The sequence below is a fragment of the Streptomyces chumphonensis genome (genome assembly GCF_014779715.1).
GTDB lineage: Bacteria > Actinomycetota > Actinomycetes > Streptomycetales > Streptomycetaceae > Streptomyces > Streptomyces chumphonensis.
In genome coordinates, this window is sequence record NZ_JACXYU010000007.1 from 1 (window position 1) to 57,671 (window position 57,671).

Genomic DNA, 57,671 nt, shown 5'->3' on the forward strand with positions numbered 1-57,671 from the left:
GAGACGGTCGAGGGCCGGGCGGCCACCGTCGGCTCCCTGCGGCGGGACGACGGCGGGCTGCGGCGCTTCGTCACCTCCCTGTCCGAGGCCCACACGGCCGGGGTGGCCGTCGACTGGGCGGCCTACTACGCCGACACCGGCGCCCAGCGCGTCCCCCTTCCCACCTACGCCTTCCAGCGTCAACGGTTCTGGCAGGGCTCGGCGACGGGTTCCGGTGACGCGTCGGCCGCCGGGCAGCGCCGGGTGGAGCACCCGGTGCTGGCCGCCGCCGTGCCGGTCGGCGACCGCGACGAGTGGGTCTACACCGGGCGCATCTCCCAGGAGACGCAGCCCTGGACCCGCGACCACGAGGTCCTCGGCAGCGTCGTCGTGCCGGGCGTGGCCCTGGCCGAGATGGTCGTGACCGCCGGACGCCACCTCGACTGCGCCGTCCTCGACGAGCTGGTGCTCGCGGCACCGCTGCTGCTGGACGAGGACGCGACGGTGCGGGTGCAGGTGACCGTGGGGGCGGCCGGGGAGGACGGCCGCCGCGAGGTCGCCGTCTTCTCCGCTGCGGAGACGGCCGAGGAGGACGGGCCGGCCGAGCCCACGTGCCACGGGCGCGGCTGGCTGGCGCCGGAGTCCGAGCCCGCCTCCGTGCGGCGCGCCGCGTGGCAGGAGGTGTGGCCGCCCCAGGACGCGGAGCAGACCTCGGTGGACACGCTGTACGAGGGCATGGCCGATCTCGGCTACGACTACGGCCCGCTGTTCCAGTGCGTGCGGTCGGTGTGGCGTGCGCGCAACGAGGTGTACGCGGAGATCGCGCTCCCGGACGGTGCGGACGGCGGGGGCTTCCCCGTCCATCCCGGGCTCCTCGACGCCGCCATGCACGGCGGGCTGCTGGAGAAGGAGTCGGGGGACTCGGTCGTCCTGCCGTTCTCCTGGTCCGGAGTCCGCATCGGTTCGACTCCGGCCACCACGGCCCGGGTGCGGGTGGCCGGCACCGGGAAGTCCACCCTGCGCGTCGACGTCGTCGACGAACAGGGCGAGCCGGTCATGAGCATGGACCAGCTGGTGTTCCGGGCCGTGGACCCCGGGCAGCTCGACGGGACCCGGGGCGCCCACGCGAACGCGCTGTTCCAGCTCGCCTGGACCCCCGTCGAGACGACGCCGCGTCCGGCCGCCGTCGTCGTGCTCGGAACGGACCACCCGGACCTCGACGCCCTGGAACAGGCCCTCGCGGCCGGAGAGGCCGCCCCCGAGGCGGTCGTCGCCACCTTCGACAGCGACAGCGACAGCGATGGTGGAACCGGCGTGCGCGCGGTGGCGGCCGAGGCGCTGGCGCTCGTCCAACGGTGGCTGGCCGGCGAGCACTTCGCCGGTTCCCGGCTCGTCGTGGTCACCCGTGGCGGTGTCGCGGCCGGGGGCGCGGCCGAGTCGGCCGACCCGGCCCAGGCGGCGGTGTGCGGGCTGGTGCGCAGCGCGCAGTCCGAGCACCCGGGCCGCTTCGTCCTCGTGGACGTGGGCGGTGTGGCCGCCGGGGGCGGCGAGGCGCCCGACTGGGGCGCGCTGCTCGACCTGGACGAGTCCGAACTCGCCGTCCGGGAGGGCCGGGTGCTGGCCCCGCGCCTGGCCCGGCTGCCGGCCGTGCCGTCCGACGACGCGTGGCGGCTGTCGACCCGGCGGAAGGGCTCGCTGGAGGACATGGCCGTCGTGCCGTCCGACGGCGCCCGGCCGCTCGAAGCGGGGGAGGTGCGGATCGCGGTCCGTGCCGCGGGCCTGAACTTCCGGGACGTGCTGATCGCGCTCGGGATGTACCCGGGCGACGTGCCGCTGGGCAGCGAGGCGGCGGGCGTCGTCGTCGAGGTCGGCTCCGACGTGACGGACCTGGCGCCGGGTGAGCACGTGTTCGGCTGCGTGCTGGAGTCCTTCGGGCCCCTCGCGGTCGCGGATCGGCGGCTGATCACCACGATCCCGGCGGGCTGGACGTTCGCCCAGGCCGCCGCCGTGCCCGTCGCCCACCTCACGGCGTACTGCGCCCTCGTGGACCTCGCCGTGGTGCGTCCGGGCGAGAAGGTCCTCGTGCACGCCGCCGCCGGGGGTGTGGGGACGGCCGCCGTGCAACTGGCGCGGCATCTCGGGGCCGAGGTGTTCGCGACGGCGAGCCCGGCCAAGTGGGACGCCGTGCGCGCGCTGGGCGTGCCCGCCGACCGGATCGCCTCCTCGCGCGATCTCGGCTTCCGGCAGGCTTTCCTGGCGGCCACCGACGGCTCCGGGGTGGACGTCGTGGTGAACGCGCTCGCGGGCGAGTTCGTCGACGCGGGGCTGGATCTGCTGCCCCGTGGCGGTCGGTTCGTCGAGATGGGCAAGGCCGACCTCCGGGACGCGGGGACCGTGGCCCGGGAGCACGACGGCGTGCGGTACACGTCGTTCGACACCTTCGAGGCGGCCGGGATCGACCGCCTCCGGGAGATGCTGGCCGAGATCGTCGCGCTGTTCGAGCGCGGTGTGCTCACCCACGCGCCGGTGCGGACCTGGGACGTGCGCCGGGGCGAGGAGGCTTTCCGGTTCCTGCGCGAGGGCCACAACGTCGGCAAGGTGGTGCTCACCGTCCCGGCGCCGCTGGACCCGCACGGCACCGTGCTGATCACCGGTGGTACGAGTGGCCTGGGCGCCCTGTTCGCCCGGCACGCGGTGACCCGGCACGGTGCCCGCCACCTGCTGCTGGTCAGCCGCCGTGGGGCCGACGCCCCCGGGGTCGGCGCGCTCGTCGCCGAGCTGGAGGCGGAGGGCGCGAGCGTCCGGGCGGCGGCGTGCGACGTCGCGGACCGGGAGCAACTGGGCGCGCTGCTGGCCTCGGTGGACCGGCCGCTCACGGCGGTGATCCACAGTGCGGGCGTGCTCGACGACGGTGTGGTCGAGCAGCTGACCCCGGAGCAGGTGGACCGCGTCCTGCGGCCGAAGGTGGACGCCGCCCTGCATCTGCACGAACTGACCGCCGATGCCGATCTGTCGGCCTTCGTGCTGTTCTCGTCGGTCGCCGCCCTGATCGGCAGCCCCGGCCAGGCGAACTACGCGGCGGCCAACGCCGCCCTGGACGCCCTCGCCTCGGCCCGCCGTGCGGAGGGCCTGCCCGCCACCGCGCTCGCCTGGGGGCTGTGGGGTGACGCCACCGGCATGACCGGGGAGCTGGATCAGGCCGAACTCGCCCGGCTGGAGCGGATGGGCGTCACCGCGCTCACCGCCGAACGGGGACGGGAGCTGTTCGACCTGTCCCTCCGGGTGGACGCCGCGCTGCTGGCGCCCGTCACCCTGGACCCGTCCGTGCTGCGGGCCCAGGCGAGGGCGGGCACGCTGCCGCCGCTGCTGCGCGGCCTGGTACGGGCTCCGGCGCGGGCCGCCGACGGGGGCGGCTCGTGGAGCCGGCGGCTCGCGGGCGTTCCGGAGGCCGACCGCGAGCAGGTCGTGCTGGAGCTGGTGCTCGCACAGATCGCCTCCGTCCTCGGACACGCCTCCCCTGCGGCGATCGACGCCGAACGGGCCTTCCGTGAGCTGGGGTTCGACTCGCTCAGCGCGGTCGAGCTGCGCAACCGCCTCTCCCGGCTCACCGGACTGAAGCTGCCCGCCACGCTCGTGTTCGACCACCCGAACCCGGTGGCCGTCGCCCGGCTGCTGCTGGCCGAGATCGGCGGGAGCGTCGAGGAGACGCGCCCGGCGCGGCGGAGCCGTCCCACCCGGACGGACGCCGACGAGCCGCTGGCCGTCGTCGGCATGAGCTGCCGGTACCCCGGCGGCGTGACCTCGCCGGACGAGCTGTGGGAGCTGGTGGCCTCGGGCCGCGACGCGATGAGCCCGCTGCCCACCGATCGCGGCTGGGACCTGGAGCGGCTCTACGACCCGGACCCGGACCGGCCGGGCACCCTGTACACCCGCGCCGGAGGTTTCGTCGACGGGGTCGGTGCGTTCGACGCGGACTTCTTCGGGATCAGCCCGCGTGAGGCGCTCGCCATGGACCCGCAGCAGCGCCTGCTGCTGGAGGCGTCCTGGGAGGCGTTCGAGAACGCGGGGATCGACCCGACGACGCTGCGCGGCACCGACACGGGTGTGTTCTGCGGTGCGGTGAACTCCGGTTACGGGGCCTCCGTCCGCCCGGAGACCGACGGGTACCACCTGACGGGCACGACGACCAGCGTGGCCTCGGGCCGCGTCGCCTACAGCCTGGGCCTGGAGGGGCCGGCGGTGTCGGTGGACACGGCGTGCTCCTCTTCCCTGGTCGCGCTGCATCTGGCGGCGCAGGCGCTGCGGTCGGGCGAGTGCTCGATGGCGCTCGTCGGCGGGGTGTCCGTCATGGCGGCGCCGAACCTCCTGATCGACTTCAGCCGGCAGCGCGGTCTCGCCCCCGACGGTCGGTGCAAGGCCTACGGGGCCTCCGCCGACGGGACGGGCTTCTCGGACGGGCTGGGCCTGCTCGTCGTGGAGCGGCTCTCCGAGGCGCGGCGCCGGGGCCACCGGGTGCTGGCCGTGATCCGGGGCAGTGCCATCAACCAGGACGGTGCGAGCAACGGCCTGACGGCGCCGAACGGCCCCGCGCAGGAGCGCGTCATCCGCGCGGCACTGGCCAACGCCGACCTGCGGCCGGACGAGGTGGACACGGTCGAGGGGCACGGCACGGGCACCACGCTGGGCGACCCGATCGAGGCCCAGGCGCTGCTGGCCACCTACGGCCGGGAACGGGGGGACGCGCCGCTGTACCTGGGCTCGATCAAGTCGAACATCGGCCACAGCTCGGCCGCCGCCGGTGTCGCCGGGGTGATCAAGATGGTGCAGGCCATGCGGCACGGGACGCTCCCCGCGACGCTGCACGCGGACGAGCCCTCCCCGCACATCGACTGGCGGCCCGGCGCCGTCGAACTGCTGACCCAGGCGCGGGAGTGGAGTGCCACCGGCCGTCCGCGCCGTGCCGCCGTGTCGAGCTTCGGGGTCAGCGGCACCAACGCGCACGTGATCCTGGAGGAGGCGCCCGCCGAGGAGCCGGTCTCCGTCGAGGACGGGCGGGACGTGACGGGCGCGCCCAGCGGTGCGCTGCCGGTGGTCCTCTCCGCCCGCAACGACGAGGCCCTGTCCGCCCAGGCGGAGCGGCTGCGGGCGCATCTCCTCGCGCGGCCGGAACTGTCCGTCCCGGATGTGGCGTTCACGGCGGTGACGACGCGGGCCCTGCTGGAGCGCCGGGCCGTGGTGGTGGCCCGGGAGCGGGAGGAACTGCTGGCCGCCCTGGCGGGGGTGAGCTCCGGCGTCTCCCCGGTCGGTGGCCGGACGGCCTTCCTGTTCACCGGGCAGGGGTCGCAGCGGCCGGGCATGGGGCTGGAGTTGGCGGCCGTCTTCCCGGCGTTCGACCGGGCGCTGGACGCCGTGTGCGCCGAGCTGGACCCGCTGGTCGGCCGGTCGGTGCGGGAACTGCTGGCCGAGAGCGACGGGGCGCTGGACGCCACGGAGTTCACGCAGGTGGCGCTGTTCGCCGTCGAGGTCGCGATGTTCCGGCTGCTGGAGTCGCTCGGGGTGCGTCCGGACTACCTGATCGGCCACTCGGTCGGTGAGCTGGCCGCCGCCCACGCGGCGGGCGTGCTGTCGCTGCCCGACGCGTGCGCCCTGGTCGTCGCCCGGGGCCGGCTGATGGGCGCCCTGCCCACCGGCGGGGCGATGGTCGCGGTGGAGGCCACGGAGGCGGAGGTCGCGGAATCGCTGGCCGGGTTCGAGGGCCGCCTGGAGATCGCGGCCGTCAACGGGCCGCGCGCCGTGGTCGTCTCGGGGGACGAGGACGCCGCGCAGGAGTGGCTCCCGGCCTGGCGGGACCGCAGGACCTCGCGGCTGCGGGTGTCGCACGCCTTCCACTCCCCGCACATGGAGCCGATGCTCGCGGAGTTCCGCGCGGTGGCCGAGGGGCTGCGATACGCGGAGCCCAAGATTCCGGTCGTCTCCAACGTGACCGGTGAGCCGGTGTCCGCCGTCGACGCCGACTACTGGGTGCGGCACGTGCGGCAGGCCGTGCGGTTCCACGACGGTGTGCGGACGCTGCACGGGCTGGGCGTCCGCAGGTTCCTGGAGCTGGGGCCGGACGCGGTGCTCACCGCGATGGCCCGCCAGTGCCTGGACGCCGAGAGCACCGAGCACACCGAGGGGGCCGAACACACCGGGCACACCCGGAACACCGAGGAAGCCGAGGAAGCCGAGACGGTCCTCCTCCCCGCCCTGCGGGCCAAGCACTCCGAGGCGGAGACGTTCGCCGGCTTCCTGGGCCGCGCGCACGCCGCCGGGGTGCCGGTGGACTGGCACGCCTGCCTCCCGGGCGCCCGGCGCGTCGAGCTGCCGACCTACGCCTTCCAGCGCCGCCCCTACTGGCTCGCCCCCTCCGGCGGCCCCGGGGCCGGGGACGCGACCGCGTCCGGGCTCGGGACCGTCGACCACCCGATGCTCGTCGGCGCGGTGCGGGTCGGCGACCGGGACGAGTGGATGTTCACCGGCCGCCTCTCCACCGACACCCAGCCCTGGACGCGGGACCACGTCGTCCTCGGCGCCACGATCGTCCCCGGTACGGCCCTGGTCGAACTGGCCCTGGCCGCCGGGCGGCACGTGGAGACGCCGGTGCTGGACGAACTGGTGCTGGAGGCGCCGCTGCTGCTCGACCCGTCGGTGTCCCGGCAGCTCCAGGTCACCGTCGGTCCCGCCGGGGAGGACGGCCGCCGTGAGGTGGCGCTGTACTCCCGCCCGGAGCGCGGCTCGGACGACGAGCGGCCCGAGACGGTCTGCCACGGACGCGGACGGCTGGCGCCGGACGTCGGGCCCGCCCCGCAGTCGCAGCCGCAGTGGCAGACGGTGTGGCCGCCGCAGGACGCGCGCCCCGCCTCGGTGGAGGACCTGTACGACGGGATGGCCGATCTCGGCTACGCCTACGGCCCGATGTTCCACGGCGTGCGCGCGGTGTGGCGGGCCGGGGACCCGGCCGACGGCACCGTCTACGCCGAGGTGGCGCTGCCGGAGGACACCGGCGGCGAGGGGTGGGGCGTCCATCCCGCCCTGTTCGACGCCGCGATGCACGGCTCGCTGCTGGAGCAGGGAGCGGACGTCGCGGCCGTACTGCCGTTCTCCTGGACCGGGGTGCGCGTGGGCGAGACCGGACGCTCCCGGGTGCGGGCCCGCATCACCCCGGCCGGTGAGTCGGCGTTCCGCGTCGACATCACCGGGGAGCGGGGCGAGCCGGTGCTGACCATGGAGCGGCTGGTCATGCGCCCGGTCGAGGCCGGCCAGTTGGCGAACGCCCAGCGGGACGCGGCCCAGTCGCTCTTCGGCGTCGAGTGGACGCCGGTCTCCCCGGCGGCCTCGGCGGCGTCGCGGGACGTGCGGATCGCCGTCCTCGGGGAGCTGACGGCGCCCGGCGAGCGGTTCGCCGACCTCGCCGCCCTGGAGCGGGCGCTCGTCGACGGAGCCGCGGCCCCGGACCTCGTGCTCGCCACGGTCGACGGCGCCGCCCCGGGTGACGCGACCGCCGACGCGGCGCGCGCGAGCGCGGTCGCCGCGCTGGAGCTGGTGCGGCGGTGGCTCGCGAGCGAGCCGCTGCGCGCGGCGCGCCTCGTCGTGGCCACCCGCAACGCGGCGGCCGTGGACGGTGAGCCGGCCGAGGTCGCCCAGGGCGCGGTCTGGGGCCTGGTGCACAGCGCGCAGGCCGAGTACCCGGGCCGGTTGACGCTCGTGGACGTCGACGCGGCGGAGCCGGTGGCCGAGCCGGTGTGGACGTCGCTGGCCGGACTGGACGAGCCCCGTCTCGCAGTGCGCGGCGGCCGGGTGCTCGCGCCCCGGCTGGTGCGCGCGGCGGACCGGGGCACCGAGCCGTCCTTCGACCCCGACGGCACGGTGCTGATCACCGGTGGCACCGGTGGCCTCGGCGCGTTGGCCGCCCGGCACCTGGCGACGGCGCACGGGGCCCGGCGGCTGCTCCTGGTGAGCCGCCGCGGTCCGGCGGCCGAGGGCGCCGCCGACCTCGTCGCCGAGCTGGGCGCGGCGGGCTGCGACGCCCGGGTGCTCGCCTGCGACGTGTCGGACCGGGACGAGGTCGCCAAGCTGCTGGCCTCGCTGGACCGGCCGCTGACGATGGTCGTCCACACGGCCGGCGTGCTCGACGACGCGGTGGTCGACCAGCTCACCCCCGAGCAGGTCGAGCGCGTGATGCGGCCGAAGGTGGACGCCGCCCTCCACCTGCACGAACTGACGGCCGGGACGAACCTGTCGGCGTTCGTGCTGTTCTCCTCGGCGGCGGCGCTGATCGGCAGTCCGGGCCAGGCGAACTACGCGGCGGCCAACGCCGCACTCGACGCGCTCGCCGCCGCCCGGCGGGCCCGGGGCCTGCCCGCGACCTCGCTCGCCTGGGGTCTGTGGGCCGACTCCACCGGCATGACCGGGGACATGGACGAGGCCGCGCTGGCCCGGCTGGCCCGCATGGGCGTCGGCGCGATCTCCACGGAGCTCGGCCTCGCCCTGTTCGACCGGGCCCTGACGTCCGGGGCCGCGCTCCTCGCCCCGGTGCGGTTGGACCTGCCCACGCTGCGGGCCCAGGCGCGCGGCGGCATGCTGCCCGCGCTGATGCGCGGCCTCGTGCCGGTCAGCCGGCCCGGCGGCGGCTCGCTGGCGCAGCGGCTCGCCGGGGTTCCCGAGGCGAACCGGGCGCGCGTGGTGCTCGACGTCGTGCGGGCCCAGGTCGCCGCCGTCCTCGGCCACGCGTCGGCGGACGCCGTCGAACCCGGCCGGGCGTTCAAGGAGCTCGGGTTCGACTCGCTCAGCGCGGTCGAGCTGCGCAACGGGCTGGCCCAGGCCACCGGCGTCCGTCTGCCCGCCACCCTGGTGTTCGACCACCCGACCCCGGCCGCGATCGCCGACCATCTCGTCTCGGTCGTGGCGCCGGAGGCGGGGGCGGGGGCCTCCCCCTCGGAGGACGACGCCGTCCGCGCCCTGCTGGCCTCGATCCCCGTCGCCCGGCTGCGTCAGGCCGGACTGCTCGACACCCTGCGCTCCCTGGCCGACGACGCTCCCGACGCCGGTGCTCCGGCCGACGGAGCCGCCACCGTGTCGATCGACGACATGGACGCGGCGGACCTCGTCCGCATGGCCCGGGGCGACACCGCATGACCTCCTCCGACCGGAAGCACGCACCCGTGCGCAACGAGCCCGAACGTCCCGACCCGAAGGTGACGCCCCGGAGGCGTCCCGACACGAAGGTGAACGACTCATGACCATCGGACAGAACGAGCTCGTCGAGGCACTCCGGGACTCGCTCAAGGAAACCGAGCGCCTGCGGCAGGAGAACCAGCGCATCCGCGCCCAGGCCGCCGAGCCGCTGGCCATCGTCGGGATGAGCTGCCGCTATCCCGGCGGGGTGAGCTCCCCCGAGGACCTGTGGGAGCTGGTGGCCTCGGGCCGTGACGCCGTCTCGGACATGCCCGGCGACCGCGGCTGGGACGCCGAGCGGCTCTACGACCCGGACCCGGAGCAGCCCGGCAAGGTGACCACCCGGGGCGGCGGCTTCGTCGACGACGCGGCCGGGTTCGACGCCGAGTTCTTCGGCGTGAGCCCCCGCGAGGCCCTGGCGATGGACCCGCAGCAGCGGCTCATGCTCACGGCGGCCTGGGAGGGCCTGGAGAGCGCCGGCATCGACCCGACGTCCCTGCGCGGCAGCGACACCGGCGTCTTCTGCGGTGTGATCACCTCGGACTACGGTGACGCGTCGCCGGAGCTGGAGGGCTACCGGCTCACCGGCAAGTCGACGAGCGTGGTCTCCGGCCGCATCTCCTACAGCCTGGGCCTGGAGGGGCCGGCGGTGTCGGTGGACACGGCGTGCTCCTCGTCCCTGGTCGCGCTGCACCTGGCGGCGCAGGCGCTGCGTTCGGGCGAGTGCTCGATGGCTCTCGTCGGCGGGGTCACGGTCCTCGCGGGCCCGTTCCTGTTCCAGGAGTTCAGCCGGCAGCGGGGCCTGGCCCCGGACGGGCGCTGCAAGTCCTACGCGGCGACGGCCGACGGGACCGGGTTCTCCGACGGCGCCGGGCTGCTCGTGGTGGAGCGGCTCTCCGAGGCCCGCCGCAAGGGCCACCGCGTGCTGGCGGTGATCCGCGGCAGTGCGGTCAACCAGGACGGTGCGAGCAATGGCCTGACCGCGCCGAACGGCCCCGCGCAGGAGCGGGTCATCCGTGCGGCGCTGGCCAACGCGGGTCTCGCCCCCGCCGAGGTGGACACGGTCGAGGGGCACGGTACGGGCACGACGCTGGGCGACCCGATCGAGGCGCGGGCGCTGCTGGCCACCTACGGCCGCGAGCGGGAGGACGCGCCGCTGTACCTGGGCTCGATCAAGTCGAACATCGGCCACAGCTCCGCCGCCGCCGGTGTCGCCGGGGTGATCAAGATGGTGCAGGCCATGCGGCACGAGACGCTGCCGCGCACCCTGCACGTGGACGAGCCCTCCCCGCACATCGACTGGGAGTCCGGCGCCGTCGAGCTGCTGACCCAGGCGCGGGAGTGGCCCGCAGCGCAGCGTCCGCGCCGCGCGGGCGTGTCGTCGTTCGGGGTCAGCGGCACCAACGCGCACGTGATCCTGGAGGAGGCCCCCGCCGAGGACCGGGCCGAGACCGGGACGGGCCGACCGGCCGGTCCGGTGCCGGTGCTGGTGTCCGGCCGGGGCGAGGCCGGGCTGCGCGCCCAGGCGGAGCGGCTGCGCGCCCACCTCGCCGAGCGGCCCGAGACGAGCCCGGCCGACGTGGGCCTCACCACCGCCACCGCGCGGGCGCACCTGGAGAACCGCGCGGCCGTGGTGGCGTCCACCCGCGAGGAGCTGCTGACGGGCCTGGCCTCCCTGGCGGCGGGCGAGCCCGTCACCGCGGGGGCCGAGGGCCGCCCGGTCGGCGACACCACGGCCGTGCTCTTCACCGGCCAGGGCTCCCAGCGGGCCCGGATGGGCGCCGAACTCGCCGAGCGGCACCCCCGGTTCGCCGAGGCGCTGGACGAGGTCTGCGCCGAGCTGGACCCGCTGCTCGGCCGGTCGGTGCGGGAGCTGCTGGCCGCCGAGGAGGGCTCGGACGAGGCGGCGCTGCTGGACTCGACCGCGTTCACCCAGGTGTGCCTGTTCGCCGTCGAGGTCGCGCTGTACCGGCTGGCGGAGTCGTCCGGCATCCGCCCGGACTACCTCATCGGCCACTCGGTGGGCGAGATCGTCGCCGCCCATGTCGCGGACGTGCTGTCGCTGAAGGACGCCTGCGCCCTGGTGGTCGCGCGCGGCCGGCTGATGGGCGCGCTGCCCGCCGGTGGGGCGATGGTGGCCGTCCAGGCCGAGGAGGCCGAGGTCGCCGAGTCCCTGGCCGGCTTCGAGGGCCGGCTCGACCTGGCGGCCGTGAACGGCCCCCGGGCCGTCGTGGTCTCCGGCGACGCGGACGCCGTCGAGGAGTGGCTGCCGCGCTGGGACGGGCGCCGGACGACGCGGCTGCGGGTGTCGCACGCGTTCCACTCGCCGCGCATGGAGCCCATGCTCGCGGAGTTCCGCGCGGTCGCCGAGGGGCTGCGGTTCGCCGAGCCGCGCATCCCGATCGTCTCCAACGTGTCCGGGAAGCCGGTGTCCTCGGAGATGTCCGACGCCGACTACTGGGTGACGCACGTGCGGCAGGCCGTCCGGTTCGCCGACGGCGTGCGGACCCTGCACGACCTGGGCGTCCGCCGCTTCCTGGAGCTCGGCCCCGACGCCGTCCTGACGGCGATGGCGCGGCTGTGCGTCGGCGGCGACTCCGACGCCGTGTTCGCCTCCGCGCTGCGGGCCGAGCACTCCGAGGCGCAGACCTTCGCCGGGTTCCTGGGCGCGGCCCACGTCGCCGGGGTGCCCGTCGACTGGTCCGCCTTCTACGCGGGGACCGACGCCCGGCGCGTCGACCTGCCGACCTACGCCTTCCGGGCCGAGCGGTACTGGCAGTCCGGCGGTGGCTCCGGTGACGCGGCGGCGGCCGGCCTGGGCGCGGTCGAGCACGCGATCCTGGCCGGCGGGGCGCAGGTGGGTGACCGGGACGAGTGGCTGTTCACCGGCCGCGTCGGAACCGACACCCACCCCTGGACGCGCGACCACGTCGTGCTCGGCACGACGATCATCCCCGGCACGGGCCTCGTCGAGCTGGCCATGGCCGCCGGCCGCGAGGTCGACTGCCCGGTCCTGGCCGACCTCGTCCTGGAGGCCCCGATGGCCTTCGCGGAGGGCGTGCCGCGGCTGGTGCGGGTCGCCGTCGGCCCGGCCGGTGCGGAGGGACGCCGTGAGGTCGCCGTGTACTCGCGGCCCGAGTTCGGCAGCGACGACGAGGCACCGGAGGTGACCTGTCACGCCCGTGGACACCTCGCCCCCGACGGGCCCGACGCGCCCGCCGCGCCGGGTCAGTGGCCCCCGGCCGCCGAGGCCGTGTCCGCCGACGCGCTGTACGCGCTGCTCACCGACATCGGCTTCGACTACGGGCCCACCTTCCGGAACGTCCGCGCGGTGTGGCGTGCGGGCGAGGAGTTCTACGCCGAGGTGGCGCTCGCCGACGACGCGTCGGGCACCGGCTTCGGCATCCACCCCGCACTGTTCGACGCCACCCTGCACGGCGGCATGCTGGACGTGCGCCCCGGCGACCCGGTGGGCCTGCCCTTCTCCTGGTCGGGCGTCCGGCTCGGGCGGAGCGGCGCGACGCGCGGCCGGGTGCGGATCGCCCCGGCCGGTGAGTCGGCGGTGAGCGTCACCGTCACCTCCGAGACCGGCGAGCCCGTGGTGAGCGTGGCCAAGCTGGCCGTCCGCCCCGTGGATCCGGCGCAGCTCGGCGGCGGGCGCGGCGGTGCCCAGCGCTCGCTGTACCAGGTGGAGTGGGCCACCGTCCCGGCCACCGAGCAGCGGGAGGTCCGGCTCGCTGTCCTCGGCGACCTGCCGATGTCGGGCGAGCGGTTCGCGAACGTCTACGCGCTCGAGGACGAGATCGCCATGAGCGCCAAGGCGCCCGACCTCGCGCTCGCCTCGGTCGCGACGCCGGTCGGCGACGTGGACGCGGCGGCGCGCGGCGCCGCGGCGGCGGCGCTGGAGCTGGTGCAGCAGTGGCTGGTCAGCGAATGGCTCGTGGACGCCCGCCTGGTCGTCGTGACGCGCGGCGCGGTCGCCGTCGGCGACGAGACGCCGGACGTCGCGCAGGCGGCGGTCTGGGGTCTGGTGCACAGCGCCCAGTCCGAGCACCCCGGGCGCTTCCTGCTCGTGGACCTGGACGGCGACGAGGAGCCGGACTGGGGCGCGCTGAGCGCCCTCGACGAGCCGCAGGTCGTCGTGCGCGACGGGCGGTTCCTGGCCCCGCGCCTCGGCCGGGCCGGCGCGCTCCCCGAGGGCCCGTGGAAGCTGTCGGTCGGACGCAAGGGCTCGCTGGACGACCTCGCGATCCTGCCGTCGGACGCCGGCCGCCCGCTCGCCCCGGGCGAGGTGCGGATCGCGGTCCGCGCGGCGGGGCTGAACTTCCGCGACGTGCTGATCGCGCTCGGCATGTACCCCGGTGAGGCGGAGATGGGCACCGAGGCCGCCGGCATCGTCCTGGAGACGGGCGCCGAGGTCACCGACCTGGCGCCGGGGGACCGCGTGTTCGGCCTGGTCGGCGACTCGTTCGGCCCCTTCGCGGTGGTGGACCGCCGGATGGTGGCCCCGATGCCCGAGGAGTGGTCGTTCACCGAGGCGGCCTCCGTGCCGGTGGTGTACCTGACCGCCTACTACGGGCTCGTCCACCTCGCCGGGCTGAAGGCGGGCGAGCGGGTGCTCGTCCACGCCGCCGCCGGCGGCGTCGGCATGGCGGCCGTGCAGATCGCCCGCCACCTGGGGGCGGAGGTCTTCGCGACCGCGAGCCGGCCGAAGTGGCACGCGGTGCAGGGCCTGGGCGTCCCGGAGGAGCGGATCTCCTCCTCGCGCGACCTCGGCTACCGGGAGGCGTTCCTGGAGGCCACCGACGGCGCCGGCATGGACGTCGTCCTCAACTCGCTCGCCGGTGAGTTCGTCGACGCCTCCCTGGACCTGCTGCCGCGCGGCGGCCGGTTCGTCGAGATGGGCAAGGCCGACATCCGCGACCCGGAGACCGTGGCGGGCGACCACCCGGACGTGCGCTACCGGTCCTTCGACCTGATGGAGTCGGGCCCGGACCGGCTCCAGGAGATGCTGCGCGAACTGGTCGGCCTGTTCGACCACGGGGTGCTGAAGCTCTCGCCGGTCCGCGCGTGGGACGTGCGGCAGAGCCAGGACGCGTTCCGCTTCCTGCGCGAGGGCCGCAACATCGGCAAGGTGGTGCTGACGGTTCCGGCGGCGCCGGACCTGAAGGGGCACGTCCTCGTCACCGGCGGTACCGGCGGTCTGGGCGCCGAGGTGGCCCGGCACCTGGCCGGGCGGCACGGCGTCGAGAAGCTGCTGCTGGTCAGCCGCCGCGGCCCGGCGGCCGACGGCGCGCCGGAGCTGACCGCCGAACTGGAGGCGCTCGGCGCCTCGGTGCGGATCGCGGCCTGTGACGTCTCCGACCGGGACCGGCTGGCGGACCTCCTCGGATCGCTGGAGGAGCCGCTCGACGCCGTCGTCCACGCGGCCGGCCTGCTCGACGACGGCGTGGTCGAGTCGATGACGCCGGACCAGGTGAACCGGGTGATGGCGCCCAAGGCGGACGCGGCGTGGCACCTGCACGAGCTGACCTCCGCCATGGACCTGTCGGCGTTCGTGCTGTTCTCCTCCGTGGCCTCCCTCATCGGCAGCCCCGGACAGGCCAACTACGCCGCCGCCAACGCCTCCCTCGACGCCCTCGCCGCACTGCGGCACGCGCAGGGCCTCCCGGCCGTCTCGCTGGCCTGGGGCCTGTGGGCGAGCGAGGCCGGGATGGCCGGGCAGCTCGACGAGACCGACCTCGCGCGGCTCCAGCGGATGGGCGTCCGTCCGCTCTCCGCCGAACTCGGACTGGACCTCTTCGACCAGGCGCTCGCCCTGGACCTGCCGCTGCTCGCGCCGGTGAAGCTGGACCCGCCCGCGCTGCGCGGTCAGGCGGCGGCCGGGATGCTGCCGCCGCTGCTGCGCGGTCTCGTGCGGGCCCCCGCGCAGGGGCCGGAGGCCGGGGAGTCCCTGGCCGTTCGGCTCGCGGGCGTGGCCGAGGCCGACCGGGAGACGCTGGTCCTCGACCTGGTGCGGACGCAGGTCGCCGCCGTCCTCGGGCACGACGCGGCAGAGGCCGTCGAGCCGGAGCGCCCGTTGCAGGAGTACGGCTTCGACTCCCTGAGCGCCGTCGAGCTGAGCAACCGGCTCAGCCGGGTCACCGGCATGCCGATGGAACCCACCCTCGTGTTCGACCACCCGTCGGCCCTGGCCATCACCGGGCAGCTGCTGTCGCTCGCCGGGGCGGAGGAGGTCGCGCAGGCGCCGGAAGCGGCACCGCAGGCGCCGCACACGCCGCAGACGCCTGCCGAGACGCCGGAGGACGCCGAGATCCGCGCGCTGCTGACGGCCATCCCGATCGACGAGCTGCGCGAGGCGGGTCTGCTCGACAGGCTCCGCGACCTGGCAGCCGCCCACACCCAGCGGTAGTCCGAGCCACGAAAGGGATGAGAGAAGCCATGAGCACTGTCAACACACCCGCGCGGGAGGCCGTCCCCGCCACCTCCCTGCCGGGGCCGCGTTCCCCGATGCTCTACCAGGGGCTGAAGCTCTTCCGCGACCCCGCGTCGTTCATGCGCACGTGCCGCGAGCGGTACGGCAAGCGCTTCGAGCTGAAGATCATGCCCAAGGGCAGCACGATCTACGTGATCTCCGACCCGGACGAGGTGAAGGCGATGTTCCTCGCCCCGCGCACCGTCCTGCACACCGGGAACGGCAGCGCGGCGCTGGAGAAGTTCATCGGGCAGACGGGACTGGCCTGGCTGGACGAGGAGGAGCACAAGGCGCGGCGCAAGCAGATCCTGCCCAGCATCAAGGGCGACGCGCACAAGCGCATCGAGGCGTCGGTCGGCGAGATGGCCGAGCGCATCGTGGCCACCTGGCCGCGCGGCGAGGTCGTCGCGCTGTACCCGTACATCCACCGGTTCACCATCCAGGTGATCCGCGAGGTCGTCTTCGGCAAGGCCGTGCCGTCCTGCTGGGACGAGCTGTTCGAGGTGGTCTGGGACATGCTGAGTCTCAACCGCCGCATCTCGTCCATGATCGAGACGCACACGATGTCGCCGTTCGCGGTGAAGGTGCTGCGGGCCGTCCGGCCCCTGGGGCTCGACCGCTTCTTCAAGAACCGGGCCCGCGCGGACGCGCTGATCGCCCAGGCCGTGCGCGAGCGCATGGACTCCGGCGAGTTCGGTGACGACATGCTCTCCGTGATGCTCGGGATCACCCGTGAGGACGGCTCCCCGCTCAGCGCGGTCGAGCTGCGCGACGAGATCATGACCATGTTCCTCGCCGGCACCGAGACCACCTCGGCCGCGATCTGCTGGGCCCTGGAGTGCCTGAGCCGGGAACCGGCCGCGCTGGAGAAGCTGGTGGCGGAGATCGACGCGGGTCAGAGCGACACCTATCTGACCGGGACGGTCCACGAGGTGCTGCGCATGTACCCGCCGACCCCGCAGATCATCCCCCGCGAGGTGATGAAGCCCATCGAGATCGGCGGCGTGCGCTACGAGCCGGGCGCCCACCTGTGGGCGAGCGGCTACCTGGTCCACCACGACCCGGAGATCTACCCGGAGCCCGACCGGTTCCGGCCCGAGCGCTGGGAGGGCGTCAAGCCCAGCGCGCACACCTGGATCCCGTTCGGCGGCGGCCACACCCGGTGCCTGGGCGACCGGATCGCGATCCTGGAGATGAAGGCCGTCCTGCGCGAGGTGCTGTCCACCTGCGCACTGCACCGCGAGGACATGAAGCCGGAGGGGCCGCGCAGCCGCACCGTCACCATGACGACGCGCCAGGGCACCCGGCTGGCGCTGCGGCCCCGCGCGGACCGCGCCGACCGTGCCGACCTGGCCGGGCACCCGGCCGGCTGATCCGGCGACAGACGAGGAGAAAGGCCCCCACATGCGGCTCCCCAGCAGCGCCCACACCGAACAGCCCTGGCGCATCCACGAGTTCACCGGCGACTTCGAGCTGGAGGACGTGTGGGCGCTGCCCACCCCGGGCGGCCCGGACGACCTCGACCGGCTGGTGCGGCAGTTCACGTCGGACGATGACGACGAGATCTCCGACGTCGCCGTGCGCACCCTCTTCGCGATCCGCTGGCGGCTCGGGAAGCTGTTCGGCTGGGACCGGCGGGAGACGGGCGTGGGCAGCCGGGTGGGCTCGCTGCGGGACCGGTTGCCGGAGGACCTCCGCGCCGGCCCGCGCGGCCCCGACCTGAAGGTCGTCCCCTTCTCCTCGGTCTACCAGACCGACCGGGAGTGGACCGCCGAGCTCGCCAACCGCACGGTGCACGCGCTCCTGCACATCGGGTGGGTCCAGGACGGGGACGGCGGTTACCACGGCCAGATGGCGGCCCTCGTCAAGCCCAACGGCGCCTTCGGAAAGGTCTACATGACCGGCATCAAGCCCATCCGTCGGACCGTGGTCTACCCGCAGCTCATCCGCTCGATCGGGCGCAACTGGCCCAAGTACCGCTGAGCACCGCCCGCCCCACCCACCAGCACGACGAACCAGCAACGAGAATGCACGAGGTTTACCAACGATGACTTCCCTGGCCGGCTGGAACTTCACCAAGTTCGCCGAAGGCATCCGGGCGCTCGGTATCAGCGGCCCGCCGGTGTCCGGCATCCTTCCGGGCGCGCAGCACGGCACCGACGAGCTGATGACGAACTTCGCCTCGGTCAACTTCCTCGACCTCCAGCGCCGCGAGGACGTCATGGACGTCCTCGTCGACGCCACCCGGCAGTACGGCCTGGGCAGCGGCGGCTCGCGCATCGTGCAGGGCGTCACGCCGCCGCACCTCGACATGGAGGAGACGGTCGCCGCCTACCTGGGCAAGGAGGCCGCCATCAGCTTCGCGACGGGCACCGTCGCGAACATCGGCTTCATCAACGCCCTGGCCAACACCCAGTCGTTCATGCCGGGCCTGGCGATGGTCAACCGGGACACCGTCTTCGTCTACGACCGGGACGCGCACTGGTCCCTGTGGAAGGCGGCCGAGGGCCTCAAGTTCGGCGAACGCCTCTTCTCCTTCCGCCACAACGACGTGGAGAGCCTGGAGGAGGTCCTCAAGGAGCAGCAGGGCAAGCGCGTCGTCGTGGTCCTGGAGTCCGTGTTCTCCATCGACGGCACCGTCGCCCCGCTCCACGAGATGGTCGAGGTGTGCCGGCGGTACGGCGCCCTGTCGTTCGTCGACGACGCCAACGGCTTCCTCGTCTACGGCCCGGAGCACCGCAAGTTCGCCCGGGAGTACGAGGGCCTGCGGCAGGCCGACTTCGTCATGGTCTCGATGAAGAAGGCCGTCGGACTCGAAGGCGGTCTGGTCGCCGGGCCCCGTGACGCCATCCAGGCGTTCGAACTCCTCTCCGGCACCGGCTCCTTCACCGCCGGCATGTCCGCCCCGGCGGCGGCCGGCACCGCCTACATCACCCGGCTGCTCTCCGAGAAGGAGCCGCAGATCGTCGACGACTACCTGGAGAAGGTGGCGAACTTCCGGATGAAGCTGCTCGACGCCGAGCTGCCGATCACCGAGACCGAGACCTGCTTCAGCTCCGTCATCATCGGCGACGAGCGCAAGTGCGTCGAGGTCTACGGGGCCTTCCTGGAGCACGGCATCCGGGTCCCGCCCTACCTGTACCCCGCCGCGCGGCGCGGCCAGGCGGTGCTGCGCATCATCGTCAACGCGGCGCACACCGAGGAGCAGATGGACCACCTGGTCGAGGTGGCCACGAAGCTGCGGGCGCAGGGCCTCTTCTGACCGTCGTCCGCCGACCGTCCCCCGCGCCCCGTCCCCGGGCGCGCCCCGCCGGGCACCGCGCCCGGCTCCGTGACAACCCTTGAGCTTCCTTGGCTGGGAGAGGTCTGAACTGATGCACGTGAACCAGGTCGAACGGCGAACCGGCGACTTTGTCGGGCAGGCCGTCGCCGTCGTCGGCATGTCGTGCCGGGTTCCGGGGGCGGACCACCTCCGGGCCTACTGGAAGCTGCTGCACGACGGTGTGGACGCCATCACCGAGGCGCCCGCCGACCGGTGGTACGACGTCGACGACCTCGCGCCGTACCGCCGGGGAGGCTTCGTCGAACGGGTGGCCGACTTCGACGCCGCCTTCTTCGGCATATCCCCGCGCGAGGCCGCCGCCATGGACCCGCGCCAGCGCATGGCACTGGAGCTGAGCTGGGAGGCCCTGGAGGACGCCCGCACGGCACCGGACTCCCTGCGGGGCACCTCCACCGCGATCTACCTCGGCGCCACCGGGGACGACTACGCCTCCCTCGTCCCCCGGCACGGACTGGACGCGCTCTCCCACCACTCCCTCGCGGGGCTGAGCCGGGGCCTGATCGCCAACCGGATCTCCCACCAGCTCGGCTTCCACGGGCCGAGCCTGACGGTGGACACCGCGCAGTCCTCCTCCCTCGTCGCCGTCCACCTCGCCTGCCAGAGCCTCCTTTCCGGTGCCTCCGAGCTGGCGCTGGCCGGGGGCGTCCACCTGAACCTGGTGCCGGACAGCACCCTCGCCCTGGCCCGGGCCGGCGCCCTGTCCCCGGACGGGCGCAGCTACACCTTCGACGCACGGGCCAACGGCTTCGTGCGCGGCGAGGGTGCGGGCGTCGTCGTCCTCAAGCGCCTGGAGGACGCCGTCGCCGACGGAGACCCCGTCTACTGCGTGGTGCTGGGCGGCGCGGTCAACCACGACGGCGACGGCGAGGCCCTGACCGTCCCCGACGGCCGCGCCCAGCAGGCCCTGCTGCGCGCGGCGCACACCCGGGCGGGGGTGGCGCCGGAGCGGGTCGGATACGTCGAGCTGCACGGCACCGGCACCCGCGCCGGCGACCCGGTGGAGGCCGGGGCCCTCGGTGCCGTCCTCGGCGCCTCCCGCCGGCCCGAGGACGCCCTGCTGGTCGGCTCGGTGAAGACGAACATCGGCCACCTCGACGGCGCCTCCGGCGTGGTGGGGCTGATCAAGGTCGGGCTGTCGATGAAGCACGGCCTGCTCCCGGCCACCCTCAACCACCGGGAGCCGCACCCCGACATCCCCATGGACACCTGGAACCTGCGCGTCAACACCGCCACCCGGGCGTGGACGGGCGAGGACCGGGTGGCCGGGGTCAGTTCGTTCGGCGTCGGCGGCACCAACTGCCACCTCGTTGTCGGAAGCGCTCCCGGCATCGCTCCCGGAGGCGCTCCCGGTGCCGCCGCGCCGAACCCCCTTCCGACGCCGGAACCCGCCGCGCGTCCCGACGGCCCGGTCCCGGTGGTCGTCTCCGGCCGCTCCCCGGCCGCCCTGCGCGCGCAGGCCGAGCGGCTGCGGGAGCGGGTCGCGGACGACGCGGAGCTGCGCCCGTCGGACGTCGGCCTCTCCACGGTGACGACCCGTTCGGCGCTGCGGCACCGGGGCGTCGTCCTCGCCGCCGACCGCGACGAGCTGCTCACCGGCCTGTCCGCGCTGGCCACCGGCGAGCCCGCGGCGCACGTCGTCGAGGGCACGGCGGCGGCCCCCTCCGGCGTGGTGTGGGTCTTCCCCGGCCAGGGCTCGCAGTGGGCCGGCATGGCCCGCGGCCTGTGGGACTCCTCCCCGGTCTTCGCCGCCCGGATGGCCGAGTGCGAGCGGCTGCTCGACGGCCTGGTGGACTGGTCGCTGCGCGAGGTCCTGGACGACGAGACGGCCCTGGAGCGCGTCGACGTCGTCCAGCCCGCCCTGTTCGCCGTCATGGTGTCCCTGGCCGAGACGTGGCGCGCGGCGGGCCTGGTGCCCGACGCCGTCGTCGGCCACTCCCAGGGCGAGATCGCCGCCGCCTGCGCCGCCGGGATCATCTCGACGGCCGACGGGCTGCGGCTGTCGGTCGGGCGCAGCCTCGCCATCAACGCGGGTCTCTCCGGCAAGGGCACGCTGGCCTCGCTGGCCATGCCCGCCGCCGAGGTGGACCGGGAGCGGGTGTCGGTGGCCGCCGTCAACGGCCCGAACGCCGTCGTCGTCTCGGGCACCGAGGAGGCGGTGCACGCCCTCGTCGCCGACTGCCAGGCACGGGACGTCCGGGCCAAGGTCATCCCCGTCGACTACGCCTCCCACTCCGCCCAGGTCGAGGCCATCCGGGACGAGGTGCTGCGGGCCGCCGAGGGCATCGCGACGACCGACACCGGCGTCGCGTTCTACTCCACGGTCACCGGCGGCCGGATCGACGTGGCGGACCTGGACGCCGAGTACTGGTACCGCAACCTCCGCCAGGAGGTGCGCTTCGCGGAGACCGTCGAGGTGCTGGCGGGGGCGGGACACGGCGTGTTCGTCGAGGTCAGCCCGCACCCGGTGCTGACGATGGCCATCTCGGACACCGTCGAGGACGCGGTGGTCCAGGGCACGCTGCGGCGGCGGGAGGACGAGCCGGGGCGGCTGCTGCGGTCCATGGCCGAGCTGTACGCCCAGGGGCTCGCCGTGGACTGGCTCCCCCTCTTCCCGGGCGCCCGCCGCGTGGACCTGCCCACCTACGCGTTCCAGCGGCAGCCCCACTGGGTCACCGGCGACGGCACGCTGCCGCAGGGCCTGCCCTCCCCGGGCGGCTCCGGCGCCGCCACCGCCCCGGTGCCCGCCGCCGACCCGGCCCGTTCCGCCGAGGACGGCCCCGCCGCTCCGGGCGAACCGGAGCTGTGGGCGCTGGTCCGCGCGCAGGCGGCCGCCGTGCTGGGGCTCGGCGACCCCGCCGCCGTGGAGGCGGACGCCACGTTCAAGGAGCAGGGCTTCGACTCGGTCACCGCCGTCGAGCTGCGGGACCGCCTGGCGCGCGCCACCGGCCTGCACCTGCCGGCCTCGCTCCTCTTCGACCACCCCACGCCCACCGCGCTCGTGCGGCGGCTGCGCGAGCGGCTCTCCGGCCCGCAGAACGACCACGGGACCGGGGAGGCCGGCGAGCGAGCGGCGGCCGACGACCCGGTGGCGATCGTCGGCATGGGCTGCCGGCTGCCCGGCGGCGTCTCCTCGCCCGAGGACCTGTGGCGTCTGGTCTCCGGGGGCACGGACGCGATCTCCGGATTCCCCGAGGACCGGGGCTGGCGGCTCGACCCCCGTGCGGACTTCCCCCGCAAGGGCGGATTCCTGGACGGCGCCGGGGACTTCGACGCGGCGTTCTTCCGCATCAGCCCCCGCGAGGCGCTGGCGATGGACCCGCAGCAGCGGCTGGTGCTGGAGACCGTCTGGGAGGCGCTGGAGTCCTCCGGCCAGGATCCCGCCGCCCTGCGCCGCAGCCGCACGGGCGTCTTCATGGGCGCCATGGCCCAGGACTACCTGCCGCAGCTCGACGACGTGCCCGGCGACCTCGGCGGCCACGCCCTGACCGGCAGCGCCACCAGCGTCGTCTCCGGACGCGTCGCCTACGCCCTGGGCCTGGAAGGCCCGGCGGTGTCCGTGGACACCGCCTGCTCCTCGTCCCTGGTGGCGATGCACCTGGCCGCCCAGTCGCTGCGCGCGGGGGACTGCTCCCTGGCGCTGGCGGGCGGCGTCACGGTGATGTCGACGCCGGGCATGTTCGTGGAGTTCGACCGGCAGGGCGGGCTGGCCCCCGACGGCCGCTGCAAGGCGTTCTCCGACGCCGCCGACGGCACCGGCTGGTCCGAGGGCGTGGGCGTGCTGGTGCTGGAGCGCCTCTCGGACGCCCGGCGCAACGGCCACCGCGTGCTGGCCGTGCTGCGGGGCAGCGCGATCAACCAGGACGGCGAGAGCAACGGCCTCACCGCCCCCAACGGCCCCGCGCAGCAGCGGGTGATCCGGCGGGCGCTGGACGCCGCCGGGCTGTCCCCGGCCGAGGTGGACGCCGTGGAGGCGCACGGCACCGGCACCACCCTGGGCGACCCCATCGAGGCCCAGGCGCTGCTGGCGACCTACGGCCGGGAGCGCGAGACGCCGCTGTGGCTGGGATCGGTGAAGTCCAACATCGGGCACACCCAGGCCGCCGCGGGCGCCGCCGGCGTCATCAAGATGATCATGGGGATGCGCCACGGTCTGCTGCCGCGCACGCTGCACGCCGACGAGCCGTCCCGCCACATCGACTGGTCCTCCGGCGCGGTCGAACTCCTCACCGAGGAACGGCCCTGGCCGGACGCCGGCCGCCCCCGGCGCGCCGGCGTCTCCTCGTTCGGCATCAGCGGCACCAACGCCCACGTGATCATCGAGCAGGGCGACCCCGTGCCCGCGCCGGTCGCCGACGAGCCCGAGCCGGCCGGAGTCGTGCCGTGGCTGCTGTCCGCGCGCGGCGCCGGGGCGCTGACCGGCCAGGCCGAGCGGCTCCTGGACGCGGTGGCCGCCGAGCCCGCGCCCCCCGTCTCCGCCCTCGCCCTGAGCCTGGCCACCCGGCGGACCCACTTCGACACCCGGGCCGTCGTCCTCGGCTCCGGACGCGCGGAGCTGCTGTCCGGGCTGGCGGCCCTGGCCCGGGGCGAGCGGACCACCGGCGTGGTCACCGGCGGCACCGCCTCCGGCGTGCTCCCCGTCGGAGTGCTGTTCTCCGGGCAGGGCAGCCAGCGCCTCGGCATGAGCACCGAACTCGTCACCGCCTTCCCCGCGTTCGCCAAGGCGTGGCAGGAGGTCCGCGCCGCACTCGATCCGCTGCTGGAGCACCGGATCGACGACGTGGTGGCGGCCGCCGAGGACACCGAGGCGGCGCGCCTGCTGGACGAGACGGGCATGACCCAGCCCGCGCTCTTCGCCTTCGAGGTGGCCGCGTACCGGCTGCTGGAGTCGCTCGGCGTCGTCCCCTCGGTGCTCGTGGGGCACTCGATCGGCGAACTGGCCGCCGCCCACGTGGCCGGGGTGTTCTCACTCGCCGACGCGGCCCGGCTGGTCGCCGCGCGGGGCCGGCTGATGCAGGCGCTGCCGCGCGGCGGGGCGATGGTCGCCCTCCAGGCCCCGGAGGACGAGGTGCGCGAGCAACTCGCGGGCCTGGAGGACGCGGTGTCGGTCGCCGCCGTCAACGGGCCGCTGGCCACCGTGATCTCCGGGCAGGCGGACGCCGTCGCCGAGGTGGAGGCCGTCTTCGCCGACCAGGGCCGCAAGACGACCCGGCTGCGGGTCTCGCACGCCTTCCACTCGCCGTTGATGGAACCGATGCTGGCGGAGTTCGAGGAGGTGGCGCGCACGGTCTCCTACGGGGCGCCGCGCCTGGCGGTCGTCTCGAACGTCACCGGTGCCGTCGCCGAGGACGGCGCGCTGGAGCAGCCCGCGTACTGGGTGCGGCACGTGCGGGAGGCCGTGCGCTTCGCCGACGGCGTCCGCGCCGCCGTCGCGGCCGGTGCCGGAATCCTGGTCGAGGTCGGCCCCGACGGGGTGCTGTCCGCCATGGCGCAGGAGACCCTCGCCGAGACCGCGCCCCGGGTGCGGGCGGTCCCGCTCGTGCGCAAGGACCGCTCCGAGGCCCGCGCGACGGCCGAGGCGCTGGCCCGGCTGCACGTCGAGGGCGTGCCCGTCGACTGGGGCGCCTACCTCGGGGCCCTGGGCGTCACCGGGGGCCACGCCGAACTGCCCACCTACGCCTTCGACCGCCAGCGGTACTGGGCGGAGCGCCCGAGCGCCGGGGCCGAGGTCGCCGGCGCGGGGCTCACCGCCGTCGAGCACCCGTTCCTCCTCGCCTCCACCGACCTCGCGGTCGGGGGCCAACGCGTCGTCACGGGCCGGGTCTCCCTGGCCGACGACCCGTGGCTGGCCGACCACGTCGTCTTCGGCAGCGCGGTCTTCCCCGGCGCCGCCTTCGTCGAGATGGCGCTCCACGCCCTGGCCGCCGAAGGCGGCGACGCCGACGGGTGGGGCGTCGAGGAACTCACCCTGCAAGCACCCCTGATCCTGGACGAGGAGGAGGTGCTGCTCCAGATCGTCCTCGGCGCACCGGAGGAGTCCGGGCGGCGCGAGATCGGCATCTACTCGCGGGCGGCCTGCGCCCCGCCCGGCTCCTGGACCCGGCACGCCACCGGCCACCTCTCCGCCGCCGCGTCCCCGCACGCCGACACGGCGTCGGTGTGGCCGCCCGAGGGCGCCGCCCCGATCGCCCCGGAGCGCTTCTACCCGGAGCTGGCCGAGCGCGGCTACGGCTACGGCGCGGCGTTCCGGGGGCTGACGGCCCTGTGGCGCGGCGAGGAGGAGGTCTACGGCGAGATCCGGCTCCCCGCCGGCGTCCCGCACGCCACCGGCGGCTTCGGGCTGCACCCCGCCGCCTTCGACGCCGCGCTGCACCCGCTGCTGTCGCTGCTCCCGGGCACCGGGGACGGCTCGGGCACCGGGGACGGCTCGGACACCGGGGGCGTGACCCTGCTGCCCTACGCCTGGTCGGGGGTCACCCGGTACGGGCCGGCCGATGCCGAACTCCGCGTGCGGATCACCCGGAAGGGCCCGCAGGAGGTGGCGCTGCGGATCACCGGAGCGGACGGGCGGCCGGTGCTGACCGTCGACTCCCTGGCGCTCATGCCGGCCTCCGTCGAACAGCTCACCGGCGCCACCGCCGCCGACGACCTCTACACCGTGGAGTGGACGGCACGGCCCGACGCGGCCGGTGCCGGACGCGCCCCGGCGGGCGCGGAGTTCCTGCACGTCGAGCCGGACGCGGGCCGGGACGTCCCGGCGGCGGCACGGCGGTGCGCCCAGGAGGTCCTCGCCCGGGTGCAGGACCGACTGCGCGCACGGACCCCGCAGAGCGGGCCACTGGTGATCGCCACCCGGCGGGCCGTGGCCGTCACCGCCGACGAGACGCCCGACCCCGCCGGAGCGGCGGTGTGGGGCCTGGTCCGCGCGGTGCTCGCCGAGCACCCGGGCCGGTTCGCGCTCGTCGACACGGACGGGACGGCGGAGTCCCTGCGCGCGCTGGAGACCCTCGACGTCTCCGCCGAGCCACAACTCGCCCTCCGGGGCGGCGTCGTCCGCGTGCCGCGCCTGGTCGCCGCGCCCGCGCGGTCCCCGCAGCCCGCGCGTTCGCCGTGGGGCGCCGACGGCACGGTGCTCGTCACCGGCGCCGGCGGTGCGCTGGGCGCGTTGGCCGCCCGGCACCTCGTCACCGAGCACGGGGTGCGCCACCTCCTGCTGCTCAGCCGACGCGGACCGGACGCCCCCGGAGCCGCCGACCTGGCCGAGGAACTGACCGCGCTGGGCGCCGTCGTCACCCAGGCCGCCTGTGACGTCTCCGACCGCGAGGCGCTGGCCGAGCAGTTGGCGCGCGTCCCGCAGACGGCACCGCTGACCGCCGTCGTCCACCTCGCGGGCGTGCTGGACGACGCCGTGGCGGAGACCATGACGCCGCAGCAGCTCGACCGGGTGTTCGCCCCCAAGGCGGACGCCGCCTGGCACCTGCACGAACTGACGCGGGACCTGGGGCTGACCGCCTTCGTCCTGTACTCCTCGGTCGTCGGCACGCTCGGCAACGCCGGGCAGGCCGGCTACGCCGCCGCCAACGCGTTCCTGGACGCCGTCGCGGCCGGCCGCAGGGCCGAGGGGTGGCCCGCGCTCTCGCTGGCCTGGGGCCCGTGGGAGCTGGGCATGGCGGGCACGCTCTCCGAGGCGGACCTGAGCCGCTTCCGGCGGGGCGGCATGGTCCCGCTGTCCGCCGCGCGGGGGACGGCCCTGTTCGACGCCGCCCTCACCCGCGAACCGGCCACGGTCGTCCCCGTCGCCCTGGACCGGGAGGCGCTGCGGCAGCGGGACACCGTCCCCGTGCTGCTGCGGGACATGGTCGCCCCGCGCCCGGCGCCCGCCGAGGAGGTCGCCGAGCCCCCGGTGCTGGCGCGGCTGGCCGGGCTGTCGCGGGAGGAGCAGGTCGACGAGCTGCGGAGCCTGCTGCTGTCCACCGCGGCGGAGGTGCTGGGCTATCCGGACGCCGACGACATCGACGCCGACATGTCGTTCCAGGAGATCGGCTTCGACTCCCTGAGCGGTGTGGAGTTCCGCAACCAGGTCAAGCAGGACACCGGCATCCAGATCCCGGCGACGGTCATCTTCAACTACCCGACCCCGGCGGCCCTGGCCGAACGCCTGTGGGACCTGCTGTTCACCCGGGACGCGGCTGAGGAGCGGGACGCCGAGAACGCCGCCGACGCCGAGGACGCCGCGGACGAGGAGTTCGACACCATGGACGTCGACGACCTGATCGAACGAGTGTTCGCCGAGTGAGGACAAGGACGATGAAGACAGAGGACCTCAAGACCGTCCGCCGGTTCGTCAAGGACCAACTGAGCGGCGACACCGAGCACCTGGACGCCCTGACCGACAAGCCCCACCAGGTGTACGAGGCGTTCCGCGAGACCGGCCTGGCCAACTGGTGGCTGCCCGAGGAGTACGGCGGGCGCGGTCTGGGCCTGGAGGACGGCGTCGAGATCGTCAACGAGATCGCCTACGGCGACGCCGGGGTGGCGTTCACCCTGTTCATCTCCGTCCTGGGCACCAGCATGGTGCAGCTCTACGGCTCGGAGGAGCTCAAGGCCCGCTACCTGCGGCCCATGGCCGAGGGCGGCACCTTCTGCGCGACGCTCGGCAGCGAGCGCAACGCCGGCAGCGAGCTCAACAAGATGGAGACGGTCGTCTCCCGCGAGGGCGACGACCTCGTCATCACCGGCGACAAGTACTTCTCCACCAACACCGACTTCGCCGACTTCCTCGTCGTCGTCGCCCAGGCGGCCGACAACCCCGAGGAGCACCACGCGATCCTGGTGCCCCGGGACACCCCGGGGGTGGAGATCGTCAAGCGGTGGGACGTCATCGGCCTGCGCGCCTCCCACACCTACCAGGTGCGGCTGGACGGCTGCCGGGTGCCGAAGACGAACCAACTGGAGGGATCGGGGCTGCGGCTGCTGGAGATCGGCCTCAACGCGAGCCGCATCCTCATCGCGACGACCGCCGTCGGCATCGCCCGGCGCATCCGCGACCACTGCATGACCTACGCCAAGAGCAAGCCGTTCCGCGACGGCACCCTCCTCCAGAGCCCGGTCTTCGCGCAGAAACTCGGCCAGATGGAGATGTGGATCGACGTCATGAAGGGCCACTGCCTGCGCGCCGCCCGGGACTACGACGCCGCCATGGCGGAGCCGAACGCGGCGGCCGTCTTCGCCCGGCAGGGCACGCTCAAGACCGCCCTGACGGCGAAGATGTTCTGCGGCCAGGCGGCCTGGGACGTGGCCTCCGTCGGCTCCGAGATGTTCGGCGGACTCGGCTACACCGACGAGCACCCGGTGGGCAAGCTCGTGCGCGACGTGCGCTACGTCTCGATCGTCGAGGGCGGCGACGACGTCCTGCGCGACCTGCTGTTCAGCCGCTACGTCATCCCCGTGCCGCGCCGCTCGTAGCGGAGGGCCCGCACGTTCCGGGGTGGCCGCCCACGGCCGCCACCCCGGACCGGGGACACGGGCCTAGGCCAGCTCGACCAGCAGGTCGCCGGCCTCCACCTGCTGGATCGCGTTGACGGCGATCCGCCCGACCGTGCCCGCCTTGGGGGCGGTGATGGCCGCCTCCATCTTCATGGCCTCGATCGTGGCGAGCGTCGCGCCCGCCTCGACGCTGTCGCCCTCGGCGGCGACGAGGGTCACGACACCGGCGAACGGCGCGGCGACGTGCCCCGGGTTGGACTTGTCGGCCTTCTCCGTGGCCGGGACGTCCGAGGCGACGGACCGGTCCCGCACCTGGATGGGCCGGATCTGCCCGTTCAGCGTGGACATCACCGTGCGCAGGCCGCGCTCGTCCGCCTCGCCGATGGCCTCCAGCTCGATGAGCAGCCGCACGCCCGGCTCCAGGTCGACGGCGTACTCGTGGCCGGGCCGCAGGCCGTAGAAGAAGTCCTTGCTGGCGAGAACGCTGGTGTCCCCGTACGCCTCGCGGTGGGTCGTGAACTCCTTGGTCGGGCCGGGGAAGAGCAGCCGGTTGAGCGCCGCGCGGCGGTCCTTCTCCAGCATCTCCCGGTCCTCGTCGGACAGTTCCCGCACCGGCTTCGGCTCCGCGCGGCCCTGGAGCGCCTTGCTGCGGAACGGCTCGGGCCAGCCGCCGGGCGGGTTGCCCAGCTCGCCGCGCAGGAAGCCGATGACGGAGTCCGGGATGTCGAACGTGTGCGGCTCGGCCTCGAAGTCGGCGGGGGAGACCCCCGCTCCGACGAGGTGCAGGGCCAGGTCGCCGACGACCTTGGAGGACGGCGTCACCTTCACCAGGTGGCCGAGGATGCGGTCGGCGGCGGCGTACATCGACTCGATCTCCTCGAACCGGTCGCCGAGCCCGAGGGCGATGGCCTGCGTGCGCAGGTTGGACAGCTGCCCGCCGGGGATCTCGTGGTGGTAGACGCGGCCGGTCGGGGAGGCCAGGCCCGCCTCGAAGGGCGCGTAGATCTTCCGCACGCTTTCCCAGTACGGCTCCAGGTCGCCGACGGCCTGGAGGCTGAGGCCGGTGGGCCGCTCGCTGTGGTCGGTGGCGGCCACGAGGGCCGACAGCGACGGCTGCGAGGTCGTCCCCGCCATGGAGGCGACGGCGCCGTCCACGGCGTCCGCCCCGGCCCGGACGGCCGCGAGGTAGGTGGCGAGCTGGCCGCCGGCGGTGTCGTGGGTGTGCAGGTGCACCGGCAGGTCGAACTCGCGGCGCAGCGCGGAGACCAGCTTCTCGGCCGCCGGCGCGCGCAGCAGCCCCGCCATGTCCTTGACGGCCAGGACGTGCGCCCCCGCCTCCACGATCTGCTCGGCCAGCCGCAGGTAGTAGTCGAGCGTGTAGAGCTTCTCACCCGGGTCGGACAGGTCGGAGGTGTAGCACAGGGCCACCTCGGCGACGGCCGAGCCGGTCTCCCGCACCGCCTCGATGGCGGGCCGCATCTGGCCGACGTCGTTGAGCGCGTCGAAGATGCGGAAGACGTCGATGCCGGTGGCCGTGGCCTCCTGGACGAACGCGTGCGTCACGTCCGTCGGGTAGGGGGTGTAGCCGACGGTGTTGCGGCCGCGCAGCAGCATCTGGAGGCAGATGTTCGGGACGGCCTCGCGCAGCTGGGCGAGCCGCTCCCACGGGTCCTCGGCGAGGAAGCGCAGGGCCACGTCGTACGTCGCGCCGCCCCAGCACTCCAGCGACAGCAGCTCCGGCGTGGTGTGCGCGACGGCGGGCGCGACGGCCAGCAGGTCCTTCGTCCGCACCCGGGTGGCGAGCAGCGACTGGTGGGCGTCGCGGAAGGTGGTGTCGGTGACGCCCAGCGTCGGCGACTCGCGCAGCCAGCGGGCGAAGCCCTCCGGGCCGAGCTCGGTGAGCTTCTGCTTGGAACCGGCGGGCGGCGCACCGGCGGGCAGCGCGGGCAGCTTGCTCACGGGGTCGATGACCTGCGGACGCTCCCCGTGCGGCTTGTTGACCGTGACGTCGGCGAGGTATGTCAGCAGCTTCGTCCCCCGGTCGGCGGAGTGCCGGGCGGTCACCAGGTGCGGGCGCTGCTCGATGAACGAGGTGGTCACCCGACCGGCCTGGAAGTCCGGGTCGTCCAGGACGGCCTGGAGGAAGGGGATGTTCGTCTGCACACCCCGGATGCGGAACTCGGCCACCGCGCGCCGGGCGCGGCCGACGGCGGTCCGGAAGTCGCGCCCCCGGCAGGTCAGCTTGACCAGCATCGAGTCGAAGTGCGCGCTGATCTCGGTGCCCGCGTGGGCGGTGCCGCCGTCCAGGCGGATGCCGGAGCCGCCGGGGGAGCGGTAGGCGCTGATCTTGCCGGTGTCGGGGCGGAAGCCGTTGGCCGGGTCCTCGGTGGTGATGCGGCACTGGAGCGCGGCGCCCCGCAGGTACACGCCGTCCTGCGAGAGGCCGAGGTCGGCGAGCGTCTGCCCGGCCGCGATGCGCAGCTGCGACTGGACGAGGTCGACGTCGGTGACCTCCTCGGTCACCGTGTGCTCGACCTGGATGCGCGGGTTCATCTCGATGAAGACGTGGTTGCCGTCGCGGTCGAGCAGGAACTCCACCGTGCCCGCGTTGCGGTACCCGATCTCCCGGGCGAAGTTCACCGCGTCGGTGCAGATCCGCTCCCGCAGCTCGGGGCTGAGGTTCGGGGCCGGGGCCAGCTCGATGACCTTCTGGTGGCGGCGCTGGAGCGAGCAGTCGCGCTCGAAGAGGTGGATGACGTTGCCCTCGCCGTCGGCGAGGATCTGCACCTCGATGTGCCGGGGCTCGACGACGGCCTTCTCCAGGAACACCGTCGGATCGCCGAAGGCGGACTCCGCCTCCCGGGAGGCGGCCCGGATCGAGTCCCGCAGCGCAGCCGGGTCCTCGACGCGCCGCATGCCGCGCCCGCCACCGCCCGCCACGGCCTTGACGAACACCGGGAAGCCCAGTTCGTCGGCCGCCCGCACCAGCTCGTCCACGTCGGTCGAGGGCTCCGAGGAGCCGAGGACGGGAACGCCCGCCGCCCGCGCGGCGGCCACCGCCCGCGCCTTGTTGCCGGTCAGCTCCAGCGTCTCCGCGTCCGGCCCGACGAAGGTGATCCCGGCCGCCGCGCACGCCCGCGCCAGGTCGGGGTTCTCCGACAGGAAGCCGTACCCCGGGTAGACGGCGTCGGCCCCCGCCTCCCGCGCGGCGCGCACGATCTCCTCGACCGACAGGTAGGCCCGTACCGGATGGCCGGGCTCCCCGATCTCGTAGGCCTCGTCGGCCTTGAGCCGGTGCAGCGAGTTGCGGTCCTCGTGCGGGAACACGGCGACGGTCCCCGCCCCGAGTTCGTAGCCGGCGCGGAACGCGCGGATGGCGATCTCGCCGCGGTTGGCGACCAGCACCTTGCGGAACATGGCTCATCGGTCCCTTCGATCGGGTGAAGGCATGAGGGCTCGCGTGCGGGCGGGACGGCAGGGTTCCGTTCACGTGTCGCACGTGCCCCGACCACGCATACCCCGCCGCCGCCCGCGCAGCACGGCCCGCGCTGGGTGCGTCGTCGAACCCGAGCCGAGTCCATCACGTCACACGGTGCGCCGTGGAGGTCACACGCGTGTTGAACCGCTCACGTCACCCCCCACTCCCCCGTGAGCCCCCGGCCGGAGCCCCCCACCCGGCCGCTATCATCACGCCGCCCGGGGGAAACGCGGCAGCCGCCCACGCCGGCGGCCATGGGGGGAGAACAGAATGCCGGACGAGACGTCGTCACCGATACCGGAGCCCGAAGTCGGGCCCGAAAACGAGCCCGAGGCGGAGGCACCCGACGTGGGACCGCCCGCGCCCGGACGGCGCGGCGGTCGTTTGCGCCGCTGGCTGCGAGGCAGGCCGGGCGCGGCCCTCGCGGGCTCACTGGCCGGTGCCCTCCTCGCCGGAAGCCTGGTCGCCTGGAAGACGGACGCCCTGACGCTCCCCTGGCGCGAGGACCCGGTGTGCTGGGACGCCCTGTCCCGTGGGACCGTCGCCGACCTGGTGGGCGACGACTTCCGGGCGGACGAACTACCGCTCCGGACGGAAGGGATAAGCAGCGGCAGAGTCCTCGCCACGTGCCGCGCCATGCGCCCGGACGGCGACGGCTGGACCATGACCGCCTCCGTGCGGGATCTCGACAGCCTGTACGGGCTGGACCGCAGGGAGTGGCCCGCGGAGTTCCTCAACGGCCTCATGACCCCGCTTGGCGACGGGCTCACCGGCATGGTGTCACCGGGCCGCGCCTGGGTCGCGCTTCCCGCGTCGTGCCGACTCACCGGTAACTACGATCCTCCGACGGTCGTGGACGTGTCGTGGGGCGACCTCCACATCAGCAGAGCGGACGACGCGGAGGAGGACCGAGCCGTCCTGGCCAGGGGCGTCGTCGAACTCGCGAACGGCGTCATGGACCGCTTCGGCTGTGAGGACAGACTCCCGCCCCCGGGGAAGCTCCCGCCGCTCACCTGGCTTGAGTCGGCCCCTGAGGACGACCTGTGCGGGCTGGAGGGCCTGCGCGCCCCCGAGGCCATGCGGCGACAGGCTGAGGACGACATCGGATACGACCAGCTCCTCAGCCCAGCGTCGGAGGGGGTCGGGCCGGTCTGCGAACTGGGCCTGGGGAGACTGGAACGACTGCGGTTGATCACCATCGAGGACCCCGCGATGGCCATGGTCTACAAGAGGTCGGTCGGTCGCGTCGGGGCCGAGGCTCTGGAGGGCGACGGCGTCGGATCGTTCGTCGGCGACCTGGGTGTCTTCCAGGCCGAGTGTCCGGACGGCGAGGTCACATTCGTCGCACAGCTGGATGACTACTTCGACGCCGCATTGGCCCGCGAGCTGTTCCCGGCCTATGTCCGCGCCGAGGGCCTGCGGCTGGGCTGCGGCCCACTGCGCGTCCTGCCGAAGGGCTGACTTGGCGGGAGGACGCGTTAGACGTGCCGCTGTCGCTGGGGGACCTGGCGCAGGCACCGGGGGATCACGGGACAGGGCAAAGCCGGTGCTCAGACGTGTCGGTCAGCAGACGGAACCCCGCCAGAGTCGCGGTTCTTCGGAAGCGAAGCGTCGCTCCCGATCGTGCGCGTCGGGCAGAACACGACGCAGTTCCTTCTGGAACGCGGTGCCGTGACCGGAAACGGTGAGGTGACACAGCTCGTGTGCGAGGACAAGGTCCACCAGCAGAGAAGGAAGCTGCATCACCGCCCAGTGAACGGTCACGGAACCGGATGATGCACAGGCTCCCCAGTGGCGTCCCAGGTCCCGAGCGGCGACTGATGTCGGTGCGACGCCCAGTACGCCGGCCATCGAGGGAGCCCGGGCCGCCAGCCAGCGTGTTCCTCTGGCGGTGTACCAGGCCGCGAGGGCGTCGCCTCCTTCGCCCGCCGTGTCGGGTTCGGGAAGCTCGAGCCAACCGAGATGCAACCTGACCTGCCGGCCGGACGACCTTGGCACAAGCTTCAGGCGGTGACGGCGTCCGAGATAGGCGAACCCGGTGCCTCCTACCAGTTCCTTGACCGGCTCTCCGGACGTTGAGCCCCGGCGCCGGACCTGCTCGGCCAGACGCGGCATCCTGGCCCGGACGGCGCTGGCCACCGCATGCGGGTCGGCGTCCGGCGGAACAGCGAACACGACGCCGCCGTTGGCCGTGACGTTGATGCCCAGCGACCGGCGCCTTGGCCGAACGACCACTTCCCAGTTCCAGTCCGCTGGAACCGGGAGCGCTGCGATGGCCTGCTGACAGTCGACGGCGGTGGTGCTCACCCGGCATTCCTACCACTGTGCGGGGCGGTCACGGCTGAGGGCCGGGTGCGTCAGGTCGCCACGCCGCGCCCGTAGCGCAGAAACTCGGCATGCTGGTCCAAGGCCAGGTCAACAAGGCTGCTGGACACGGGGCCGGTGGCGACCCAGTCCAAATGGAGCCGCGACTCCAGATACGCGCGAACCTCTCTGCGGACCCGGATTTGCGTGTCTGTGAGCGTGACGAAGTCCGGAGAGCTCACCTTCGTGGCGAGGTGCACCGTGAGGTCGCGGGAGGCCTGTATGAGGTCGATGCCGGCTGTCCCGCGATCCCCCGACGTCTCCAGCGCCTCGCGCAGGACTTCGTACACCGGCTGTTCCGTCCACCGTTCCAGCCCGCCGGTCGTCGCGTCGTCCGCCTCCGCCGCCTGGACGTCGCTCACCAGGCTCACCAGGGCTGCGGCAGCGGCGTCGAAGTCCTCCTCCATCCGCCGGATGATCTCGGCGAGCCGGTCGCTGAAGCGCTGGTAGCGCACCGGGTCCGAGCGCAGTCGAGCAGTGATGTGCAGGTCGAGCCTGCTGCGCATGTAGGACGTACGGGCGCGCACGTCGTTGTTGGATGCCACCCTCTCCATGAAGTCGGGTGCGGTGAGGTTCACGGGCGGGATGCGCTGCTGGATGTCGCTGACCTGGAGGTGCCGGGAGATGAGCTGCCGGATCTTCGCCCCGTAGCGTCGGGGGCTGAAGTCATCCTGGCCGTCGAGGTAACGCTGGCGGGCGAGGTACTGCACCTCACCGAGGAAGCGGGCGTCCCTCTCGAAGTCGAGCGCGCGGGGTCGGGGGAGAACCGCGTTGAGAGCGGTGAGGAAGTCCCGCACGAGTTCGTCGAACTCTCCGAGGAGCAGCGGGTCCGCCAGCGCGGCCAGCAGGTCCTCGCGTTGTGCGGCGTCCGCGAGGGAACTCAGGCCCTGGCTTGTGAGGAACCGGGTGATCTGCTCGTGCAGGCTCCTGAGCTGTGCGTCGGTTGCGGCATCGGTTTCCAGCCACATGATGTCCCGGACCGGCTGGTCCCCCTGGAAGGCGGGGTCCAGGTGGTCGAAGGAGTAGTGCTCGTACCCGTAGACGGCCCGCAGATGGGCTTCGTCGTATTCGGCCAGGGAGCGCGATAGCTCCGGGCCGATCCCTACGTAGTCGACCACCTGGCCCCACTCCTTGGAGAAGTACGGGCGGTTGGTGCGCGCGATGGCCTGGAGTAGGCCGACGCCGCAGAGCGGGCAGTCCAGGTACAGGACCTGCTCGACCGGGGCATCGAAGCCGGTCAACAGCATGGACTGGACGACGAGAAAGGCAATCGGAGCTTCGTCCCGCGTGTCGTCCTTCGCGGAGACGTCAACGGCCCCGTACCCGTCCCACGGATCTCCGGAGGAGCACGGCTGGCCGAGCGCCGAGCCTGCTGCCCCGTGCGTCGTCGCATGCCAGGAAGGGTCAAGCGCTGCGGCGCGCGGATCCCCCAGGCCTTTCTGAAAGCGGGCGATGTGCGCTTCCTGATGGGTCTTGTTCGTCCAGAGATGCCACGTCGCGGGATCCCGTTGTCTGCTGTTCCAGCCCGCTTTGGAGATCACGACCGCCGCCTTGATGGAGGCCAGCAGCTCCCGGCTCGGTAGCAGGTCGAGCAGTTCGCGCTCCTCCGCGGAGGCCTCCTCGTACCCGTGCGGGTCGTGTGCGAGGTCGGGGTCGAGACCGTCCAACTCGCTGAGTAGCCGATCGCGGGCGGACAGCAGGGCTTCCTGGTAGCGGACCGCCGCGAGCCGGGAGACGGCGACGACCTGCGCCCCGAAGCGCTCCGGCAGTGCGGTTCGTGCCCAGTGCCGCAGCATGTGGTCCGCCTTCGCGGCGATCACCGAAGGAGCCTCGAGGATCTCCTTCCGGCGCGCGAACTCGCGGAGCACCTTGTCACGGCGTTCCGGGTCAGCGGGGATCTCGACATCGAACTCGGCGTCCAGGAAAGCCTTCTCGATCACCTCCAGCTGCACGCTGTGCGCCTCGTAGCGCACGGGCACGACCGCGCCGTCTGCCTCGGCGTCCCGCAGGGTGTAGGTGTCGGCAAAGGCACCGAAGATGTCCTCGGTGCTCTTCCTCGCCCTGCTGAGGATGGGCGTGCCGGTGAAGCCGACCAGCACGGCGTTCGGCAGCATGGCGCGCAGGCGCGCGTGCTGCCACTGCATGTGCCCTCGGTGGGCTTCGTCGACCAGGACGACGATGTCGTGCCCGGCATTGGCGACCTTGTTGTGGACGTGGTCCTCGCCGTCGGGAGACTCCGCGAGCTTCTCTTCCCGCCCGTCCCAGGCGGAGTCGTCCCGCTGTGCCTTCTGGAGCATCACGAGCGAGACGTCGGGAACGTCAACGGAGAGGAACGACCTGGCCTGCACGACTGAGCGGGAGCGATGGATCTTCTCGTCGGCGGCTGCCAGGCTCTCCTTGATCTGCTTCTCGAGGTCCTTCCGGTCCGTCACTACGACGACCTTGTGACCCCGCAAGTCCTTGGTGCTACGCAGATGGCGGACGAGGAACGCCATGGTCAGGCTCTTCCCCGAGCCCTGCGTGTGCCACACCACGCCACCGCGCTGATCCACGTCCTGGCCGGCCTCGACTGCTCGGCGCCGAGACCGGAGCCGGGCGGTCAGCCGATGGACGGCACGGAACTGCTGGTACCTGCCGACGGCCTTGATCGTGCGCGGCCCCTGGCCGGTCTCCGTAGTGAAGTCACGGATCAGGGTGAGGAGATGTGCGGGGCGCAGCACACCGGCCACGAGTACCTGCTGCGCCGAGAGCTGCCCGCGCGGAGGGGTTCCCGTCTCCTCCCGCACCTGTTCTTCGCTGCTTGGTTCCACCGTGCGCCACGGAGCGAAGTGCCGAGCTTCGGCGGTGACGGTGCCCAGCTCCGCGTGCACGCCGTCTGTGGCGATCAGCAACTGGGCGAATCGAGTGAACTCAGTCACGGCGGACGGCGCGTCGACGCCGGCGTAGCCGATGACCTGCCCGACCGCCTGGTCGACAGGGAACCTGCGGTCACGGCTGCAACTGGTGACCGGCGCCTTGCACTCGATGACGGCCCACGGAAGTCCGTTGACGAACAGCACCAGGTCGGGGATGACGGCCCCGGCTCCAGGCCGTTCCACTCGGAACTGAGAGACGGCCAGGTAGTCGTTACCCGGAGCGCACTCGCCGTCCCAGTCCACGAGGCGCACGTGCGCCGGGTCGGTCTCCTGCCATCCGGGGAGCCTCCGTGCGTTGACCCCTTCGCGCAGCAGCCGAGTCACCTGGATGTTCCCGGCCACCCCCTTGCCCTCCGGGCCCTGGCCAGGCGCGGTGCCGAGGACGAGCTTAAGAAGCCAGTCCAGTTGCTCCTCGGACAGCCACGGCGTGCCGTCCGGGCGGAGATTGATCCGGGAGACCGCACGCTGGAACCGGTCGGCGTACAGGGCCTCCGTGAAAGACGCCCGGTCGGACGACGCGCAGTCGGTGGCGGGTTTGCCGGGCAGTGCTCCCTGCCGATGCTGCCACCCCATGCTGACCAGCTGGTCGATCAGCGGTCGCTCGACCCGGCTGTACTCCGGCTGATCCGTCACCGGCTGTCCCCACCCCGCCCGTCGTCGTACGCACGTGTGCCCCTGCCGAGGGGTAGGGGCAAGCCTATCCCTGTCAGTGGACAGCCATGGCCATCGCGTGCGCGCGGAGCGGGGGTGAGGAACTGCCGGGGTGTAGGTCAGGCGGCGAGCGCCGTGGCCGTCGGAAACGGTGGCCCGTCCCCGAAGACCAGCTCGAACCAGACACTTTTTCCTCCGACGCCGAAGAGCGCTTCGCCGACGCTGCATCCACCCCAGGCGTCCGCGAACAAGTCGAGGATGAGGAGCCCGCGCCCGCGCTCGGCGTCCGGCCGGGCGGCCCGGCGCCTCACCGGCAGGTCAGGACAGGTATCGGTGACGCTGACCCGCAGTACGGGGTGTTCCCACCGAAGCCGGACCGTCGCCGGACCCTCCGAGTAGCGCACGGCGTTGGACGTGAGCTCGGACGTCAGCAGCTCCGCCCGATCGATGAGGTCGCGCAGTCCGTGGGCGGACAGAACAGCCTTCAGGGTGGTCCGTGCGATGGCGGGACCACGCGGGTCGCGCGGGAAGTGCAGTTCGTACGACCAGGGTTCGCCGAAAGGGAGCGGACACGGGTCGGTGATCGGTTCGTCTGGATCCACGTGCTGCATCAGCACTCCAAGAACGTGCGGCGGTTGGCGGTCAAGGTGCCTGCGCAGTGCGATACGGCTGGTCAAAGCCGCTTACACATCCCCTCACCAGTCCTGAAGCCCAGTGGTGGCCTTGCCGACTGCCCTGCTTCGCGGCCGCGTTGAGCCGCCGGTGCGCTTCCGCCCGGACGTGGGTTGGTGAGTGGTACGGGTCACAGGCTATGCCCGACCATATAACCCGTGCTACCTGTTTCACTATAACGAGTGATGCCAACTCGTAGTTGGCTTCTGATAGGCCAGATCGGCAGACTGTCTCTCCACCGAAGGAGTCGTCCCATGCCGCCGCGCCAGTACCCCAGCATTCGTCAACGACGGTTCGGTGGCGAACTGCGTCGTCTGCGAGAAGCTGCTGGCATGTCCGCCCCTGTGGCGGCGCAGCGACTCGGAGCCGACCGCACAATGATCTCCAACATCGAATCGGGCCGGTTCGGGATCAGCGAGGAACGTCTTCGTCGTCTGGCCAGCATCTACGAGTGCAACGACCCAGGCTTGATCGATGCCTTGGTGGGCATGACAGGTGGCCGGACGAAGGGATGGTGGGACGAATACCGGGGCAAGGTCCCTCCGGACTTCCTGGATGTGGCGGAGCTTGAGTACCACGCCACAGGCCTGCGCACGTTGCAGACGGCGCACATCCCCGGTCTCTTCCAGACCGAGGATCACGCGCGTGCCCTGTTCGACCTCTTCGTGCCGGCCTTGCCACGGTTGGAGGTCGAGCTGCGAGTGGCGCATCGCATGGCGCGGCTGGACGCGATTGTCGGTGGCGAGGTGCAATACATCGGCTTGGTTCACGAAGCAGCGCTCCGGATGCGCGTCGGTGGGCCGCGCGTGGCCAAGGCTCAGCTGCTCCGGCTCCTTGAGGAGAGCGAGCGTCCCAATGTGCGTTTGCTTGTCATCCCCTTCGCCGTCGGAGGCTTCCCGATGGCAGGCGACACGGTGCTCTACGCTTCCGCCGAGAACCCTCACCTCGACACGGCGGAGGTGGATTCGCCTACTGGTGCCGTCTTCTTCGACTCGCCCACGCATCTGGCCAACTTTCGCCGTCGGCTGGACTTGGTCGAGCAGGTCGCGTTGACTCAAGAGGAGTCGCGAAATTTCATGCGTGACGTGATCAACGAGCTGTGAGAGGCAGTACCTTGTCTGAACTGCAGTGGTTCAAGTCATCCTTTTCTGAGGCGTCGGGGAATGCCTGTGTAGAGGTGGCTATCGGCGAAGATGGGCAAATATTGCTACGGGATAGCGTTTTTACGGCGAGGATGACTAAGGTGAGTCGTGCCGCATTCTCGGCGTTTATTGGCCACGTGTGTGATGCCAGTTTCCAAGCGTGAGAGCTTCAGGTGCGGGTGTTGCCGCATAGCAGGTCCTCAACTAGTCCCCGTTGCGCTCTCCGTAGTTTGGCCAGTTGGGCCTGCACGCCTGTTGTGCGGGCTCGCGCGATTTCAATCGGACGAAGCAGTCTTTCTTGTTCCGAGCGAGCAGGGAATGGCACTGGCATGCTCTTGACTTGCGTGGAGTTGATGGAGGCCAAGTTGGTTGTCTGGCTTCCGACACTTTGGAAGTAGGCACGGCCAGCTGCGGAGGCCGTGTACAGGGCGAGAAACTCTGGAGAAATATCGTTGCCGCAACGAACCCGGAAGATGTGGTTTTGATGCAGGCAAGGGCTGAGCCGACCATCCCAAACGGCGCCCCGGCCAAGTTTGTCAAGGTCCCCGCCTTCAGTGAGGAGTAGATCCCCAGGGCGGAGTGCGAAGCGCTCGAATCGTGCCTTGGGGATGCGAATTTTTTTGACATCGGAAGTGTCAATTCTTCCGTCCAAGACGTTAGCCACACGAAGATAGGGCAGCTCGATGGTGTCCTCGCCTGTAGGATCCGAGCCTAGTGTGACACCCGCTGATACATCTGCGAGCCTTTCAAGCCGTGCGGTTGGCCAATTCATGCTCTGTGAGAAAATTTCAGATACCGTGGCTGATTCTACGATCGTGAGTTTTCCGAGAGTTCGCTTAAGGGATTCTATCCGTCGCTCCGCCGCTGCGTGAACGGCTACGATTCTGCGCTGTTCGTCTAGTGTGGGCGGCACGCCAATTTGCAGTTCCTGCAGGCGCGTGGTGTCTAGGCGTCCGGTTCCATGGCTGGTCTCCTCGACCATTGCCAGGATGGAATGTGATCGTGATTGGAGAGTGTGTGCTAGGAAATAAGGGTCGATTTCGTCATTTACTACGATCGCTTTGCAGTCTTGTCCGAAAGCAACGCGCTCTTCGGTCACTCCGACTCGGAGTTCGGATTTCAGGCTCATTCCTCGTACGACAAAAATTACGGCACCGCGATCCACTAGTCGTGTGCCATGCTTCGCGCCCAGTTCAGTTACCGTGCGGTCGGAATTGCTGACGCGAAAGTTCTTTAGGCTTGCTGCGCTAATCCATGGGATGTTGCCACCCCAGTATTCACCACGAGAGGTGCTGGGCGTGCCACCGGATAGCCATGTGCCAGTGTCTCCGAGGGCGACGGACCGCCAACCTGTCGGCCATTTACCGGGCATAGCCGAGCTCCTTGAGCCACTTGGTGAAGTCGTCCGCCGCGTCGGCGCCTTCGGCTTCCAGCGCTTGCAGGGAGACCTCGTACTTCTCCGCCCAGCGGCGGTAGGTTGCGACGAGCTCGCGGCGGCCGGTGGCGACGGCGGCGTCCATGCGGGAGGAGAGGGCTTCGCCAAGCACGTCCAGCACCACGCGCTGGCCGCTGTCCTGCGCCTTCGCCACCTCGCTCGCTGCCTGGAGGTCTTTGAGGAACCGGTCCTCCAGCGCCGACCGCTGCTTTGAGGCCGCTGTGCGTTCCTTGCGGCACTGGGCAACTGCCTTTTCGAGGCGCAGGATCTCCCTCGGGTCCACGGGCGCGCGCTCGGGCTGCGGTTCGGCCTCCGTATGCGCCTCGTCGTCGGCTTCCGATTTCGCCGGTGGCGTGGCTTCGGCGAGTTCGGCTACGGCGGCCTTGTAAGCCGCGTCTGCGGTGGCCCAGGTGGCGTCAGCCTTGGCCAGTTCCTCCAGGAACTCCGGGATGAGTGCTTGTACGACCGGCTGGGCCATCGCCCGGCGCTTGTCCGCCGTGGACACGGATGTCTTGGCCCGTCCCCTTCGACGTGATGGGCTTCGGCCGCCCTCGTCGTCGTCTGAGCCCGGCATCACAGGGCTCACCATCGTTTCCACGGTTTCGACCCATCCGTCCAGGACCCGCTCGTAGCCACCGGCCGCGAGGGCCTTGAGGTCGTATCGGACGTGCACCCACCAGTCCGCGACGATTCCGGCCGTGGCATAGCGGTCCAGGACCTTCAGCTCTTCCACCGCCTTCTGGAAGCCGCCGAGCAGCCGCTCCCGCAGCGGCATCAGCCGGCCGTCCTTGCTCAGCGCGGTGAAGCGCCCGGCCTGCTGGGTCCACCATTCTTGAAAGGTGTCGCGCAGGATGCGTTCCTTCTGGGCGGCCAGCTTTGGAATCCGTGTCGCCGTGGTCTCCGGCCCCTCGGACAAGAAGTCGACGTACCCGTCATCGTCCTCACGGGCGGCGAACAGTTCGGTGACGTCGATGCCGTAGTTCTGGAACCGGACCGAAGCGTCTTCGATCTCGGTCTTCGGTACTCCGCCGTAGAGGTGGGCAGTGACGTCCTGCGGTTCGGGTGGCGGCGAGTTGTCCACCCAGCGGCGGATGTTGAGGTTGCCGTCGGCGGCAAGGAGGTCGTCCACGCTGACGACACGGGAGTAGCCGGGCTCCTGCCGCCAGGCGCGGTACACCGCCACGATCTTTTCGACGTGCTCGGGCCCCAGCTCGTTCTGGTTGCTCGCGGGCCGGTAGTCTCGGTCCGCATTGATGAAGAGGACGTTCCGTTCCTTCTCACCACGCTTCCGGTACGGCGGCCGGAGAATGAGGATGCAGGCAGGGATTCCGGTGCCGTAGAAGAGGTTCGGGCCGAGGCCGATCACGGCCTCGACGCAGTCCTCGTCCAGCAGCTTCTTGCGAATGTCGCGTTCCTTGCCGGCCCGGAACAGTACGCCGTGCGGCATGACGGTGGCCGCGGAGCCCCGCTGCTCCAGCACCGAGACCATGTGCTGGACGAACATCAGGTCCGCCTTCTTGCCCGTCTCGGGCGCCCAGCCCCAGCGCATCCGGGACATGCCATGAACCTTGTCCGCCTTCTCGACCAGATCCTTGTCGTAGTTGAGGGAGAAGGGCGGATTCGACAGGACCTTGGTGAACCTGCGCAGCCGGTTGCTGCCGTCGGGCTCCAAATGAAGGGGCTCGGCCAGGGTGTCACCGTGCTGGAGGTCGAACTCCCGGATGCCGTGCAGCACCATGTTCATGCTGGCCATCGACCAGGAAGGACCGTTCTTGTCCTGGCCGGATACGGACAGCCGTAGCGGGTCTCCGCCGTGCTCCTCCACATATTCCTTCGCCGCGATCAGCATGCCGCCGGAACCGGCACACGGGTCGTAGACCGTGTCGCCCGCCTGGGGGTCGACGAGCCGGACCATCATCCGCACCACGTCTCGCGGGGTGTAGAACTCGCCGCCCTTCTGCCCGGCCGAGTCCGCGAAGTCGGCGAGCAGGTACTCGTAGGCGGCGCCCAGCATGTCCGGGAACTCGAAATCCTCGTTACGCAGTCGGTAGAGGCTGAAGTGCCGGATGAGGGAGCGGAGCTCGGCGTTGGAGAAGCGCGACTTCGTGCCGACGGTGTCGTTGAAGGAGATGTGGGAGGTGACCCCCGCCAGCCGGTCGTTGCTGCTGGTCAGGGCGACCAGCGCTTGGTCGAGGCTTTCGCCCACCTTCTCTGTGAGGTGCGAGATGCCGGGGTGGTACTGCGGCGAGACGGTCCTGCCGTCGGGCTGGACCTCATAGTGCGGGCCCTTCCACCAGCGGGCCCTCGGCGGCACGTAGAACACCTGGGGGTAGCTCTCCGGGTCATTGGCCCGCGCAAGGGCTGCGGCGGTGTCGTTGCCGTGGCGGTCCAGCGCGGCCGCGTAGACCCGCTCCCATTCGGGTTGGAAGTCGTCCGAGGAGCGCTTCAGGAAGAGCATGCCGAAGATGTAGTCCCGGTACTCCGAGGCGTCCATCCGCCCCCGGAGGATGTCTGCGGCCGAGAACAGATGCCGTTCGAGCTGGGGCAAGGTGAGTCTGGCCACGCACCGGTCCTTCGTATGCCTGCGGAGAGCGGAACTCCGGCAGCCTAGCCGGAGGCACTGCCTGGGCGGAAACTGCGGCTGGGGCGCTTCGTGCGCTTGCCGGTCAACCCTTTTGCTGTTCCTCCGCGCCGATACCGAGGGTGGCAAGCAACCGCCAGACATCCGAGGACGGATCACGTTTCAGCGGGTCGCAGGAGGCCGCGTGGCCGCTGCGGAGCCTCCAGACCTGCGAGGTCTCCGGGCGCAGCCCCGGGATCGGTGTGAAATCGGCGTTCTTGGGGGAGCAGTCGCCGTACGGACACAGGGAGACGAGCTTGCGGGCGTTGCGCACGGCCGCCCTCTCCCTTCCTACGAGCGATTCGCCACGCTGGCCGCCCAGCCCCTTGCCCCGGTCGCCCGACTGCTGGTCGTAGTCCTGGAAGCCCTTTGCGTCCCGATGCGTGCGGAGGCGGTCGAGGACTGTGCCGCTCCGTCCGCCCTCCTGGCTGGTGAACGGCTGGAAGTGCAGGAGCAGCCAGAGCTCGAAGGACGGGTGGGACAGCACTACCTGCACACCTGCTTCGGCGGCGTTGCGCATGGCTTCGGGAATGTCGTCGTCGCGCTGGTCCTCGCTGTCCCGGTCGAAGAGGGCCCACTTCTCGTCGTCCGGGCCGGCAGCCGTGGCGATGACGTGAGCGACGGTCTCCGTAGGGCGGAGGCCACGTCCCGCGTTGCAGTGCTTCAAGCGGAACTTCTGCCCCTCCCGCTCGCCGTAGTGGGTGTTCAGCAGGGCGATGTAGTCGCGCTCCGTTTTCTCGCCCTCGGTCGCCACATAGATCACCCGCCGGGACTCGTCCGGGTACGACTGCAGTGACCGGCGCAGTGGCGCGGACGGGGCGTCAGGATCCCGGCGACGCCGACGACGTCCTCCCGGTTGGTTCCGGCCGGTCTCGCCACTGTGGCCCTTCTTGTCCGCCCTGCTCATGCGGAAGTCCGCAGCTCGTCCAGTGTGGCGATGTGGCGGGCGAGCTCTCCACTGGTCAGACGTGGCACTCCGCCATAGTGGCCGTGCAGATAGCGGCGTTCCAGGTTCTCGTCCCGACGGGCCTTTCGCGCTGCCGTGAGGGGGTACAGCTGGGTTTCCCCCGAGTTGCTCTTGACCGTGATCCACAGCTGGTCCCGAGCGAGGGGGCGCTCCGCCACGGAGGGGCCGAGAAGCGTGGCGTCGTGAGTGGTGAAGATGAGCTGCGCGGGTCGTGGGTTGGCTTCCTGGTCGTGGAAGAGGCGGATGACCTCGGCAGCGAGCAGGGAATGCAGACTGGAGTCGAGTTCGTCGGCGAGGAGGACACCGCCACGTTCGAGCACATGCAGGAGTGGGCCGAGAAAGGCGAACCAGGCCTGGGTGCCCAATGACTCCTGTTCCAAAAAGTCGAGCGGCTGTGCTTCGCTGCCGCTTCCCTGGTGCAGTAGCCGCACTTCGCCGCTCTCGGGGTCGACCGTCATGCCGGTGACGCCGAGATCAGGGGCGGACAGGAGTGCGACGAGTCGTTCGCGCATCCCGGAGCTGGTTCGGGGATCGGTGATCCGGTCGCGCGTCCAGGCGGTTCGGGCCGCGACGTCACTGCCCGTGGAAACCAGCCAGAGGTTGTCCACGAACCAGCGGTGAACCGCTGAGAGCTGCGGATGGTTCAGCGTGGCGCCGACCGTCAGGAGCAGCGCGTCGGGACGGGTGGATTCCTTGATCAGGTCCTTGTGGCCCTTCATCCCGGTCCCTGGGAACCGGACCTCTCCCCCCTCGTCCTCCGGCCGCCCGGCCTCGCGGTCGAACCAGACCTGGCGCCGCCCGGAAGGATAGGCGTGGAGCCACTCGGCCTCCACCCGGTCGTCCGAGAGCTCGAAGCCGTACGTGTACCGCACGCGCCGCTTTCCGAGGAGGAGATCCACCTCGAACAGGCTCGTTTCGTCCTGTGCCTCCGCTGCCAACGCGAATGGCTCCCTCGGAATGCGGGGGGCCTTGCCCCAGTCCGCGAACGAGTCGAGCACTGCCTTGCGCATGAAGCGCAAGGCGGAGAGGATGTTGCTCTTTCCCGAGGCGTTGGCTCCGTAGATGCCGACCGTCGGGAGCACGGAGACGTCTCTGCCCTCGGAGCGAACGCCGGTGTCCCTTGCTGTGCCCTCATTGAGCTCGGTGGCGACCAGGGAGAGCTCTTGTTCGTCACGAATGGATCGGTGGTTGGCCACCCGAAAGCTGAGCAGCACGTCCTACCTCCTGACGAGGCGGGGGTCATTTCACCGCCTTGGGGCCCTCCGTACGGGTAACCCGTACGGAACAGCTTAAGACGTGCTGCTATGGCTCGCCAGAGGGTCGGGCCTGTTGGCGGGCTCGGGCGGGGTTACTTGAAGAAGGCGATGCCGTCGTCGGGGAGGTCCTTGAGGTCCTTCGCCCACTCGCTGGGGTCGACGACCTTCTTCAGCTGGGCCGACATGTAGGGGCGCAGCGGCGTCTCGGGGGTGGCCTTCTCGCCCACCCACATGAGGTCGCCCTTGACGTAGCCGTAGAGCCGCTTGCCGCCGCTGTACTCCTCGGCGGAGGCGAGGCGGGCGACGGCGTCGGTGGCCAGGTCGATCTGGGGCTTGCCCTCGGCCAGCTCGCCGTACCAGATCTCGGCGACGCCCTGGTCGCGGATCATGGCGACCTCGACGCGGCGGTCGGGGCGGACGCGCCAGTAGCCGGTCTCCGTCTCCAGCGGGCGGACCTTGGCCCCCTCGGAGTCCAGGACCCAGGAGTGCGAGACGTACTCCAGGAAGTCCCGGCCATCGTGGGTGAAGGCGACCTCCTGGCCGAAGTTGCACTGCTCGGCGCCGGGGAGGTCCGCGACGCCCGCCCCCGTCCAGCGGCCGAGGAGGAAGGCCAGGGGGACGAGGTCGGGGTGCAGGTCCGAGGGAATCTCGATCATGAAGGGTTCAGACGCTCGCTGGTTCGGGTTCGAGTGGTCGGCGGGCAGCGGCTCAGCGCTGGCCCTGGAACAGCTTCTTCACGACGAGGAGCGAGAAGGCGCCGGTCCCGACGACGACCAGGACCATCAGGGCGATGAAGAATGCCTCAAGCACGGGGCGCTCCTTGCGCTGCTTCTTTGCGTGGACGATGGGGCCGGACCCGAGTCTAGTCGCCGGGGCGGGGTGTGGCGCTGTGAGGTCCGCCGCGCGGTCTACGGTGAGCCCATGGCAGACGCGAAGAAGCTCGTGATCAAGGTGACGGCCGGGGCGGACGCCCCCGAGCGGTGCTCGCAGGCGTTCACGGTGGCGGCCGTGGCGGCGGCCAGCGGTGTGGAGGTCTCGTTGTGGCTGACGGGGGAGTCGGCGTGGTTCGCGCTCCCCGGACGGGCGGCCGAGTTCGAGCTGCCGCACGCGGCCCCGCTGCCGGAGCTGATCGCGGGCGTCCAGGCCGGCGGCCGGATCACGCTGTGCACGCAGTGCGCCGCGCGGCGGGACATCGAGGAGAAGGACGTCCTGGAGGGCGTGCGCATCGCGGGCGCGCAGGTCTTCGTCAGTGAGGCGATGGCCCCCGGCACCCAGGCCCTCGTGTACTGAGGTGGGGACGTGACGGTCGGGCGCCGTGGCCCGCGGGGCGTGTGACGCACGACACGGCGGCCGGGCGATGAGTCGTGCGGTCCGCGGCGGTCGGACCAGGGGAGAAGCAGCGGGCGTCGCCTGCGGCCCCCACCCCACGGAAGGCGGTACCTCATGGCAGCCACGAAGGGCCCGGCCAGCTATTTGCCGGCCATCGAGAAGGCGTACGGACGCCCTGTGGGTGAGTGGCAGGACCTCATCCGCTCCTCTTCTCTGGAGCGGCACATGGAGCTGGTCTCCTGGCTGAAGGCCGAGTACGGGCTCGGTCACGGGCACGCGAACGCCCTGGTCGCCCACACGCTGGCGGAACGGGCCGCCTGAGCGGGGGCGCGGCGCCGGGCGGGCGGCCGGGGCGCTGCCCGAGACATGCCGACGGCACGGCGAAGGGCCGCACCCCCCTGGCGTCCAACCCCGGGGGTGCGGCCCTTCGTCCTGCGTGCCGTGCGTCCGTGCCGAAGCCGGCTCAGACGGCGATGGCGACGTCCGCCACGCCGCCCTGCTGGGCGACGACGGTCCGGTCCGCCGTGCCGCCCGGCACCAGGGCGCGGACGGTCCAGGTGCCCTCGGCCGCGTAGAACCGGAACTGGCCGGTCGCGGACGTGGGGACCTCGGCGGTGAACTCGCCGGTGGAGTCCAGCAGCCGCACGTAGCCGGTGACGGGCTCGCCGTCGCGGGTCACGTTGCCCTGGATCGTGGTCTCACCGGGCTTGATGGTGGAGGCGTCGGGGCCGCCTGCCTGTGCTCCGCACATGTGGGTGTCCTCGGGTTCGATCGGGAAGGGACGGAAGGGGGGTTACTTCGCGGCGCCCAGCTCGATCGGCACGCCGACGAGGGAGCCGTACTCCGTCCAGGAGCCGTCGTAGTTCTTGACGTTCTCCTGGCCCAGCAGCTCGTGCAGGACGAACCAGGTGTGGGCGGAGCGCTCCCCGATGCGGCAGTAGGCGATGGTGTCCTTGCCCAGGTCGACGCCCTCGGCCTCGTACAGCTCCTTCAGCTCGTCGTCCGACTTGAAGGTGCCGTCGTCGTTCGCGGACTTCGACCACGGGATGTTGCGGGCGCTCGGCACGTGGCCGGGGCGCTGCGACTGCTCCTGCGGCAGGTGGGCCGGGGCGAGCAGCTTGCCGCTGAACTCGTCGGGGGAGCGGACGTCGACGAGGTTCTGCGCGCCGATGGCGGCCACGACGTCGTCGCGGAACGCGCGGATGGTGGTGTCCTGCGGCTTGGCCTTGTACGTGGTGGCCGGGCGGGTGGGCACCTCGGCGACCAGGTCGCGGGAGTCGAGCTCCCACTTCTTGCGGCCGCCGTCGAGGAGCTTCACGTCCTGGTGGCCGTAGAGCTTGAAGTACCAGTAGGCGTAGGCCGCGAACCAGTTGTTGTTGCCGCCGTAGAGGACGACGGTGTCGTCGTTGCCGATGCCCTTCTCGGACAGCAGCTTCTCGAAGCCGGCCTGGTCGACGAAGTCACGGCGCACCGGGTCCTGGAGGTCCTGCTTCCAGTCGATCCGGACCGCGTTCCGGATGTGGTTCTTCTCGTAGGCCGAGGTGTCCTCGTCGACCTCGACGATGACCGTCTTCGGGTCGTCGATGCGGGCCTCGACCCAGTCGGCGTCCACCAGGACGTCACTGCGGCTCATGAAATCTCCTCCGGGGGCGTTGGTACTGCGGTGCGGTGCGGGTGTGTGCGCCGCGTGGGCGGTGAGGGCGGGTGCGATGCGGCGCGGCGTACGGCGGTGTCCGGGGCGGGTGCGCGTCGGTGCGCGCCGCACGGGCGTGCGGATACCGGGAGCGGCGGCGGCCCGGTGCGGGGCGGAGGCCCGGCACGCCACGCCTGGTCGGCCGGTGCCGGCCGACGGCGGCGGGCCGTCAGGCGGTGGGGCGACAGAGCATGGCGGCGACGCGGCACAGGTCGACTGTCCGGCGCTTGGTGAGGTCCGCCTGTCGGGTCATGCCGTCGATCGTAAGGACGGCGGCGGTGTGTGTCACCGGCGTTCCGTATGGCGAGACGCGATCGTCCGCACTATGGGATCTGTGACGGGTGAGGCCGGGGTCGCGCGGGGCGCCGGAGGGGCGGCTCCGGTGCCCGTCTCGCCATGAGACGGGCGCTTGTCTCGCATGATGGACGACAGTCCGGGCGCGCGCCCGGAGACGCCGCTCCCGGCTCAGCCGGTGACGCTCACCCGGCTGCCCGAGAACGCCACCTCGACGCCGTCCTCGGTGGCCTTGATGCCGGTCAGCGCGACGCCGGACGGGAGGCCGTCGATCTGCCGCGTGTAGTCGATCTTCTCGCGGATCAGCTCCTCGACGCCGGGGATGCCCTCGCCGGGCACCTCGTCGGCGCGCAGCCGGATCGTGTCCCCGTTCTCGACGCTGATCGTGCTCGTCGTCGACCGCTCGATCGTGCGGTCGAGCAGCGGGACGTACACGCTGCCGGTCACCTCGACCTTGCTCGCGCCGCCCTCGGCCGCGCCGCCGTAGGCGAGGGACACGCCCTCGTCGGCCGCCGCGCTCAGGTCCTCGTACGTCAGGTACGCGGTGCCGGTGGCCTCCTGTGCCACGCCCCCGGAGTAGCCGCTGTTCAGCGCGATGTCGCGGGCCCGCACGTCGAACTTCCGGACCTCCAGCGTGCGCTCCCCGTTGTCCGTGGTCATGCCGCTGATCGTGATGTCGACGGACTCCAGGTCCCGCCCGGCGATCTGGGTCAGGAAGGGGAACCCCCCGATGGAGACCTCGACGTCCTCGGCGCTGCGGGCCGATCTCACCTCGTCGGCCAGCCGGCTCTCGGCGAAGTGCACCGCGAGCCGGTCCGCGCCGACGAACAGGCCGCCCAGCACGAGCAGGATGACGAGCGTGATGCGAAGTCCGCGTGGCATGGTCGGCAGCCCCCCTGTTCGACTCGTGTGATCCTAACCGGCGGCCCGAACCCGTCCCCCGCGTGCGGGCGCCGGGCTCAGGCCAGCACCGCCAGGACGTGTACGGCGGGGGCCGCGAGCGCCAGCGGCAGCGCCACCCCGGCGGTGCGGTGGACGAACCGGGACGGCCAGTCGTAGCTCGCCGCCCGCAGTCCGACGAGCGCGCACACCCCGGCCGTGACGCCGACGAGCGCGGCGAACCCCGTCCCGTCGAGCCCCGCGATCCCTCCGGCGACCACGCCCGCGCCGACGGCACCGGCCAGGGCGAGGACCGCCGTCAGCGGGCCGGGCAGCGGCAGCGCGCGCAGCAGCACCCCGGCGCCGACGGCCGCCGCCCCGGCGGTCACCGCCTCCCAGCGCACGTCGACCGTGGCCAGGAATCCGGCCGCGAACACGGTGAGCACGGTCGCCGCGACGCCCGCCGTCAGCGCGTAGAGGCGCTCCTCGGGCGCGCTGTGGTTGCGGAGCTGGAGCAGCAGCACGAGCAGCACCCAGATGCCGAGCGTGCCGAGCAGCGCGGTGTCCGTGTGCTCGGCGGGGGCGGCGAGCAGCGCCACGTCGGCGCTCACGCCCGCCAGGAAGGCCAGCGCGATGCCCTGCCGGGCCGGCCACATGCCGTTCAGCCGGTACCAGCCGGCCGCCGTCAGGGCCTGGAGCAGCAGCAGCGGCACCAGCACCGCGAGGTTCCCGAGCGGCGCGGCGAGGGCGAGCAGGGCGGCCAGCACGAGCGTGAGGGCGGCGGGCTCCGGGCCGGGCTCGATGATCGGGCTTCCGGTGCGTTCGGCGACGCCGCCGGGCCCGTGCCGGGAGGCGGACCTGCGCCGCCGTCCCCGGCCGCCCGGCGCCGCGGGGCGGGCCGCCCCGGCGGCGGCCTCCGTCGTCCGGGCCTGCGGGGGCACACCGGCCGCCGGGGCGGCGTCCGGCGCGGGCGCGTCCGGCACGGCGTCCGTCAGTGGGGCCGGGGACGGCCGCCCGTGGCGGTGGGACTCCTCTGGCCGGCTCACCGCGACCCCCCGGCGAACGGCGGGAGCACCTCGACCGTGCCGCCCTGGCTGAGCGGGACCGTTCCGTGCGGACGGGTGCCGACCGGGTCGCCGTCCACCAGATACGAGCAGCGCTGGAGGACCCGGGCGAACTCCGGGCGCTCGGAGTGCCGGGCCCGCGCCCCGTCCAGCGCCTCGGCCAGCGTGGCGGCCTCGTAGCCCTCCTCCGCGACCCCGGCCGCGGCTTTCGCCGCCGCCCAGTAGCGGATCGTTCCCTGTGCGGACATGTCATGACTCCCAGCGGTGCCGGCCCGGTGTGATGTGCCGCCCACCATCATGCGGCACGTCCGCACCCCTCCCCGACCCGCCGCCCGCGCGGGACGGCCTGCGTGCGGGCGCCCGGCGGGGTGCGGGCGGGGTCGCGGAACGGGAGCCTCCGGGGAGCGCGGCGGGACCACGGAAGGAGTGGCTTCGGTTACACAGGGCTGCCGGAGTGCACCCTTTCGGCTATTCTTGGGACGCAGAAGGACTCGGGCAGTGTCGCCTCCGGGTCCTTTTCGTGTTTTGGGGCACCCCGCAGCTCCGCCAGACGCCCTCGATGGGACCGAGGAAGGACTCACCGTCATGAGCTCGCTTCTCCTCCTGACCAACGCCCTGCAGCCGTCGACCGAAGTGCTCCCGGCGCTGGGGCTGCTCCTGCACAACGTCCGGGTCGCCCCCGCCGAGGGCCCGGCCCTCATCAACACCCCCGGGGCCGACGTCATCCTCGTCGACGGGCGCCGCGACCTGCCGCAGGTCCGCTCCCTGTGCCAGCTGCTGCGCTCCACCGGGCCCGGCTGCCCGCTCGTCCTGATCGTCACCGAGGGCGGCCTCGCGGCCGTCACCGCCGAGTGGGGCGTCGACGACGTCCTCCTCGACACGGCGGGGCCGGCCGAGGTGGAGGCCCGGTTGCGGCTCGCCCTCGGCCGCCAGCAGCTCACCGTGGACGACAGCCCGATGGAGATCCGCAACGGCGACCTCTCCGTGGACGAGGCCACCTACAGCGCCAAGCTCAAGGGCCGCGTGCTCGACCTGACCTTCAAGGAGTTCGAGCTGCTGAAGTACCTGGCCCAGCACCCCGGCCGGGTCTTCACGCGGGCCCAGCTCCTCCAGGAGGTCTGGGGCTACGACTACTTCGGCGGCACGCGCACGGTGGACGTCCACGTGCGGCGGCTGCGGGCCAAGCTGGGCCCCGAGCACGAGTCGCTGATCGGCACCGTGCGCAACGTCGGCTACCGGTTCGTCACGCCGGAGAAGTCGGACAAGTCGCTCAAGCGCGACAAGGCCGGCCAGCACGGCCCCCACGACCAGAGCGCCCAGAGCGCGGAGCGGTCCCGGCACGGCGAGGGGGCCGCCGTCGCCGAGGAGGCCGAGCGCGTCGCGCGGGACGCCGCCGGGAGTGGCCGCGCCGACCGCCGGTGAGCCGCGCGCCGGGACGGGGCCGTCAGTACAGGCCGAGGCGCCGCGCGGTGTCCTCGGCCCGGCGCAGGTGGTCGTGGGCCTCCGTCCCGAGCGTGGTCAGGACCCCGGCGACGAGCGTCTCGATCACCGCGAGGGTGGGCACGAGGCTGTCGTAGGGGGAGGGCGCGGTGACGTGGCTGGGCAGGACGACGTCGGCGTGGGCCGCGGCGGGTGACAGCCAGGTGTCCGTGAACACGATCACCTTGCCGCCGTGCTCCCGCGTCCACCGGGCCAGCGCGGAGGTGTCCTCCTCGTAGCGCCGGTAGTCGAAGGCGACCAGGACGTCCCGCCGTTGCAGCGTCGCCAGATGTGCGGTGCGCTCCACCGCACGGTCCGGCAGGAGGAGGACGTCGTCGCGCACCTGCATCAGGTGCAGGCCGAGGTACTGGGCGTGCAGCCGGGTGAAGCGTCCGCCGGTCAGGGTGACGCGGCGCCTGCGGTCGGTGAGCAGCCGCACGGCGTCGTCGAAGTCGTGCGGGGGGATCTCGGCCAACGTGCGGTGCACCGCGTCGGCGAAGACCCGGGCGCACCGCTGCGTGAGCGGTGCGCCCTCCGCGTCGTCCGCCTCCGCGGCGGCTCGGCCGAACCCGCCGCTCTCGTACAACGTGAGGGGGGAGGCGGTCCGTTCGGCGAGCTCCGCGCGCAGTGCCGCCTGGAAGTCGGGGAAGCCCCGGTAGCCCAGCCGGTTGACGAAGCGCAGGACCGTCGGGGCGCTGACGGCGGCGCGTTCGGCCAGGGTGGCCACCGTCTCGAAACCGGCCGACGGGTAGCCGGCGAGCAGGACGCGGGCGACCTTGCGTTCGGCGGGGCTGAGGTCGCCGAGCTTGTGCCTGATCTCGTCGGCGAGGGCGCCTGTGGCCATGGGGGGACCTTCCGGAAGCGCGGGGGGTGACGGACCCGAACGGAGCCTAACGGTCGGGGCCCGTGGCCGGGCCCCCAGGTGACGTGCCGTCCGGGCGGGGAGGGTGTCAGGGGGTGCGGGCGCGCCCGAGGTCGGCGGTCAACGCGGCGAGCAGGGCCACCCGAGGGGGCACGGAGCTGATCCGGAGCCACTCGTCCGGGGTGTGGTCGGCGCCGCCGACCGGGCCCAGGCCGTCCAGCACGGGCACGCCCGTACCCGCGATGAGGTTGGCGTCCCCGACCCCGCCCGTCACGGCGGCTCCGAGTTCCAGCCCGAGTCGGCGCCCCAGCTCCCGGGCGCGGGCGAGGACGAACCGGGACGCCGGGGTCTCCTCCATGGGCGGGCACAGGTCCGACCGGACCGCCCGCGCCGTCGTGCCGGGGACCCGCGTCGCGGCCACCACCGCGTGGACGGCGGACGTGGCGCGGACCAGCCCCGCCGAGGTGGCGGACCGCACCTCGGCGCGGATCTCCGCCTCCGGGCAGACGATGTTCGTCCGGGTTCCGGCCCGCACCACGCCGACGTTGACGCTGACGTCGTCCCACCGGGCGTTCAGGGCCTGGAGGTCCACGACCAGGTGCGCCGCCGCGAGTGCCGCGTTGGCGCCCCGCTCCGGTTCGATCCCGGCGTGGGCGGCCCGTCCGGTGACGGTGACGCGGAAGTCGGCGACGCCCTTGCGGGAGACGACGAGGTCGCCGTTCTCCCGTGCGCACTCCAGGGCCAGCGCGTAGTCCACGCCGCCCGCGGTCGCGACGGTCACCGGCCGGCTCACCGGGCAGCCGATCTCCTCGTCCGGGGTGGCGAGGAAGACGATCTCCTCGTACTGCCGGTGGTCCGCGGCCGCGAGGATCTCCACCGCGGTGAGACCGGCGAGGAGGCCGCCCTTGTCGTCGCACACGCCCGGCCCGTGGGCGAGGTCCCCGACGACGGTGAAGGGGCGGTCCCGGGCCGTCCCGTCCGCGAAGACGGTGTCCATGTGGGCGGCCAGCAGGACCCGTCTCCCGCCGGCTTCGCGGGGCAGGTCGCCCCGCTTGCGGGCGACGAGGACGTCGCCGGTGTCCGGAGCGCCCGCCGGGGTCTCCGGCCCGCGCCGCCCGTCGTGCCCCTCGCCGCGTCCCCGCCCGGGCCCGTGGCCTTCGGACGGGCTGTGCCGTTCCACGCGGAAGCCGGCCCGGACCAGCCGGGCGTGCGTCAGGTCGGCGACGCGGTTCACCCCGGACCGGCTGTACGAGCCGGAGTCGATGGCGACGAGGTCCGCCAGGTCGGCCAGGAACCGCTGCTGTCGGGCGACCGCGAGGGTGAGCAGCTCCTCGGGGGGCGGTGGCCACCGGCCCTGCGCGGCGCTCACCGGATCGTGGCCGGGACGGAGCCGGGTCGGCAGGATGCGGAACGGCGTGGGGCGACGGGGTGGCGTACCCGTCCGACGGGTGTTACACGAGTGCGGGTGGTGAGCATGGTTGTAATGATGCCCTCCGAGGGTGCTACCGGGGGTAGAGAGCCGTGAATCCGAAGGAAGAAACCTTTCTTCATCTCGCCACGGGAGTCTTGCTTCCACCTCTTTCGGTATTTTCTGCGTTACGCAAGCCTATGCGTGATGGCTCCCTGTACGTAGCGTGAGCATGTCATTCGTTGCGGTGATCTGCGCCCCTGAGCGGCCCCGACCGCCCGCCCCCGGGGCCGCAGCGCGCCGACCGCGCCTCCGCGGGTGACCGCCCGGCGGTCCTCCCGCGTAGACTGCCCGCCGTGGCGAAGGTGACGCGGGACGATGTGGCACGGCTGGCGGGGACCTCGACCGCGGTGGTCAGCTACGTCATCAACAACGGACCGCGTCCGGTGGCGCCGGCCACCCGGGAGCGGGTGCTCGCGGCCATCAACGAGCTGGGCTACCGGCCGGACCGCGTCGCGCAGGCCATGGCCTCCCGGCGGACCGACCTCATAGGCATGATCGTCCCCGACGCCCGCCAGCCGTTCTTCGCCGAGATGGCCCACGCCGTGGAACGCGCGGCGGCCGAGCGCGGGAAGATGGTCCTCGTCGGCAACTCCGACTACCTCGACGAGCGCGAGGTGCACTACCTGCGCGCGTTCCTCGGGATGCGCGTCTCCGGGCTGATCCTCGTCAGCCAGGGCCCCAGCGAGCACGCCGCCGCCGAGATCGAGGCGTGGGACGCCCGCGTCGTCCTGCTGCACCGCCGCCCCGAGGCCATCGAGGACGTCGCCGTGGTGACGGACGACGTCGGCGGCGCCCACCTCGCCACCCGCCACCTGCTGGAACACGGATACGCCTACGTGGCCTGCCTGGGCGGCGTCGAGACGACCCCCGTGGTCGGCGACCCCGTCACCGACCACGTCGAGGGCTGGCGCCGGGCCATGCGCGAGGCCGGCCGGCCGACCGACGGCCGTCTCTTCCAGGCGCCCTACAACCGCTACGACGCGTACGAGGTCGCCCTGAAGCTGCTGGCCGGGCCCGACCGCCCGCCCGCCATCGTCTGCGCCACCGACGACCAGGCCATCGGCGTCCTGCGGGCCGCGCGCGAACTGCGCATCGACGTGCCGGGCGAGCTGGCCGTCGCCGGGTTCGACGACGTCAAGGAGGCGGCCCTCACCGACCCGCCGCTGACGACGGTGGCCTCAGACCGGCCCGGCATGGCCCGGGCGGCCGTGGACCTCGTCCTGGAGGAGGCGCCGCGCGGCCCCGCCACCCGCCGGGAGCGGCTGCGGCAGTTCCCGTCCGCGCTCGTCGTCCGGCGCAGCTGCGGCTGCGCGTAGCCGAGGCGCCCCCCAGCTGCGGCTGCTGCGTCGCGCTGCGTACTGCCGCGGCGCCGCGCTCAGCCGCAGGTGAGGCCGCGCGGCCCCGGACCGGACTCGGCGGCGATGTCCTTGGGGTTCACCAGCCCGCAGCTCGTCAACGTCAGGCAGCCGCAGCCGATGCAGTCGTCGAGGTCGTCCCGGAGCTCCTGCAACTGCTTGATCCGCAGGTCGAGGTCGGAGCGCCACTCCTCGGAGACCCGCGCCCAGTCCGTGCGGCTCGGCGTCCGCCCCTCCGGCAGGAGGTCCAGGGCGGCGCGGATGCGGTCCAGGGAGATGCCCACGCGCTGGGAGGCGCGGATGAACGCCACGCGGCGCAGGGTGTCACGGGTGTAGCGGCGCTGGTTGCCGCTCGTGCGACGGCTGTGGATCAGCCCGTGACGCTCGTAGTAGCGCAGGGCGGAGGTGGCCACGCCGCTGCGGGCGGCCACCTCACCGACGCTGAGTTCCTGCGTCTTCCAGGAAACGGTTGGCATGCGGCCCAAGAGTAGTTGACTTGAAGCCGAGTTGAAGAAGCAGTCTCTTCTCGTCGGTTCCGCTCTCATCGGTTCCGCACCACGAACGCTCCGACCATCCGGCCCGAATCGTCAGGAGACCGCCATGTCCAAGCCCGCGCCGCGCCTCGCCGTCATCACCGGAAGCGTCCGGGAGGGCCGCTTCGGCCCGACCGTCACCACCTGGTTCGCCGAACAGGCCCGCGAGCACGGCGTGTTCGAGGTGGACGTCATCGACCTCGCCGCGCACCCGCTGCCGCTGGTCATGCCGAGCTGGGGCGGCGACACCGACCCGGAGACCGTCCGCCACCAGCAGGAGCTCTCCCGGCGGCTGGCGGACGCCGACGCCTTCGCCGTCGTCACCCCCGAGTACAACCACAGCTACCCCGCCGCCCTGAAGAACGCCATCGACTGGTTCCGTGAGGAGTGGCAGGCCAAGCCCGTCGGCCTCCTCTCCTACGGCGGCCAGGGCGGCGGCGTCCGGGCGGCCGAGCACCTGCGCCAGGTCTTCCCCGAGATGCACACCATGACCGTGCGGGACGCCCTCAGCTTCCACAACGCCTGGGACGCCTTCGGGCAGGACGGGCAGCCCAAGGACGGCGAGGCGGCGGCCCGCGCCGCCAAGGGCATGCTCGAACAGCTCGACTGGTGGGCCGACGCGCTGCGCGAGGCCCGCGTCCGCCGCCCCTACGGGGCCTGACCCGCCGTCGGACGACGACGGCCCGGCTCCCCGTCCCGGTCGGGAGGGGAGCCGGGCC

31 protein-coding genes and 1 pseudogene are annotated in these 57,671 nt (G+C 72.6%); 15 read left to right on the forward strand and 17 right to left on the reverse strand.

What is annotated here, in order from left to right; genetic code table 11:
- Positions 1-102: 102 nt before the first annotated feature.
- The 7 genes and pseudogenes from IF129_RS26760 to IF129_RS14825 all read left to right on the forward strand — a co-directional run bounded on the left by IF129_RS26760 (position 103) and on the right by IF129_RS14825 (position 28,472).
- A complete protein-coding gene (locus tag IF129_RS26760; RefSeq protein ID WP_318153750.1) occupies positions 103-9,153 on the forward strand; it encodes an SDR family NAD(P)-dependent oxidoreductase in 9,051 nt (3,016 codons plus the stop codon).
- A 145-nt stretch (positions 9,154-9,298) separates the two neighbouring features.
- A pseudogene (locus tag IF129_RS14800) lies at positions 9,299-15,379 on the forward strand (type I polyketide synthase); the annotation flags it as partial.
- A 254-nt stretch (positions 15,380-15,633) separates the two neighbouring features.
- Positions 15,634-17,040 (forward strand): cytochrome P450, encoded by a 1,407-nt coding sequence (locus tag IF129_RS14805; protein WP_191210125.1) that lies wholly within the window; start codon positions 15,634-15,636, stop codon positions 17,038-17,040.
- Positions 17,041-17,071: 31 nt separating this feature from the next.
- Entirely contained in the window at positions 17,072-17,650 is a 579-nt protein-coding gene (locus IF129_RS14810) for a DUF2867 domain-containing protein (protein ID WP_191210126.1), read from the forward strand.
- 64 nt (positions 17,651-17,714) lie between these two features.
- Entirely contained in the window at positions 17,715-18,929 is a 1,215-nt protein-coding gene (locus tag IF129_RS14815; protein WP_191210127.1) for an aminotransferase class I/II-fold pyridoxal phosphate-dependent enzyme, read from the forward strand.
- Between the two features lie 112 nt (positions 18,930-19,041).
- Positions 19,042-27,303 (forward strand): type I polyketide synthase, encoded by an 8,262-nt coding sequence (locus IF129_RS14820; protein WP_191210128.1) that lies wholly within the window; start codon positions 19,042-19,044, stop codon positions 27,301-27,303.
- Positions 27,304-27,314: 11 nt separating this feature from the next.
- On the forward strand, positions 27,315-28,472 hold the full coding sequence (locus IF129_RS14825; protein WP_191210129.1) for an acyl-CoA dehydrogenase family protein: 1,158 nt from the start codon (positions 27,315-27,317) through the stop codon (positions 28,470-28,472).
- A gap of 63 nt (positions 28,473-28,535) precedes the next feature.
- Here IF129_RS14825 and IF129_RS14830 read toward each other — a convergent pair whose 3' ends face one another.
- On the reverse strand, positions 28,536-31,910 hold the full coding sequence (locus IF129_RS14830) for a pyruvate carboxylase (RefSeq protein ID WP_191210130.1): 3,375 nt from the start codon (positions 31,908-31,910) through the stop codon (positions 28,536-28,538).
- 331 nt (positions 31,911-32,241) lie between these two features.
- Here IF129_RS14830 and IF129_RS14835 point away from each other — a divergent pair, with 331 nt between their 5' ends.
- The gene (locus IF129_RS14835) at positions 32,242-33,432 is read left to right on the forward strand and encodes a hypothetical protein (RefSeq protein WP_191210131.1); all 1,191 of its coding nucleotides are present in this window, start codon (positions 32,242-32,244) and stop codon (positions 33,430-33,432) included.
- Between the two features lie 102 nt (positions 33,433-33,534).
- Here IF129_RS14835 and IF129_RS14840 read toward each other — a convergent pair whose 3' ends face one another.
- From IF129_RS14840 to IF129_RS14850, 3 genes are all read right to left on the reverse strand, one after another.
- Positions 33,535-34,278 (reverse strand): M48 family metallopeptidase, encoded by a 744-nt coding sequence (locus IF129_RS14840; RefSeq protein ID WP_191210132.1) that lies wholly within the window; start codon positions 34,276-34,278, stop codon positions 33,535-33,537.
- Between the two features lie 50 nt (positions 34,279-34,328).
- The gene (locus tag IF129_RS14845) at positions 34,329-37,883 is read right to left on the reverse strand and encodes a type I restriction endonuclease subunit R (RefSeq protein ID WP_318153752.1); all 3,555 of its coding nucleotides are present in this window, start codon (positions 37,881-37,883) and stop codon (positions 34,329-34,331) included.
- 137 nt (positions 37,884-38,020) lie between these two features.
- Positions 38,021-38,512, reverse strand: a complete 492-nt coding sequence (locus tag IF129_RS14850) for an ATP-binding protein (RefSeq protein WP_191210134.1) — start codon at positions 38,510-38,512, stop codon at positions 38,021-38,023.
- A gap of 315 nt (positions 38,513-38,827) precedes the next feature.
- Here IF129_RS14850 and IF129_RS14855 point away from each other — a divergent pair, with 315 nt between their 5' ends.
- Both IF129_RS14855 and IF129_RS14860 read left to right on the forward strand, forming a co-directional pair.
- Complete coding sequence (locus IF129_RS14855; RefSeq protein ID WP_191210135.1) at positions 38,828-39,676, forward strand: helix-turn-helix domain-containing protein; 849 nt, start codon at positions 38,828-38,830, stop codon at positions 39,674-39,676.
- On the forward strand, positions 39,673-39,879 hold the full coding sequence (locus IF129_RS14860; protein WP_191210136.1) for a DUF397 domain-containing protein: 207 nt from the start codon (positions 39,673-39,675) through the stop codon (positions 39,877-39,879). Before IF129_RS14855 ends, IF129_RS14860 begins: the two co-directional genes overlap by 4 nt.
- Positions 39,880-39,884: 5 nt before the next feature.
- Here the strand turns inward: IF129_RS14860 and IF129_RS14865 are convergent, their stop codons facing one another.
- From IF129_RS14865 to IF129_RS14885, 5 genes are all read right to left on the reverse strand, one after another.
- A complete protein-coding gene (locus IF129_RS14865) occupies positions 39,885-41,087 on the reverse strand; it encodes a restriction endonuclease subunit S (protein WP_191210137.1) in 1,203 nt (400 codons plus the stop codon).
- Positions 41,077-43,713 (reverse strand): type I restriction-modification system subunit M, encoded by a 2,637-nt coding sequence (locus IF129_RS14870; RefSeq protein ID WP_191210138.1) that lies wholly within the window; start codon positions 43,711-43,713, stop codon positions 41,077-41,079. Before IF129_RS14870 ends, IF129_RS14865 begins: the two co-directional genes overlap by 11 nt.
- Before the next feature lie 103 nt (positions 43,714-43,816).
- Positions 43,817-44,524: an RloB family protein gene (locus tag IF129_RS14875; protein ID WP_191210139.1), complete on the reverse strand. Its 708-nt coding sequence runs from the start codon at positions 44,522-44,524 to the stop codon at positions 43,817-43,819.
- 149 nt (positions 44,525-44,673) lie between these two features.
- Positions 44,674-45,951, reverse strand: coding sequence for an AAA family ATPase (locus IF129_RS14880; protein WP_191210140.1), 1,278 nt, complete (start codon positions 45,949-45,951; stop codon positions 44,674-44,676).
- A gap of 134 nt (positions 45,952-46,085) precedes the next feature.
- Positions 46,086-46,649: an FABP family protein gene (locus tag IF129_RS14885; RefSeq protein WP_191210141.1), complete on the reverse strand. Its 564-nt coding sequence runs from the start codon at positions 46,647-46,649 to the stop codon at positions 46,086-46,088.
- Positions 46,650-46,914: 265 nt separating this feature from the next.
- Here IF129_RS14885 and IF129_RS14890 point away from each other — a divergent pair, with 265 nt between their 5' ends.
- A complete protein-coding gene (locus IF129_RS14890) occupies positions 46,915-47,283 on the forward strand; it encodes a DsrE family protein (RefSeq protein WP_191210142.1) in 369 nt (122 codons plus the stop codon).
- A 153-nt stretch (positions 47,284-47,436) separates the two neighbouring features.
- Positions 47,437-47,643, forward strand: a complete 207-nt coding sequence (locus tag IF129_RS14895) for a DUF4287 domain-containing protein (RefSeq protein ID WP_191210143.1) — start codon at positions 47,437-47,439, stop codon at positions 47,641-47,643.
- 142 nt (positions 47,644-47,785) lie between these two features.
- Here IF129_RS14895 and IF129_RS14900 read toward each other — a convergent pair whose 3' ends face one another.
- The 5 genes from IF129_RS14900 to IF129_RS14920 form a co-directional block, all read right to left on the reverse strand.
- Positions 47,786-48,073, reverse strand: a complete 288-nt coding sequence (locus IF129_RS14900) for a DUF1416 domain-containing protein (protein WP_191210144.1) — start codon at positions 48,071-48,073, stop codon at positions 47,786-47,788.
- 42 nt (positions 48,074-48,115) lie between these two features.
- Positions 48,116-48,955, reverse strand: a complete 840-nt coding sequence (locus IF129_RS14905; protein ID WP_191210145.1) for a sulfurtransferase — start codon at positions 48,953-48,955, stop codon at positions 48,116-48,118.
- Positions 48,956-49,480: 525 nt separating this feature from the next.
- Positions 49,481-50,191 carry an LmeA family phospholipid-binding protein gene (locus tag IF129_RS14910; RefSeq protein WP_191210146.1) on the reverse strand — a complete coding sequence of 237 codons (711 nt, stop codon included), beginning with the start codon at positions 50,189-50,191 and terminating at the stop codon, positions 49,481-49,483.
- 77 nt (positions 50,192-50,268) lie between these two features.
- The gene (locus IF129_RS14915) at positions 50,269-51,234 is read right to left on the reverse strand and encodes a hypothetical protein (RefSeq protein WP_191210147.1); all 966 of its coding nucleotides are present in this window, start codon (positions 51,232-51,234) and stop codon (positions 50,269-50,271) included.
- Positions 51,231-51,500, reverse strand: coding sequence for a MoaD/ThiS family protein (locus IF129_RS14920; RefSeq protein WP_191210148.1), 270 nt, complete (start codon positions 51,498-51,500; stop codon positions 51,231-51,233). The genes IF129_RS14915 and IF129_RS14920 overlap by 4 nt, the downstream gene beginning before the upstream one ends.
- Before the next feature lie 337 nt (positions 51,501-51,837).
- On the opposite strand from IF129_RS14920, the gene IF129_RS14925 reads away from it, so the two are divergent.
- A complete protein-coding gene (locus tag IF129_RS14925) occupies positions 51,838-52,674 on the forward strand; it encodes a response regulator transcription factor (RefSeq protein ID WP_191210149.1) in 837 nt (278 codons plus the stop codon).
- A gap of 22 nt (positions 52,675-52,696) precedes the next feature.
- Here IF129_RS14925 and IF129_RS14930 read toward each other — a convergent pair whose 3' ends face one another.
- Together IF129_RS14930 and IF129_RS14935 are read right to left on the reverse strand one after the other, a co-directional pair.
- Entirely contained in the window at positions 52,697-53,575 is an 879-nt protein-coding gene (locus IF129_RS14930; RefSeq protein WP_191210150.1) for a MurR/RpiR family transcriptional regulator, read from the reverse strand.
- 106 nt (positions 53,576-53,681) lie between these two features.
- Positions 53,682-54,962, reverse strand: coding sequence for a M20 family metallopeptidase (locus IF129_RS14935; RefSeq protein ID WP_191210151.1), 1,281 nt, complete (start codon positions 54,960-54,962; stop codon positions 53,682-53,684).
- A gap of 395 nt (positions 54,963-55,357) precedes the next feature.
- Here IF129_RS14935 and IF129_RS14940 point away from each other — a divergent pair, with 395 nt between their 5' ends.
- Entirely contained in the window at positions 55,358-56,380 is a 1,023-nt protein-coding gene (locus IF129_RS14940; protein WP_191210152.1) for a LacI family DNA-binding transcriptional regulator, read from the forward strand.
- Between the two features lie 59 nt (positions 56,381-56,439).
- Here IF129_RS14940 and soxR read toward each other — a convergent pair whose 3' ends face one another.
- Positions 56,440-56,895, reverse strand: coding sequence for a redox-sensitive transcriptional activator SoxR (soxR, locus tag IF129_RS14945; RefSeq protein ID WP_191210153.1), 456 nt, complete (start codon positions 56,893-56,895; stop codon positions 56,440-56,442).
- Positions 56,896-57,019: 124 nt separating this feature from the next.
- Between soxR and IF129_RS14950 the strand changes: the two genes are divergently transcribed.
- Complete coding sequence (locus IF129_RS14950; protein ID WP_191210154.1) at positions 57,020-57,613, forward strand: NADPH-dependent FMN reductase; 594 nt, start codon at positions 57,020-57,022, stop codon at positions 57,611-57,613.
- Positions 57,614-57,671: the final 58 nt, after the last annotated feature.

Excerpts from the sequence above, each read along its gene's own strand:
- IF129_RS14805 (WP_191210125.1), top strand. The coding sequence starts at position 15,634 with ATGAGCACTGTCAACACACCCGCGCGGGAGGCCGTCCCCGCCACCTCC.
- IF129_RS14810 (WP_191210126.1), top strand. The coding sequence starts at position 17,072 with ATGCGGCTCCCCAGCAGCGCCCACACCGAACAGCCCTGGCGCATCCAC.
- IF129_RS14815 (WP_191210127.1), top strand. The coding sequence starts at position 17,715 with ATGACTTCCCTGGCCGGCTGGAACTTCACCAAGTTCGCCGAAGGCATC.
- IF129_RS14820 (WP_191210128.1), top strand. The coding sequence starts at position 19,042 with ATGCACGTGAACCAGGTCGAACGGCGAACCGGCGACTTTGTCGGGCAG.
- IF129_RS14825 (WP_191210129.1), top strand. The coding sequence starts at position 27,315 with ATGAAGACAGAGGACCTCAAGACCGTCCGCCGGTTCGTCAAGGACCAA.
- IF129_RS14830 (WP_191210130.1), bottom strand. The coding sequence starts at position 31,910 with ATGTTCCGCAAGGTGCTGGTCGCCAACCGCGGCGAGATCGCCATCCGC.
- IF129_RS14835 (WP_191210131.1), top strand. The coding sequence starts at position 32,242 with ATGCCGGACGAGACGTCGTCACCGATACCGGAGCCCGAAGTCGGGCCC.
- IF129_RS14850 (WP_191210134.1), bottom strand. The coding sequence starts at position 38,512 with ATGCAGCACGTGGATCCAGACGAACCGATCACCGACCCGTGTCCGCTC.
- IF129_RS14855 (WP_191210135.1), top strand. The coding sequence starts at position 38,828 with ATGCCGCCGCGCCAGTACCCCAGCATTCGTCAACGACGGTTCGGTGGC.
- IF129_RS14865 (WP_191210137.1), bottom strand. The coding sequence starts at position 41,087 with ATGCCCGGTAAATGGCCGACAGGTTGGCGGTCCGTCGCCCTCGGAGAC.
- IF129_RS14885 (WP_191210141.1), bottom strand. The coding sequence starts at position 46,649 with ATGATCGAGATTCCCTCGGACCTGCACCCCGACCTCGTCCCCCTGGCC.
- IF129_RS14890 (WP_191210142.1), top strand. The coding sequence starts at position 46,915 with ATGGCAGACGCGAAGAAGCTCGTGATCAAGGTGACGGCCGGGGCGGAC.
- IF129_RS14895 (WP_191210143.1), top strand. The coding sequence starts at position 47,437 with ATGGCAGCCACGAAGGGCCCGGCCAGCTATTTGCCGGCCATCGAGAAG.
- IF129_RS14900 (WP_191210144.1), bottom strand. The coding sequence starts at position 48,073 with ATGTGCGGAGCACAGGCAGGCGGCCCCGACGCCTCCACCATCAAGCCC.
- IF129_RS14905 (WP_191210145.1), bottom strand. The coding sequence starts at position 48,955 with ATGAGCCGCAGTGACGTCCTGGTGGACGCCGACTGGGTCGAGGCCCGC.
- IF129_RS14910 (WP_191210146.1), bottom strand. The coding sequence starts at position 50,191 with ATGCCACGCGGACTTCGCATCACGCTCGTCATCCTGCTCGTGCTGGGC.
- IF129_RS14920 (WP_191210148.1), bottom strand. The coding sequence starts at position 51,500 with ATGTCCGCACAGGGAACGATCCGCTACTGGGCGGCGGCGAAAGCCGCG.
- IF129_RS14925 (WP_191210149.1), top strand. The coding sequence starts at position 51,838 with ATGAGCTCGCTTCTCCTCCTGACCAACGCCCTGCAGCCGTCGACCGAA.
- IF129_RS14930 (WP_191210150.1), bottom strand. The coding sequence starts at position 53,575 with ATGGCCACAGGCGCCCTCGCCGACGAGATCAGGCACAAGCTCGGCGAC.
- soxR (WP_191210153.1), bottom strand. The coding sequence starts at position 56,895 with ATGCCAACCGTTTCCTGGAAGACGCAGGAACTCAGCGTCGGTGAGGTG.
- IF129_RS14950 (WP_191210154.1), top strand. The coding sequence starts at position 57,020 with ATGTCCAAGCCCGCGCCGCGCCTCGCCGTCATCACCGGAAGCGTCCGG.